Raw genomic sequence first — 57671 nt, forward strand, 5'->3', positions numbered from 1 at the left:
GGGTAGCCTCACTTTGGTAGACCAATCCATTTTGCCGTGTTTTCGAAGCCAAGTCAGCACCGTTGATCGGCCTTGGATTCCATAGATCTTTTGAGCTTGCTTATAAGTCATGTCGCCTTTTTCAACGGCCATCACTATCTGTAATTTAAAGCCCATTGTGTAGTCGCGTTGAGTACGCTTGCGTTTGGTATTACTTGGTGTCCCCATAATAGGTCTCCTAGGTGTAAACCTATTTCAGGACGGGACACTTCTCATTAAAAAAGCCTGCTTCGTGCAGGCTTTTTTGTGTGCTTTCTTGCGCTGCAATTATTTATCGGCGACTTTGCCGAAATGCATACCCATTTTTGTTGGTGTTTCAGCTTGCAGAGATTCTTCCCAATTAACGGCATTTTTTCCAAATAAAACGATAGCGGTTGACCCTAGTTTGAATCGACCCATCTCTTCGCCTTTTTTGATCTCAATGTTATTTAGTTCTTTGTAGTCCCAAGTAACGACATTCTTATTGAATGGAGTAACTTGTCCTGCCCATACTGTTTCTATGCTGGCAACGATCATCGCTCCCACCAATATGACGGCCATTGGGCCTGCTTCGGTGTCAAATAGGCATACGGTGCGTTCATTACGGGCGAAGACGTTAGGTATTTGCTCTGCTGTTACTTTGTTGACTGAGAATAATTTGCCTGGGATGTGGATCATTTTTGTCAGCTTGCCAGTTAATGGCATGTGGACTCGATGATAATCTTTAGGAGATAAATAAACGGTAGCAAAAGAGCCGCCAAGAAATTTATTTGATAGAGAGGCGTCGCCACCCAAAAGGCTTGTTAGGCTATAGTGATGGCCTTTTGCTTGTAGAATTGTGCCGTGTTCTATTTTGCCTAGTTGGCTGATTGCTCCGTCAGCTGGGCAGGCGATACCGTTATCTTCATCGCAGATTGGGCGTAGTTCTGGGCGAATGGCGCGGGTAAAGAAATCATTAAAATTACGATAAGATAGTGGGTCGCTATTGATTGCCTCAGACATATCAACTTTGTATTTTTTTACAAATTGGCCAATAAAGGTATTTTTTACCCAGGTGTTTTCGCATTCGGCTATTTTTCCAATAGCGCGAGACAGTGTTTTTTGCGGGGTTAAGTGTTGTGCAAATGCAAAAAGTTGATCTTTGGTCACGTTATTTATCCTGATATTTGTGAATTTATAGTATGTTGTGGCTGATTAAAGACACGATCTGTTTTAGGTTTTTATAATCTATTTCGTCGAATTTTGTGCGGGTTTCTAACCAAAATATTGCAGTTTCATTTTTTGAGGTTTGTGTTGATGCCAGAATAAGGTGACTATTTGCATCAATTATTTGGTCTGATGTATGTGGAAAATCTTTTAGTATACTATCAAGCTTTTGCCCAAATATGTGAATGGCTGAGCGCTTGCTGGACAGTTTTTTAAACACGCTTGATGGTGCGCTCCATTGGATGGATTTGATGACATCTATATTGTAGCCAAATTGGTACATAGGAGTGGTTCTGTTATTTGTGTGTTTAAAAATAATGCTGTGTTGTGCATTTGGTATGGTTTGCTTGATGGTTTTTAGAGCGAGCCCTATTTTTTGTTTTGTGTCGTATTTTTTGTTTTGATTGAGTGCTTTTTTGAGCGCTGCAATAGGAGATAGGGCGGTTTTAGGTTTTGATCTTGTCTTGCCTAAATATAAATCAGGATCAAGTAATTGTTGTGCAAGCGGGATTTTTCCGCCGCTGTTATATAGGTTTGCGGCTTCGGTGCTTGCGAAGTGTGCTGTTTTAATGATGTCACTTAGTCGCTTGTGCATTACTGTGGCAACAACACGATAGAAAAATGGTAGGTTTTTGGAGTCCCATCGCATTAGGCTCGCTTCATGGGCAACCTTGTTTGCGCAGTACGAAAAAATAAGAGGATTATTTACTAAAATGGTCAGTCTTTTATCTTCGGTGAAACCTGGTAGCTCGTCTGGATGATTTGCTAAATGTGCCAGTGCTTGTAGCTCTTTAGCGTTCGGTATGTGTTTGGTTAAAAACGATTCGATGACTTTGTTTGGTGTGTGCCAATGATTGCATAGGTGAACTGTGAGCTCATCGATACGACACCCCAAGATGTTTAGCTCAGCTTGGCTGGCTTTTTCGCCTTGTTGTATTCTTTGCTTTAAAGCTGCCATGGTTGGGTAGGCATAGAACCATAGTAGCCACCTTGCTGCATCTCGAAATAGTGTTATCCAAAAAATATCATCTTCGTGACTGGTTAGTTTTTCAATTGACCAGTGTCTGGCGATGGTTGCCGCTTCATAGCTAGTTTGAATCTCACTTAAAAAAGCGACTAAGTGTGGGGGCTTTTTTTGGGTGTTTAGCTCGTAGGGGGCAAAGTGTGAAAGTAGTTTTGCAATACCATTCATTCCAACCATGGCCGCGGCATGAAAAGGTGTTTTAATTTCATTATTTTTATTCGGTATGATGCGATTTGCTTCATTTAAAATAGCAAAAGCTAGCAGTGGATCTGAGGCTATATTTGCTTGCATTCCGTCGAGAGTGTCTTCTGTTCTTTTAATTTGAGTTTTTAGGCGAGCTAAATTAACTGCTCTAACAGGGAATTTTTTATTTTTAAGAAAATGTAGCCATTCATTTAGGCCAGAAGGTGACTTGTCTATCATAGCTGGTTACATTAGTGACTCGGTTGTAGGTGAGTTTTTAAATGCTCTTATATTTTTGATCTCATTAATCATACTGTATATTGAGGTAAGAGCATACTTTGTCGGTATTAAGGAAGGGAATATGTTTGCATTAGCTGGCTTGCTAGTGGTTATTGTTAGTGTTGTGTCTGGTTATTTAGCATCCCACGGAAATTTGTTGGCGTTATGGCAGCCTTTTGAAATAGTTATTATTTGTGGTGCTGCATTGGGGGCTTTTATGGTGGCTAACCCATTTATTGTACAGAAAAAAGTGTTAACCATGTTGCCTCAGGTGATTTCTGGTAGCCGCCATAATAAAAAATTCTATTTGCAGTTGCTGGGGCTTATGTATTGTTTATTTCAAAAAAGTCGGCAAGAAGGCTTTTTATCTATTGAAGATGATATAGAGTCGCCTTTTACTAGTGAGTTGTTTAATCGCTTTCCTGATGTGGTTCGTGATCATGAGGTGGTAAATTTTTTAACGGATAATTATCGTATTTTTACCTTAACGGGTCTTCCTGCTTATGAAATTGAAGCCATTATGGATAATGAGATTGAGCAGATTCAAGAGGAGTTGGTTGCGCCAAGTCATGCGTTATCTCGTGTTGCTGAGGGGTTGCCTGGGTTTGGTATTGTAGCGGCGGTACTGGGTATCGTGATAACGATGGGGTCTATTGGTGGGCCCTTGGAGGAAATTGGTGCACATGTGGCTGCCGCTTTGGTGGGGACCTTTTTGGGTATCTTTTTTGGTTATGGTTTTGTTGGGCCCGCGGCTTCTCATCTGGAAAGCTTAGGGGCGCATGAATTGAAAGCATATTTGTGTATTAAAGCATGCTTAAATTCAATTGTGTCTGGCTATGCGCCACCAGTGGCTGTCGAGACGGGTCGAAAGCTACTTCCTCCGGAAATGCGTCCAAGTTTTATAGAATTGTCGGACGGTCTTAAACAGTATCGTTAATATGGGTGCGTCGTGCCGGATTAAGGAGAGTATTGGATGGCCCTAGGTTCTAATGGGTTGGTTATTCGTCGAGTTAAAAAAATCAAAAAAGGCGGTCATCATGGTGGTGCTTGGAAAATAGCATTGGCTGATTTTGCCTTGGCGATGATGGCATTTTTTCTGGTTTTATGGATTATGAGTGTGGCTTCTCCAGAGGAGTTGAGGAGTATCGAGGGCTATTTTCAAGATCCGACGGGAGCATCTACGGCTGGTTATAGTGCGAATCCTATAGATTTAGGTGGGAGTCCGGCGAAGAGTGCAGAGAAGAAATTGGATTTGCAGTTGCCGCAAGCAGGTAGTATTGATGTGCAATCTAGAGACAAATTTTTGGGGAATGGCCCCGATTCTGCGGAATCTAAGAGCATTAATAATATGCTGCGAGAGGAAATGAGTAAAATGAATACTCTGCTTTCTCAGCAAAAGAATATGCGCATTGAAATTACCCCTCTTGGTGTTCGCATTACTTTGTTGGATGATCCTGATAAGCCAATGTTTGAGCGCGGAAGTGCTAGAATGATGCCTGATATTGAGAATACTTTGCTTAGTATGGCGCCAATATTTAATAAGGTGACAAATCCAATTGTTATTACTGGTCATACTGATTCATCTAAATTTGGTGGCGGTCGAGTTGATAATTGGGATTTATCTGCCTTAAGGGCTAATGCCGCACGGCATATATTAGAAGAGGGTGGAGTTGAAGATAAGCGAATTGCTCAGGTTATTGGGTTATCTGACACTATTCCTTATAATCGATTAGATACGGATAGTGCTGAAAATAGACGTATTAGTATTACATTGTTAACTGATGATGCTTATAAAAAATTGCTGGACCAGAATCGTAGTAATTTTGGTAATCCTGGTCAGCAATCCGATTTGAAGATAACGCCTGAAACGGTTTTTTAGAACGCTTGGTTTTCTCGTATTGAGCGTTTGATTCTTAAGAAGCTTTGGAAGCGGTGTTCTGTGATTTTGCCTTTTTCTAAAGCTTCTAGAATTGCGCATCCAGGTTCTTTCTCATGAGCGCAATCGCGGAATCGGCAATAGCCAATATGTGGTCGAAATTCGATAAAACCATTCAACAGCTCATCTTCTGAAATATGCCACAAGCCAAACTCTCGAATCCCCGGTGAGTCAATGAGATCGCCGCCTTTTGGCATGTGAAATAGTCGTGCTGTTGTGGTGGTGTGTACGCCTTTCTTTCTTTTTTGGGATAATTCACCAACGCTGATATCTATATCTGGGAGTAAGGTTCCGATAAGAGAGGATTTGCCGACACCTGATTGGCCAACAAATACGCTCGTTTTGTCTTGTAAGAAATCATATAGCGCTTCCATCCCTGCTTGGTTTTTGATGGATGTTCGAATGATTTTATAGTTTAGGTCTTCATAGGTTTTTAGCAAATTATCTAAATCTGCTTTGTTTTTTTCATCGATTAGGTCGCATTTATTTAGCAATATAACAGGTGGTATGCCAACGGTTTCGGCGGCAACTAAATAGCGATCAATTAAGTTTGCATGAGCGACAGGTTCGGCAGCTATAACCACGATAATATGGTCTATGTTGGCAGCAACAGGTTTGATTCTGCCGTGCATATCGGGCCTAGATAAAGAGGTGTGTCGCGGTGTTGTGGCAACAACAACACCGCCTTCATTTTGTTTTGGGCGCCAGACAACCTTGTCGCCTGTTACGAGTTGGCCTAGGTTGGCGCGTAGATTACAACGTGTAGAGGTGCCTATATAAGGTTCTTGAGTGCCTTCTACTTCAACTTGTGTGCCGAAGTGAGAAATAATAATCCCTTCAGTTTCAGGTCCGAGATCTGATGACTGCAGGAGTTCTTCGGCGACATCGCCTCTTTTTTGAGTGCGTTCAACGCGCTCTTTGTGGATTCTTTCGATTCGCCACGTTTGTTGTTTAGTAAGTTTTCGCTTCGACATTAGATTCGTCTGGTCATAAAGTAAGGCGCATAGAGTATAATGCTTGGCATTGATAATAAAGGACTTGGAAGATTATGAGCTTAAATGAAGAGAATTTAGTGTGGATCGATCTTGAAATGACAGGTTTGGATCCAGAAACCGATACTATTATTGAGATTGCCACGGTCGTAACTGATAAACATTTGAATGTGTTGGCTAAAGGGCCGAGCCTTGCAATTCATCAAGAAAAAGCAGTGATGGATGCGATGGATGAATGGTGTACGCAACATCATGGTGATTCTGGATTAACAGCTAGGGTGTTGTCTTCAACTATTAGTATGGAGCAAGCAGAAGAAGAGACTATAAAGTTTTTGGCTCAATATGTTCCGGCTGGTAAGTCGCCTATTTGTGGTAACAGTGTTGGGCAAGATCGCCGTTTTTTATATCGCTATATGCCCAAGTTGGAAGTGTTCTTTCATTACCGATATTTGGATGTTAGTACTGTGAAGGAGTTGGCGAAGCGTTGGAAGCCCGAAGCGTTAGAAGGTTTTTCTAAATCAGGTTCGCATCTGGCAATGGATGATATTTTGGAGTCTATTGGTGAGTTGAAGCATTATCGTAAAACCATGTTTGGTTTAGATGATAAGGCTTAAGTGACTTTCCGTTGATCTCTTCTTACGAATTGGCGAGCTTATAAATTGTTTGAAGCTCGCCAGTTGTTTTGTTTTTTTTCATTTTACTTCTTAGCTAACTTAGCCCTGTTGCTCCATCCCATATTAGCTTTATTCCAGTTAGAAAAAGAAAACTGTACATGACTTTGAAGAATAATGTGGTTGATATCTTGTAGTGCAGCCATGCGCCGAGTTGGACGCCTAAAAAAGCTACAGGTGTGAAGCAAAGTGACAAGAGTATATTTGAGCTGTTAAGTTGCCCGAGCATCCCGTATGGGATGAGTTTTACATAGTTTATGGCGGTGAAAATAACGGCTGCAGTCGCTACATACTGTGTCTTATCTAGATTTGCTCTAAGTAAATAAACGCTCATTGGTGGCCCGCCGGCGTGAGCAATAAAGCTTGTGAAGCCGCCAAGTGCGCACCAGAGTTTTCCAGCAAAAGTGCTAAGCGGTTTTTGTGGCGCTGTCCGGCTTTTTTTTGGCCATGAGTTTAGGGTGAAGCCTACCGCAATAACTCCTACCATTATTTTTAACCATTCTGCCGAAAACCATGATGCAGTTAGTCCGCCAATAATAACGCCAGTTATGGCGGCTGGGATGCATTTTATGAGTTGCTCTGTGTTCCATTTTTTCCAGAACTTTTGCACGGTAAATATGTCCATAATGCACAGAATGGGGAGCATAATAGCGGCGGCAAGCATGGGTGAGGTTTGAAGTGATATAAGCGGGACAGCGAGAATGCCAAATGCACCAGAAAAACCACCTTTAGATATTCCAGTGATGAAAACGGCAATGGCAATAAGTGAGATGAAGAGCCAGTCCATAGGAGTCCTTTGCTTTGTTATTGTGGATTGGGAAGTTGGTTTATTATGAGTTATTGGTGCTTGTTTCAAAAGGCTTCTGTATTAGAATTGTCAGAACTAATATGATCATGTGGTTGGCGTTTGTTCTATTTTGAGTCAGAAAAGGGTTGATAGGTAATGCGAATAGAAAAAGATGTTTATGGTGAAGAGGCGATGGAAAATCTGGGTGAGGTTTTTTCATCGGCGTTGAAGTCTGGCGCAGTTGTGTACCTAGAAGGCGACCTTGGAATGGGTAAAACGACTCTGGTTCGAGGTGTTTTGCGCGGTTTGGGATATAAAGGGCCGGTGAAAAGTCCAACCTATACGATTGTTGAGCCTTATGAATTGGCTGATGTCGAGGCTTTTCATTTTGATTTGTATCGGGTTGTGGATGCGGAAGAACTTGAGTTTATGGGGATTCGCGACTACTTCACTGATGGGAGTTTGTGTTTGATTGAGTGGGCAGAGATGGGGCGTGGGGTTTTACCTGAGGCAGATTTGCTTGTTTCGCTAAGCCTAATACGGCAGGGGCGTCACGTGTCTTTTGAGGCGCAAACAGAAAAAGGTCATGCCGCTTTAAATGTTTTAAAGGCGCTATAACTTCTTGATGTATAGAAGACTTTACTATAAGTAAGATTGAGATCCATTTAATCAGCAGTTATAGTGTGTCAGATATACTAGCTAGCTGTCTGATATGCATACTAAATTTCATACTTATCTTTTTGTTTTTTTAAATTTAATTCTGTCTTTGGCGACCTGTAGCGTTTTAGCTGCGGAGGTTCGAGATATTCGTGTTGCTCAGCAAGAGGGGGTAACGCGTTTGGTGTTTGAGCTCTCTGAAGCTGCAGAGCACCGAATATTCCCTCTTTCTAATCCTGATCGCATTGTTTTAGATATTAGTGGCGTAGATCTGAATGCTTCTGTTGTAAATGGATTGTCAGCGTTAACATCTGATGTATTGATGCGTGTGCGTTATGCTCGTCGAGATTCTGGTGTTCGTTTTGTACTTGATTTGGGGCAGGCTGCAAAGGCTAAAAGCACTGTGTTGGCGGCAAATGGTACTTATGGCCCTAGAATACTGGTTGAGCTTGAGTATGGTGTAAGAAAGCCTGCCACGATTGTTAAAAGTTTGGCGAATCTATCTAAAGAGAAGCGCGATATTGTGATTGCAATTGACCCAGGCCATGGTGGTAAAGATCCTGGTGCCTTGGGGCAATATAATGTGCGAGAAAAAGATATTGTGCTATCCATCGGTAAAGAATTAGCAAGTCGGATCAATGCTGTAGATGGCTTTAAGGCTGTCTTAACTCGTTCAACAGATACATATCTTCAGCTTAGAGATCGCTCGCGAGTTGCTCGGGATGCTAATGCGGATTTGATGATATCCATACACGCAGACGCATTTACTAAATCAAGCGCTAGAGGCGCTTCTGTTTGGGCGTTGTCGTTGAGTGGTAAAAGCTCCGAAATGGGGCGCTGGTTAGCGCAACAAGAAAACTCTGCTGATTTAGTGGGGGGGATTTCACTGGACGATAAAGATCAGTTGCTTGCTGAGGTTTTGCTGGATATGTCGATGAACTCGACTATTCAAATGAGTTTAAATATCGGCAAGAGTGTCTTGGGTGAAATGAAGGGGGTGGCTGTCTTGCATAAAGACACTGTCCAGCAGGCTGGTTTTGTTGTGCTGAAATCACCAGATATTCCTTCTATATTGATTGAAACTGGGTTTGTTTCAAATAAAACTGAAGCTAAAAATCTGTCGAGTAGAACCTATCGTGTGAAGTTGGCAGACTCTATCTCAAAGGGTGTGATTGGGTATTTTACCAAAAATGCTCCTGATGGTACCTTGGTTGCTTGGAAACAGAAAAAACATTCTGATTACGTTTACACAGTGAGTAAGGGCGATACCTTGTCTGAAATTGCTCGCCGTAATCAGGTGTCCTTGCCTGTTTTGCGACAAGCAAATAGTTTGAGTAATGATGTTATTTGGATTGGTCAAAAGCTTGTTATTCCTGCTGGGTAAAATCATTTTCAAGTCTCTGCTGTTTTTTAAGAGACTGTTTTCACATTAAAGGTCGTTCATGCAAAGAATAAATCTTTTATCTCCACGTTTAGCCAACCAAATTGCAGCGGGAGAAGTGGTTGAACGACCAGCTTCTGTTGTTAAGGAATTGCTTGAAAATAGCCTTGATGCTGGCGCTTCTCAGCTTGATATAGATGTTGAGCAGGGCGGCGTAAGACGTATCAAAATTCGTGATAACGGCACTGGTATCATGAAGGATGATTTGTCTTTGGCTTTAAGTCGTCACGCAACCAGTAAAATCATTACATTGGATGATTTAGAAGCTGTGCGCACGCTGGGGTTTCGTGGTGAGGCTCTAGCCAGTATTAGTTCTGTTTCAAGGATGCATCTTACTTCCCAGGCTGAAAACGAGGTGGAAGCTTGGCGAGTTGAAGCGGAAGGGAAAGACATGGCGACTGCTATTCGGCCTGCATCTCATCCGCAAGGCACAACTATTGAAGTGCGCGATTTGTTTTTTAATACTCCAGCTCGTCGAAAATTTCTTCGCACTGAAAAAACAGAATTTGCTCACTTGGAAGAAGTGGTCAAGCGTCTGGCATTAAGCCGCTATGAGACTGGCTTTCGCCTCAGCCATAACGGTAAACAGGTTTATGATCTTCGCCCTGTTACTGATCAGCTTCATGCGGAGCATAGATTGGCTACTTTGTTGGGTAAGAAGTTTATTGAAAACTCTCTGACCCTAGATGTTGAAGCGGCCGGTTTGCGTCTATGGGGATGGATTGGTCTACCAACGTTTTCTCGCTCTCAGGCGGATCTACAGTATTTCTTTGTGAATGGTCGAGTAGTTAAAGACAAATTAGTCGCTCACGCTGTGCGCCAAGCTTATCGTGATGTTTTGTACAATGGACGTCACCCTACTTTTGTATTGTATCTTGAATTGGATCCATCAACGGTTGATGTGAATGTTCATCCCACTAAGCATGAAGTCCGCTTCCGAGATGGGCGCTTGGTGCATGATTTCTTGTTTAGTCGAATTCATAAAGCGATTGCAGATGTGCGTCCAGAGTCAGAATCTGCACCTACGGGTATGAATGATTCTTCAAGCAATGAGCCGGTCAGTTATGGCTCAAACATCACTGAGCAATCTGCTTTGCCTCTTTCTAATCGATCAGGATCTACTTCGATGGATTGGATGCGATCTACGTCAAATTCGTTAGGTTCTTCCGAGGTGCGTGGGCAGCTTGATGGAATGGGGCGAATGGCTGGTTATGCGCAAGAGTACGTATCTAAAACAGAAGAGATTGACCCTGAAACAGGCGAAATAAGAGAAATTGCTCCTGCTAGCACTTTAGGGCAAAGTGAAAGTCCGCTTGTTAGGCAAGAAGATGATTATCAGGCTGTACCTCCATTGGGGTTTGCAGTTGCGCAGTTGCATGGAGTTTATATTCTTTCTGAAAGTGAGCAGGGGCTTATTCTGGTTGATATGCATGCTGCTCATGAGCGAATTGTTTATGAGCGCATGAAAGCCGCCTTTTATCAGAAAAATATATCGTCTCAGCCTTTGTTGGTGCCGATTAATATTGCAGTTTCTCAAAGTGAGGCGGATCTTGTTGAAGAGAGTGGTGAGGTTTTTGAGGCCTTTGGGTTTCGTGTAGAAAGGACGGGATTAGAAAGTGCTATGGTTCGCGAAGTTCCCGTTATACTTATTCGGGGGGATGTAGAGGGTCTTGTTCGCGATGTAATTAGTGATCTGTCGACGAATGGTGTGTCAGATCTTATGGAGTCGCGGGCGAATGAGTTAATGGCATCAATGGCGTGTCATGGTGCTGTTCGTGCAAATCGTAAACTGACTATAGCTGAAATGAATAGCCTTCTTCGTGACATGGAAATGACTGAACGTAGTGGACAATGTAATCACGGTCGACCAACTTGGGCGCATTTGAGTATGTCCGATTTAGATAAGCTCTTTTTGAGGGGGCGTTGATATGACAAAGCCATATGTTGTTTGTTTGATGGGGCCGACGGCCTCAGGAAAAACTGGATTGGCCGTTGAGCTGGCAGAGCATCATAATTTTGAAATTATCAGTGTTGATTCCGCTCTTGTATATAAAGGAATGGATATTGGTACGGCAAAACCTAGCGCTGAGTTGCTGGCTAGGGCTCCTCACCGATTGATCGATATTATTGATCCACTTGAATCTTATTCGGCGGCTGATTTTGTATTAGATGCTGTTGAGCAGTCTCAAGAAATTCTTGCTAAAGGTAAAACTCCACTGTTGGTGGGGGGGACCATGATGTACTTCAATGCTTTGCAAAAAGGTTTGGCAGAAATGCCGCAAGCTGATGCGGAGCTGCGAGTGATAATTGAGGCTGAAGCGGCAGAAAAAGGTTGGGCAGCCTTGCATGAGGAGCTGCAAAGGTTTGATCCTGAGGCAGCCTCACGTATACATCCCAATGATCCGCAGCGTTTGCAGCGTGCGATTGAGGTGTATCGGTTGACGGGTAAAACCATGACTCATTTCTGGAAGCAGCAAGAAGCTGTTTCTTTGCCGTTTGAAATGATCAATATGGCTGTGATGCCTAAAGAGCGGAGTGTGCTGCATGAGCGAATCGAGCAGCGTTTTTATGACATGATGGACCAAGGTTTTTTAGCTGAAGTGGAAGGGTTTTATCGTCGTGGCGATTTGACGATTGATATGCCTTCAATGCGTTGTGTTGGTTATCGTCAATTATGGCAATATTTAGACGGTGTTGATTTGCTAGAAGATGCTATCTTTAAAGGGGTGGTTGCTTCTCGTCAATTGGCAAAAAGGCAGCTTACTTGGTTGAGAGGGTGGGAGGATTTGATGATTTTTGATAGTTTGTCAAAAGATCTTGTGCCTGAAGCCTTGAATTACATAGAAAGCAGGATTATATAGGGGAAATGGATAAAGATTTGGTGTAGTATCTACAGTATTGTTTTACCAATAATTAATTTAATATTTTTTGCTTGTTTAAGGAGATTACAATGTCAAAAGGGCAATCATTACAAGACCCTTATCTAAATATTCTACGTAAAGAAAGAGTGCCAGTATCTATCTTTCTTGTAAATGGAATTAAGCTTCAAGGTCAAATCGAATCATTCGATCAGTTTGTGATTCTATTAAAAAATACTGTTAGTCAAATGGTTTACAAACACGCCATTTCTACAGTTGTGCCTTCCCGTACAATTCGCATCCCGTCTCCTGATCAGCCGGAAGATGACGCTGAATAGTTTGTCTGTAATAAGGCAAGCAGAGGAATACTAGATTGTTTTTTGAACGTCCAGATAGTGGTGAAATAGCTGTATTGGTCCATATAGATTTTCACGATCAAAGTGAATCTTATGGGCCTGAAGAGTTTGTTGAGCTTGCTATTTCGGCTGGTGCTGACCCTGTTGCTGTTGTTTCAGGGACTCGCCAGCGTCCAGATGCTAGATACTTTATTGGTACTGGCAAGCTTGCAGAAATTAAAGATATTGTTGATCGAGAAGAGGCGCAAGTTGTTCTTTTTGATCATGCACTATCTCCCTCCCAAGAGCGTAACTTAGAAAGTGTTTTACAATGTCGTGTGCTTGATCGTACAGGGCTTATACTCGATATTTTTGCTCAGCGTGCGCGTACCCATGAAGGTAAGTTGCAGGTCGAGTTAGCTCAATTACAACATATGTCGACACGTCTTATTCGTGGCTGGACGCACTTAGAGCGCCAAAAAGGCGGTATAGGTATGCGTGGGCCTGGTGAGACGCAGCTAGAGACTGACCGTCGGTTGCTTAGAGAGCGCATCAAGGCTATTCAGAAAAGATTGGCGAAAGTGGGTTCTCAGCGTGATCAGAATCGCCGATCTCGTGATCGATCTTCTGTACCAACAGTTTCATTGGTTGGTTATACCAACGCTGGTAAATCTACTTTATTTAATCGTGCTACTGGTGCTGATGTTTATGCGGCTGATCAGTTGTTTGCAACACTTGATCCAACTTTGAGGCGTCTAGATATAGAGCAGATTGGTTCCATAGTATTGGCAGACACGGTTGGTTTTATTCGTCAGTTGCCTCACCGATTGATTAAGGCGTTTCAGGCGACATTAAAAGAGTCGTCTGAGGCAGACTTATTGCTGCATATAGTGGATGCTGCGGATATTTCTCGTGATGAGAATATGAAGCATGTTGACTCTGTATTGGAAGAAATTGGCGCTAATGAAGTGCCAACTTTGACGATATTTAACAAAATTGATCTGTTGCCGACGGCTGAGCCTAGAATTGATAGGGATGTTAATGGGAACCCTTTTCGAGTTTGGTTGTCTGCTCGTGATGGTCAAGGTATTGATTTGCTTAAGCAGGCTATCGCAGAGTTGTTGGCAGAAGATGTTTTTAATGAAACACTTTATTTGTCGAGCAAGTACGGGCGTTTAAGAGCTATGTTGTTTGAGCATGGAGCTGTAAAGTCGGAACGCTTTGATGAGGCGGGTCGTTTTGTTCTTGATGTAAAGTTGCCTAAAAAAGATTATTTGCAGATTTTGGCTCGCGTTGGCATGTCTGAGGATCAGATAGAGGCCGCGTAAGTTATACAGGATTATCATTAAAATAAAGTGGAGATGTAGTATGGCCTGGAATGAACCGGGTAATAACGACAATGACCCATGGAATCCAGATAAAAACCGTAATAATGGTGCTGGGCGCCCAGATGGAGATCGTGAAAAAGAGGCTAATAATGACCCTTGGGGTCGTAAGCCTGGTGGTAAGGAGCAAGGGCCTCCTGACTTGGATGAAGCATTTCAGAAGCTGATGGGGATGTTGGGTGTTAAAAAAACTCGCAAATCCGGCGGCTCTAATGGTGGTGATTCTGGTATGTCTGGAAAATTTGGTGGTGGCTTAATTGCCATTATCTTGATTGCCTTGCTTGCTTTGTGGGCGGCTACTGGTGTTTATCAGGTCGATCAGCAAGAACGAGGTGTTGTGCTTCGTTTGGGTAAGTATCATTCTACAGTTATGCCTGGTCTTCATTGGAATCCGCCAATGATAGATTCTGTAAGTAAAGTGAATGTGACTAAGGTTCGTTCACATGACCATAAAGCTCTGATGTTGACAGTTGATGATGCCATTGTTGAAGTGGGTGTTTCTGTTCAATATTCTGTTCAGGATCCAAAGGATTTCTTACTTAATGTTCGTAATCCAGAAGAGTCTCTTGCTCAGGTGACAGAGAGTGCGCTTCGCCATGTTGTTGGTAGTTCCGAAATGGATCAAATCTTAACGGAAGGTCGTGAGTTGTTGGCGACGGAAGTTAAGGCGCGAATTCAGGATTACAGTGATGCATATGGTACTGGTTTGTTAATTTCGAAAGTAAACGTTGAAAATACTCAGGCTCCGACTCAGGTGCAAGAGGCGTTCGATGATGTTATTAAGGCGAAAGAAGACGAGTTGCGAGTGCGTAATGAAGCTGAGTCTTATGCAAATGGTATCATTCCTGAGGCCCGTGGTCGTGCCCAGCGTATTAGAGAGGAGGCTGAGGCTTACCGATCTGAAATAGTGGCTCGTGCTAGTGGTCAGGCTGATCGTTTTGATCGATTGTATCGTGAGTATACTAAGGCGCCAGACGTAACTCGTCGTCGTTTGTATATCGAGACAATGGAGTCTGTTTATAAAGACGTGAACAAGGTTGTTGTTGATACTAAAGGAGGGAATAACATGATGTATTTGCCTTTAGATCAATTAATGAAGCAGCGTGCGGAATCGTCTAAAGGAACTGGATCAGTGAATTCAGGTAATATTGGGGCGTTAACAGATCAAGTTCTTGATGAAATACGTAAGCGCCAAAGTGCAACAGTTCGTAGAGAGGGCAGAAACTAATGAAAGGCTTTTCTTTTTCAGTTTTATTTGTTGTTCTTCTTGGTGTGCTGATTGCTTCCCAAACACTGTTTGTTGTCAAAGAGACAGAGCGTGCGGTGGTGCTTAAGTTTGGTGAAATTGTTCAGGATGATGTTAAGCCTGGGATTCACTTTAAGCTTCCAATTATGAATGAAGTTAAGAAGTTTGATGCTCGAATTTTGACAATGGATTCTCGTCCTCAGCGTTACTTGACGTTGGAGAAAAAGGCTGTTGTTGTTGATTCTTACGTTAAATGGAAAATAGATTCTGTTGCTAAGTTCTATCAGGCGACGTCTGGTGATGAGTTTGTAGCAAATCGTGTATTATCTTCACGTGTAGATACTGGACTTCGAAATAAGTTTGGTGAACGAACTATGCATGAGGTGGTTTCTGGGGAGCGTGATTTGTTGATGACAGAATTGCGTGATGACTTGAATAAGGTTGCTCAGAGCGAATTGGGTATCTCTATTGTGGATATTCGAGTTAAGCGAATTGATTTGCCGCCCGATGTTAGTGAGTCTGTTTACCAACGTATGAGAACTGAGCGTGAACGTGAGGCTCGTGAGCATAGGTCGAAAGGTCTAGAGCTTGCTGAAGGTATTCGTGCTGACGCTGATCGTCAGCAAGTGGTGCTAGAAGCTGAAGCGCAGCGTGATGCTGAGATGATTCGTGGTGATGGTGATGCTAAGGCAGCCGCTATTTACTCTAAGGTTTATAAACAAGATCCTGAGTTTTACGAGTTTTATCGTAGCCTTCAGGCATACCGTGAAAGCTTTAATGGTAGTAATGATTTGTTTGTACTTGAGCCTGATAGCGAATTCTTTAAGTATCTGAATAGCTCAACTAGCCGTAGTGCTAAATAGAGTAGATATTCATCAATAATCGTGCATGAAGCCTATTTGTTAAAATGGGAAACATGGTACTATTACACAAACCGGGCCAAGCCCGGTTTTTTAATGGTCAAAATAAAGAGAATCTATGCAGGAATTGTTGCAGTCGCTGCTGGTTGGCGTCAGCCTTTTATTGATCGCCGAAGGGGTTTTGCCTTTTCTCGCTCCAAATATATGGAGAGAAATAATGGTGAAAGCTATCGCGAGCTCGGATTGGAATTTGCGTATTCTGGGCGCGGTTAGTATGTTTCTTGGATTAATGCTTCTTTTGCTGACTCGAAGCTAAGAGGATAATTTAATGACATTAGCAGATCGCTGGTTACTTCCTGAGGGCGTTGACGAGGCGTTGCCTGAGCAGGCCGCTAAGATCGAGCACCTTAGAAGAACTCTGCTTAATCTCCATGAGAGTTGGGGATATCACTTAGTAATACCTCCTCTTTTAGAGTATCTGGATTCCCTCCTTACGGGTGCTGGCTCAGACCTAGAAATCGAAACATTTAAAGTGATTGACCAGTTATCAGGTCGACTTTTAGGTATTCGTGCCGATTTTACATCTCAGGTTGCTCGTATTGATGCTCATTGTCTTAAAGATGATGGTGTGCAGCGTTTGAGTTATTGCGGCAGTGTATTGAGAACAATGCCTGCGGGCTTAGATGGTACTCGTAGCCCTATTCAATTGGGCGCAGAAATTTATGGTCATGGCGGCGTAGAAAGTGATGTTGAAGTTTTGTCTTTGATGTTGCAGACCTTGTCTACAGCTGGTTTGTCTAATCTTGTTCTTGATCTTGGGCATGTTGATATTGTAAGTGGTGTGCTTGCTGCTTGTAATCTTAATGCAGATCAAGAGAGTAAATTAATTGAGCTTTACAAGGCAAAAGATTTGCCCGAGCTCGATCGATATGCCGAAGAACTTGGGTGTCTGACTGATATTCAAAAGCAATGGTTGGTCGGTTTGCCGCGTTTATGTGGTGGCAAAGAGGTATTAAAGCACGCGACAGATTTGCTTGGAGATGTGAATGAATCAATTCGTGATGCGATTGTTTTATTGCAGAAAGTGAGTGATTCCATCTGCCAGCGTTTTCCTAAAGTTGGCCTACATTTCGATCTGAGTGATTTGGTTTCTTACAGTTATCATACAGGTGTGATTTTTGCGGCTTACGTTCCTGGTCATGGTAATGCCATTGCTCGTGGTGGGCGTTATAACAATATTGGGCAAGTGTTCGGTCGGTCTCGTCCGGCTACGGGTTTTAGTACGGATGTGAAAGCCTTGGTTGCTTTGACTGATATTGTGGTCAATAAGCCAAAAACTGTTCTGTCGCCAATTTGCTCAAGTGATGAGCTTTGGCAGAAAGCGAATTCCTTGCGTGCTGAGGGATATCGAGTGGTAGAGGTCTTGGATGATATTTACGCTGGAGATGCTGATTTTAAGCTGGAATTTGTTGATGAAGCTTGGCAGTTGATGCCGGTTCATAACTAGACTTTTCTTTAAGAACTATCTAAATGAGACCTGAAATTATGGGTAAAAATGTTGTTATTCTAGGCACTCAATGGGGCGATGAAGGTAAAGGTAAGGTTGTAGACCTACTTACTGAAGATGTTGCTGCAGTTGTACGTTTTCAGGGTGGTCATAATGCGGGCCACACCTTGGTTATCGATGGTAAGAAGACAGTCTTGCATTTGATACCTTCTGGTATTTTGCGTGAAGGCGTTCAATGCATTATCGGTAATGGTGTTGTATTGTCTCCTGCAGCGTTGAAAGCTGAAGTGCTTGAGCTGCTTGAGCAAGGTGTTCCGGCTGTTGATCGCTTGAAAATTAGCGCGGCTTGTCCTCTGATTCTTCCTTACCATATTGCTATCGATCAGGCTCGTGAGCTTGCTAGAGGCGAGAAGAAAATTGGTACAACTGGGCGTGGTATTGGGCCAGCTTATGAAGATAAAGTAGCACGACGTGCAATTCGCGTTGGTGATTTGTTGGATTCTGAGCGTTTCGCATCTAAGCTTAAAGAAGTGCTTGAGTATTATAATTTTGTTCTTACTCAATATCACAAAGTTGAGCCTATCTCTTTTGATGAGGTTTATACTGCGGGCTTAGAAATGGCGGAATTTTTACGCCCTATGGTTGCAGATACTATTACTTTGTTGCATGACTTGCGTAAAGCGGGTGCAAACATTATGTTTGAGGGTGCTCAAGGTTCATTGTTGGATGTCGATCACGGTACTTATCCTTATGTAACGTCTTCAAATACAACAGCTGGTGGTGCTCCGGCGGGTACTGGTTTTGGTCCTTTGTACTTGGATTATGTACTTGGTATTACAAAAGCTTATACTACCCGTGTTGGCTCTGGTCCTTTCCCAACAGAGCTTTTTGACGAAGACGGTGAGCGTTTAGGTCGTCGTGGTCATGAGTTTGGTGCTACTACTGGTCGTTCACGTCGTTGTGGTTGGTTTGATTCGGTTGCTTTGCGCCATGCAGTGCAGATTAACTCTGTTTCTGGTATCTGTCTAACAAAATTGGACGTGCTTGATGGTTCCTCTGTCATTAAGGTTTGTGTTTCTTACGCAGATGAAAATGGCAATCCTGTCGCTGGTTCTTTGGTTGATAGTGAAGGGTACGAAAAAGCTAGACCTGTCTATGTTGAGTTACCAGGTTGGACTGAATCTACTGTAGGTGCTGAAAATTTTGAAGCTTTGCCAAAAAATGCTCAAGATTATATTCGCTTCCTAGAGGAACAGGTTGGTGTGCCAGTTGATATTATTTCTACTGGGCCAGATCGTAATGAGACAATTGTGATTCGCGATCCTTTTAAACAATAAGTCTAAACTGTTGGATATATTGTTAAAAAAGCCGCTTAGTTGCGGTTTTTTTGTTTTTATGGGTAGCTAAGTTCATCATATTAGTATTCTTTGTAAATAGAGTGAAAAGAGGGGGAGGAGTTTGTCTGGTGCTAAGGTAATATTTACAATTGAATTTAAGGCGATATAAGTGCCTGCTAAATAATGAAAAAATGAGAGGGAATATTTATGGTTAAGTTATTGCTTGCTGATGATGATGCTCGTTTATCGGATTTAATTAAAGAGTACTTTGATGGCGAGGGTTATGAAGTAGCGCATGCTTGGAATGGTCGTGAAGCATTAGAGCTTATGGCTGCAGATATGCCTGATATTGTTATTCTCGATGTAATGATGCCTGAATTAGATGGGTTTGAAACGTTAAAACAGATCCGTAATAAAAGCTCGGTGCCGGTTATTATGTTGACGGCAAAGGGTGATGATATAGATCGTATTCTTGGTTTAGAAATGGGAGCGGATGATTATTTATCTAAGCCTTTTAATCCACGTGAATTGTTGGCTCGTATTAAGGCGATTTTGCGTCGAGCTAGTCAAGAGCGTGAAGATGATCCAACGGCAGATATAGATCTTTCTGGTGTGTTGTTGCGCCGCAAAGATCGCACTGTGTATCTTGAAGGTGAGTTGGTTGAGTTGACGACATCTGAGTATACTTTGTTGGAATGTATGCTGATGGCGCCAGGTCAGGTATTAACAAAGCAGGAGCTTTCTGAAAAAGCCCTTGGTCGTAAATTAACTATGTATGACCGGAGTTTGGATATGCATATTAGTAATTTGCGTAAAAAAATTGGCAATTTAGAAAATGGCGATCCACGCATTAAAACTGTTCGTGGTGTAGGCTATATTTTTGTGTCAAATGAGCAGGGTGCTTAGTTTTCTATGAAAAATACTTTTCTACGCGTGTTTCTGGTTGTTTTGCTGTCCAATATTGTGGTTGTTAGTGTTGGTTTGGGGATGGTTCAGTTTATCCAGAAGCGCAATCAGGTATCGGCTGATTTACTGGGGGATGTTGGTGTTCAGTTGGTGGCTGGGTATGAAAAGTTTGGTATTACTTCCTTGCAGGAAGAAACGAAAAAGGCTGAAAAGAGATTGTCTGGGACCATTTATCTTTATCAAGAAAATGGTCGTCCTCTCCTAAAGCCATTGCCTCGTAATTTTAGGGAGCAGAATACGCCAAGCGTAACCAGTCGGCCTGCAGCGGATTTTTTGCATAGCCAGTTTATTCAGGTTATTGGTGGTAATAACGTTCAGTATTTATTAATTTTTAAGCCGAACCCTGAAATTAGTTCACTTGCTCCTGAAGCGGTTGTTGGTTTTTCTTTGCTGGGGTTACTCGTTTCGAGTGGAGTGTTGGCTTATTGGTTGTTGGGGCCTTTGCTTAAATTACAGCGAGTTGCTCGCTCCTTTGGTCAGGGGGATATGACGGCTAGGGTGGAAAATAAACTAACTCGGAGAAGTGATGCAGTCGGCAAGTTAGCGCGTGAGTTTAATGAGATGGCCGTTAGGATTGATACGCTACTCTCGTCGAAAGAGCGGCTAATGCGAGATGTTTCTCATGAGTTAAGAACGCCGCTGGCAAGGATTGAGGTTGCGCTGACAATAGCGGAAGATAAATATGCAACTGAGGCTCAGAAGGGATATTTAAATCGTATTCGTACTGAGCTTCATGAACTTGATGAGTTGATTGGTCAGGTTCTTACTTTGAGTCGGCTGGAAGCTGCTTCTTTAATAAAAGAAGAGATGGATCTTCAGGAATGGTTAAGTGAAATTGTTGCAGATGTAAGTTTTGAGAGCCAGTTAAAAGGGATTTCCGTTTCTAAGCTTGGGCGTGCACCAAAAACAATCTTGGGGGATCCTCTGCAGTTGCGTCATGCAATCGAAAATGTGCTTCGTAATGCCTGCTTTTATGCAGGTTGTAATGGAGTTATTGAGGTTGAAACTCAAGAAAAAGCTGGAACGGCTTATATCTATGTGCGTGATAATGGTCCGGGTGTATCCGATGACAAGTTGGAAAAGATCTTTCACGCTTTTTACCGATCTTCTGAAGCGAGAGAAGCGAATAGTGGAGGGTTTGGTGTTGGTCTGACTATTTCGCAACGTATTATTCGTGCTCATAAGGGGCAGATAATGGCGAAAAATCGGGAGGGAGGTGGTCTTGAGGTGTGTTTTCAGTTGCCTATTGCCTGATTTTTGATCTTTTGGTTTTTTTAATACGCAGGAAAATTTTCTGCTTTCGAGAAAGCGCTTGTTATTGTCTCTATAGATAAGTAATATGCGCCTCGCAAGTTGGCTAGGCAGTCGCCGCTCAATTTATTGGGGGGAGGAAAGTCCGGGCTTCGCAGGGTAAAGTGCCAGGTAACGCCTGGGGGGCGTGAGCCTACGGAAAGTGCAGCAGAAAATACACCGCCTAAGCAGTTTACTGCCGGTAAGGTTGAAATGGTGCGGTAAGAGCGCACCGCGCGACTGGCAACAGTTCGTGGCTAGGTAAACCCCACTTGAAGCAAGACCAAATAGGAACTCTTTGGCGTGACCCGCGCTGAGTTCGGGTAGGTTGCTAAAGACGTGCAGTGATGTACGTATTAGATGAATGACTGTCCACGACAGAACCCGGCTTATCGGCCAACTTGCAATTTTTTCTCATGTTTCGTCTCCTCTTATTCTATGGGTGCCATAATTATTGGCGCCTTCGGTTTTGTTGAATTTCCATATCTGTTTACCTCTTCTATCTATCCTTTGTACTCGCTCGTATGAATGGCGTTCGTTTGCCTAAAGAGTGTCGTTTTGTGTCTTGTCTTTTGCTTTTGCCTCTCTATTTTCCTATTTTTCGCTTCTTTACAAAATCCTTGCATCTATTTTTGCCTATTTGGTTGGTTTTTTTTTACTCTTTTTCATAAATAGTGTTAAATTGTGGGATAAAGTGTCGATAAGTGGGATATGGGAATGTTTCGTGGGATTCATCAGGTAAGTGTTGATGCAAAGGGGCGTATGTCCCTGCCAGCACGCTTACGTGATGATCTTGCCCAATATGACGATGATGGTGTGGTTGTAACCATTGATCCTGTTTCTCGATGCTTGTTGCTCTATCCCTTATCTGAATGGGAATTAATTCAGCAGAAATTAGATAAATTGCCCACGTTTCAGCCACAGGCTAGGCGTTTGCAGCGTCTTTTGGTGGGGCATGCAACTGATTTGGAGGTGGATAAAGCAGGACGGATTTTGTTGCCTGCTCCACTGCGTGAATTTGCTCGGTTGGATAAAAAGTTAACGATTCTTGGTCAAGGTAAGAAGTTAGAAATTTGGAGCCAAGAGGAGTGGGAAGCGCAACGTGAAGATTATTTGTCCCAAGATGCTCTTGAGGACTTACAAACTGAAACCATGATGGATATTTCTTTATGACAAAGACGATGGCAGAACACATAAGCGTCATGCTCAATGAGTCCGTCGATATGCTAGTAACCGATATTAATGGTTTATATGTTGATGGGACGTTTGGCCGCGGTGGGCATACTCGTTTGGTTTTGGATCGATTGGATAAAGGCCGATTACTTGGTTTTGATAAAGACCCTGTGGCGATAGGTCATGGCAAGTTGTTAGAGCAAGAAGATGCACGCTTTTCTATCGTGCAAGACAGCTTTGCTAACATGGCTGAACATATTACGAATGTGTTTGGTGTTGATAGGGTCGATGGCGTGATGATGGATTTGGGGGTGTCTTCACCTCAGATTGATGACGCTGAACGTGGTTTTAGTTTCATGAATGACGGTCCGCTTGATATGCGCATGAATCCAGATAAAGGTCAAAGTGCAGCGGAATGGATCGCTACTGTCAGCGAAAAAGACATGGCGGATGTTATGTATCAGTATGGCGAAGAAAGATTTTCTCGCCGTATAGCAAAGGCTATCTGCGAATATCGTTCACATACGCCAATCTTAACAACACTTCAACTTTCAAAAATTATTGCTGAAGCTAATCCAGCTTGGGAGAAAGGCAAAAATCCAGCAACTCGGGCGTTCCAAGGTATTCGTATTTATATTAATAATGAATTAGGTGACTTGGAAATTGGTCTTGAAGCTGCTGCGCAAGCTCTAAAGGTTGGTGGTCGACTAGCGGTTATCAGCTTTCATTCTCTTGAAGATCGTATCGTTAAGCGCTTTATGAAATTGCAAGCGAAAGGACCTGAGTTACCAAGACATTTACCCATTCGAAACGCTCACCTTGATATTAAATTTAAGACGGTAGGTAAGGCGATTAAGCCATCTCAATCAGAAGTGAGTGAGAATGTGCGTTCTCGTAGTGCGGTCTTGCGCGTCTTGGAGCGGGTTGGTGATTAAGGCTCGTTTTTCACCGTTAGTCTTTGCTATCGGTGTTGTTGTTTTGGCGATTGTTTCAATTGCTGTTGTTATTCAAGTCTACGATTTTAGAAAGGATTTCTCTTATCTTCAAACATTGAAGCAGGATGAAGTGGATTATGAAGTGAAATGGGGTCAGTTGCTTCTTGAGCAAAGTGCACTAACCCAGCCAAGTCGCTTAGAGCAGGCGGCAATTAAAGATTTAAAAATGCACGCACCCTCTCAGGATGAATTGATAATAGTGAAACCATGAATATTGAAAACAGTGTTCACACCCCAGGAAAATGGCGCTTTAGATTTGTGTATGGCGTTGCTTTGTTATTATTCCTTATTGCAGGCGGTCGATTATTTTATTTGACTGTTGTTGATAAGGATTTTTTGCAAAACCAAGGCGAGATTAGAGCTGTACGCACAGAAGCCATTCCCGCGACCCGAGGAATGATTTTAGATCGTCGCGGTGAGCCTTTGGCTGTTAGTACGCCAACTTGGACAATAATTGCTAATCCAAGAGCCTTATGGAAGCTTCCTCGAGATCCTTCTTTGAATATTGGTCCAGAACAGGAAATTAAGCGTCTAGCAGAAGTGATGGGGGTTGGACGTGCTTGGCTGCAAGAAAGATTTGAAGCGAATAAGACTCGCTCCTTTATGTATTTGCGTCGTCAAATTCCGCCTCATGAGGCGGATGCGATTATGGCGGCTAATGTTGTTGGAGTGAGTAAGACTAAAGAATATAAACGTTTTTATCCTGCTGGTGAAGTTGCGTCTCATGTCGTTGGCTTTACGAATATTGATGACAAGGGGCAGGAGGGTATAGAGCTTGCCTACGATAAAGCTTTAGAGGGGCAGCCTGGTCGTAGGAGTTATGTGAAGGATCTAACTGGTAATATCATTCGTGGTATTGGTGTTGAAGAGGCGGAGCATCCAGGTGAAAATATTGAACTAAGTATTGATCTTCGATTGCAATATTTGGCTTATAGAGAACTAAAAGCGGCAGTAACAGAGCATCGCGCTACTTCCGCTTCTGCGGTGATATTGGATGTTAAAACGGGTGAGGTTCTGGCAATGGTAAATCAGCCATCCTATAACCCGAATGACCGTTCCAAGTTAGAGTACGAAGAGTTGCGTAACCGCGCAGTTATTGATTTGTTTGAGCCTGGCTCAACTATGAAGCCTTTTACAATCTCGGCGGCGCTGATGTCTGGGCAATACTCCACAGAAAGTACAATCAATACGGCACCTGGTTATTTGCGCTTTGGTCGTTTTACAATACGAGATGCAGCTAATTACGGTGTAATAGACTTTGAAAAGCTATTGATTAAATCGAGTAACGTAGGAGCTTCGAAAATTGCTTTGTCTTTACCTCAGGATGCGGTATGGAATATTGATTATGAATTGGGGATTGGTTCTCCTGTTGGGATAGGCTTTCCTGGAGAGGCAACGGGTGTTTTGCCATCACACCCTAAATGGCATCCATCTGAAATCGCTACTTTATCCTATGGTTACGGCTTGTCTGTGTCTACATTGCAGTTGGCACAGGCTTATATGGTCTTAGCGAATGATGGTTATCGAGTTCCAGTTACTATGTTTAAGCAGGATGCACCACCTGCTGGTAAGCAAGTAATACCAAAAGATGTGGCTCGTTCAGTGGTAAAAATGATGGAAGCGGTTGTGCAGCGAGGCTCAGGTAAAGCGGCGCAAATTCCAGGTTATCGCGTCGCTGGCAAGACTGGTACTGTTCACAAAGTTGGTTCTAAGGGATACGAGTACGATCAGTATATTGCTATGTTTGCTGGGGTTGCGCCTGCAACCAATCCACGATTGGCAATGGTGGTAATGATTAATGACCCAAAAGGTCGTGAATATTATGGTGGTGAAGTTGCTGCGCCAGTATTTTCACGCGTTATGGAGGGGGCGTTAACAACTCTGAATATTTATCCTGATTTGCCAGAAGGGCTCAGAGAAGTTCGCTTGGAGCCTAAAAAAGTACCTTATCAAGTTGTGCAGGGTGGTTAAATGGGGCAAATGACGCATGCTCAACTGCTTAATTTGGCGGGTTATTCTTTGGAGGATAGCTCGCATTCTGCTTTATATAATTGTCTAGAAACTGACAGTCGCAAAGTAGATCAGGAGAGCGTTTTTTTTGCTTTGCCTGGTGTGACTTCAAATGGTTGGGATTATTTAAATGATGTAATCAAGCTAGGTTGTAAGGTCGCGGTGGTTCCTGCAGAATTAAAATTGCAGCGTGATGATATTGAGCTTGTTTCTGTTGCTGATCCCGTAAAGCTTCTGGTGGCTTGCCTGCATGCCTTTTTTGGAAAAATGCCTTCCCAAATGGTTGCAGTAACCGGAACAAATGGAAAGTCTTCAATTTGTTTTTATATTGCTCAACTTGCTAAATATATTGGTTTTTCTAGTGGGCTGGTTGGGACCTTTGGTGTTGGTCCATTGGATAGACTGTCAGAGGCGAAGCAGACTACGCCAGATCTTCTTTCAATGCATCGTGCCTTGATGAAAATGGCTGAGGAGGGCGTGGATTTTGTTGCCTTCGAAGCTTCTTCTCATGCATTGGATCAAGGTCGTATTGAAGGTGTGCCATTTCAAACAGCTGTTTTTTCAAATCTTTCCCGTGATCATCTTGATTATCATGGTGATATGAACTCCTACGCTTTGGCTAAGCGTCGTTTGTTTTCCTTTGAGCGTGTATCTCATTCTATATTTTGTCTTGATGATGGTTATGCTGGGTTTATGGCGGAGGGCGCGGCTAGGTCGAGCTGTCATTACTATAGTGAGCAAGATTCTAGGGCTGATTTTTATGTAAAGCAGTTAATGCTTGAGCCTTCTGGGTGTCGATTTGTTCTATGTCATCCTGGTGGTGATACTCCAGTCTTTTTGCCTTTATTGGGGCGTTTTAATGTGCAGAATGCTTTGGCTGCGTTTGCCAGTCTTTGGTATGGCGTGGATGACAAAGCAACTTTAATTCGTGGTTTGTCTACCTTAACTGGGGCGCCTGGGCGAATGGATAAAGTTCAATTACCAAATGCTCCGCTGGTTGTTGTGGATTTCGCGCATACTGCGGATGCGTTAGAAGTCGCTTTGCAGGCGGTAAAAGAGCACACCAATGGACGTTTAATCTGTGTATTTGGTTGTGGTGGAGATAGGGACAGAGGTAAGCGTCCCTTGATGATGGCGGCCGCAATGAAAAATGCAGATTATGTATGGCTTACGTCAGATAATCCTCGTACTGAGTCTATCGAGCAAATTTTTTCTGATGTATTGGCGCAGACAAGTAAAGATGCCGCGTTTAGTTTTGAGCCGGATCGTCGAATGGCTATACATCAAGCGATTTTATCTTCAGGACCTGAGGATGTGATTTTAATCGCTGGAAAAGGACATGAAACCTATCAAGATATTCAAGGTGTTAAGTATCATTTTAATGACAAAGAAGAGGCGCTAAAAGCGTTAGAAACTTATGTTAATTAACCTTACTCTCTCAGATATTGCCAAAGCTTGTGATGGTGAGCTTATTGGCGAGGATTGCTCTTTAAATGCTGTGGTAACGGATACTAGAAAAATAGTGTCAGGTTGTCTATTTGTTGCATTAAAGGGTGAACGTTTTGATGGCCATGATTATATAGGGCAAGCGGTTCAAGGGGGTGCAGTTGGCGTTGTCTCTGACCGAGTTGTCGATGTGCCTAATTATGTCAAAGTTGTTGATACTACATTGGCTTATGGTGTGATTGCTCGTTTGATTCGGGATGCTTTTAAGGGACCAGTTGTATGTATTACCGGCAGTAATGGTAAAACAACCGTAAAAGATTGGTTGGCTCAGTCCCTTACGGATAAAAATGTGTTAAAAACACGCGCCAATTTGAACAATCAAATAGGTGTGCCACAAACGCTTCTTGAGTTAGATGCTGATAATGATGTTGCAGTTATAGAGGCGGGAACTAGTTTTACTGGCGAAATTCCTCTGCTGGCTAAGGTTGCGTTTCCAGACATCGTTATATTGACGAATGCCACTGGAAGTCATTTTGAAGGGTTGGGTGGTATTGAGGATATTGCAAAAGAAAAAGGAGCGTTGATTTCAGGCTCCTCGCCCAATGCTAGTGTAGTCCTAAATTCTGATGATGAGTACTTCGATTATTGGTGTGGTTTAGCTGGAGATCGTCAGGTTTATTCTTTTGGATTTACTGAATCTGCAGATCTTTATGCATCTGATATTGAGTTGGGTGCTGAGTCAAGTTTAGCTATGTTTCATTATGATGGGATGGCTCAATTAGTCACTATTGCTGGAGCTGGAAAACATCAAATTGCAAATGGTATGGCCGTTGTTCTAGCGATGTTGATAATTGGGATTGATTTTAAGCAAGCGGCTGATAAATTAGCCTCCCCTGTGTTAGTTTCTGGACGATTAGAGCGGCTTAAGACAAAAAATGGCGCTCTATTAATTAATGATTGTTACAATGCCAGCCCAAAGTCTGTTGAGGCTGCTATTGATGTGCTTTCAATCCAGTCAGTAGAGGAAACTTGGTTGATTTTAGGCGGGTTAGCTGAGCTCGGTGCTCAACGAGATGACATTCATCACAGCTTAGGGATATATGCTAAAAACAAAGGGATTTCGTGTTTGATTTGTGTCGGTCCCGTAGCAAGTATTGCAGGTGCTGCTTTTAGAAGTAAAGGTGGTAACGCTATTTATTGCAATACTCATAATGAAGCGGCGACAGTGGTTCGCCCGCTAGATAAAAAACACGCTATTTTAGTCAAAGGTTCTCGTTCGGCTAAGATGGAAAATGTCATTGAAGCACTAATTAATTAGGATATTCCCTACCGATGTTACTTCTGTTAACGGCTTATTTAAGTAAATATCATACATTTTTTACGGTATTTAATTACTTGTCTTTACGCGCCATTTTGGGTGTTCTCACTGCCTTGGCTATTTCGCTATTAGTTGGCAATAAGGTTATTGTTTTGTTACAGCGCTTGCAAATTGGTCAGGCGGTTCGTAGTGATGGACCTCAGACTCATTTGTCAAAAGCTGGTACGCCAACCATGGGTGGCGCGCTTATTATTTTTTCGATTTCTGTTAGTACTCTTTTGTGGGGGGATTTGCGTAATCAATACGTTTGGGTTGTTTTATTGGTTATGTTGGCATTTGGTGTTGTTGGCTGGGTTGATGATTATCGAAAAGTGGTGGAGAAAAATCCACGCGGTCTTCCTGGTCGATGGAAATATTTTTGGCAAAGCGTATTTGGTTTAGCTGCTGCATTTTATTTGTATTACACAGCAAGTACGCCTGCCGAAACAGCCTTAATTGTGCCTCTTTTCAAAGATGTGGCTATTCCTCTAGGTATGTTTTTTATTGTGCTGACGTATTTCGTTATTGTCGGTACCAGTAATGCGGTGAATTTAACCGATGGCCTAGATGGTCTAGCGATTTTGCCAACCGTTTTAGTTGGTGGTGCTCTCGGTGTATTTGCGTATTTAACAGGTAATATCCGCTTTGCGGATTATCTGCTTATTCCTTATGTGCATGGTTCGGGTGAGTTACTGGTGTTCTGCGCCGCTCTTGCAGGTGCGGGATTAGGCTTTTTATGGTTTAACACTTATCCAGCACAAATTTTTATGGGGGATGTGGGCTCTTTAGCTTTAGGTGCCGCATTAGGAACGATTGCAGTAATCGTCCGCCAAGAGTTGGTGTTGTTCATTATGGGTGGTGTTTTTGTTATGGAGACGGTATCTGTCATATTGCAGGTCGCGTCCTATAAATTAACCAAACGACGAATATTTAGAATGGCACCTATTCATCACCATTTTGAATTGAAAGGTTGGGCCGAACCAAAAGTCATTGTGCGTTTTTGGATTATCACGGTCTGCCTTGTTTTAGTTGGTTTTGCTACTTTAAAAGTGCGTTAGGAGATTTGCATGTCGTTGATCGGGTCAGATCGGGTAAGAGCCGTTGTCGGCTTGGGTGCGACAGGCTTGTCTTGCGTACGCTTTTTAGCAAGCAAGGGGATTGAGTTTTATGTGGTGGATTCTCGTGAGAATCCACCAGGGCTTGAGCAAGCCAAAGAGTTTTGTTCTGAAGATCGAATATTTACTGGCAGCTTAGATGTACTTGAAACTCTAGGGGTGACTGAATTATTTGTAAGCCCTGGGATTGCCTTGCGTACACCTGTTCTAGCGCGTTTGGCTGAGCGCGGTGTGGCTATGCGTGGTGACATCGATCTGTTTTGCGATTATGTTGATGCGCCTTTTGTGGCAATAACTGGTTCTAATGCGAAAAGTACGGTTACGACCTTAGTGGCTATGTTGCTACAGGCAAGCGGTAAAAATGCTATAGCTGGTGGAAACCTAGGTTTGCCTGCTTTGGATCTGTTGGCTCCAAATATTGATTTCTATGTGTTGGAATTATCAAGTTTTCAGCTTGAGACGACCCATGCACTTCAGGCTGATTTGGCCTGTCTTCTTAATGTTTCTGAAGATCATATGGATCGTTATAAAGATCTTTATGAATATCAACGTGCAAAACAGAAAGTCTATCGCGGTTGTAAAGCGGCAGTTTGTAATAAGCAGGATATTTTAACTGCGCCATTGTTGGCGGAAGGGGTTCCTGTACGCGCTTTTACAACAAAAAGCCCTGATTTAAAAGAATACGGTATGCTCAAAGATGAGGATGGCTCTTGGTTATGCCGTGGCGTTGAGCGCCTTTATCATACATCTCAAATAGCCTTAAAAGGTTCTCACAATCACGCCAATGTGCTTGCGGCTCTAGCTATGCTGGAATTGCTGGGTGTAGATATTGTTTCTGACGGTGTGGCTAAGGTGTTGAAAGAGTTTGGCGGTTTGCCTCATCGTTGCGAAACAGTTCGTGTTTTTAATGGCGTGACCTATATTAATGATTCAAAAGGCACCAATGTTGGCGCGACGTTAGCTGCGCTTCAAGGGCTTGGATCAAGTGCTAATAAAAATATTTTACTTATCGCTGGCGGTGAAGGGAAAGGTGCTGATTTTAGTGCTCTTGCTAAACCAGTAAATAATTTAGTGCGCACTGTATATTTGTTTGGGAAAGATGCTGACCGTATTGCTGAGGTTTTGCCTTCAAACACAGACGTGAAGCACTTTGATACGTTAGACCAGATTGTGGCTAGTATTGGGCAGGATAGTAAAGAGGGAGAAATCGTTTTATTTTCGCCAGCTTGTGCCAGTTTAGATATGTATAAAAACTATGAAATGCGCGGCGCACATTTTGCCCGCTTGGTTGCTGAGTTATGACATGGCTAAAAGTATTTGATCGAGTGTCCATTCGTGAATTTGCTCAGGTAGATGCTGTTTTTGTCGCTGCTGTTATTTCTATCTTGGCGCTAGGGATGGTTATGGTCTCTAGTGCTTCTATCTCTATTTCTGAAACGATTCACGGGCATCCTTACTTCTTTATGGGAAGGCAGGCTTTGTACCTTATAGTCGGTCTGGTGTTTGGTTGGGTTTTATTGTCCCTGCCAACACATCAGTTGCAGAAATGGGGTATTTTGATGATGGGTTTGTCTCTTATCTTGCTTATTCTTGTGCTTATGCCTGGGATTGGGAAAAGCGTTAATGGTAGTCGCCGTTGGATTAATTTGGTGGTGTTTAACCTGCAAGCTTCAGAAGTCGCAAAAGTTTGTATGGTGGTTTATGTTTCTGGTTATTTAGTGCGAAGGGCAGACCGCGTTAGAGAGGGGTGGGTTGGTTTCGTTCTTCCGCTTTGTCTTTGTAGTATTTTTCTTTTGTTTTTGCTTTTTGAGCCAGATTTCGGTGCGTCTGTAGTGTTGCTGGGTACAGTGATGGTGTTGCTGTTTTTGGGCGGTGCTCCCTTGTATCAGTTTTTGCTATTAATGGTTGGTGCCGTTTCGATGTTGGGCGTTGTTGCTATTTCTGAAAGTTATCGGCTAAAGCGCTTGATGAATTTTATAGATCCTTGGGCGGATCCTTTTAATGAAGGGTATCAACTTAGTCAGGCTTTAATCGCTTATGGTCGTGGTGAATGGTTTGGCTTGGGGTTGGGTAACAGCGTTCAAAAGCTATCTTATCTGCCTGAAGCTCATACAGACTTTGTGTTTTCTATTTGGGTTGAAGAAACGGGCATGTTCGGCGGTTTGTTGTTGATATGTTTGTTTGCGCTAATGGTTGCTCGTGCCTTTAAAATTGGTCGTCAAGCCATGGCGTTATCTCGACCGTTTGCAGCTTATATGTGTTTTGGTTTTTCAATTCTTATTTTAGCTCAAGTTATTATCAATATAGGTGTAAATACCGGATTTTTGCCTACTAAAGGGCTTACTTTGCCATTGATTAGTTATGGTGGGAGTAGCCTCATAATTACTCTTGGGAGTTTGTTTGTTGTAGCGCGTGTCGATATTGAGAATAGACGGGCAGAGAAAGGTGGTGGCTCTGATGAGTCGACGAAAATGAAAGAGAGTTTGAAATGAGCAGTGTCAAAAGAGTCGTTATAATGGCTGGCGGAACAGGTGGTCATATCTATCCAGCATTGGCTTGTGCTCAAATTTTTAAGGATAAAGGTGCTGACGTTCAATGGCTTGGCTCTAAAGGTGGGATGGAGGAAACTCTTGTACCTAAACATGATATAGCATTGCATTCTTTATCTATTAAAGGAGTGAGAGGTAAAGGGGTATTAGGTCTCTTGATCGCTCCTTTTAGGATTTTGCATGCTATTGGCCAGGCGGTGGCTGTTTTGCAAAAAATTAAGCCTGATGTCGTTCTAGGTATGGGTGGGTTTGTTGCAGGTCCTGGTGGCGTGGCTGCTAAGTTATTGGGTATCCCCTTAGTAGTTCATGAGCAGAATGCCGTAGCTGGTACTACCAATAGGTTACTCTCTAAAGTAGCAAGTTTAAGGTTGCAGGCTTTTGATGGTGCACTACCTAACGCTATTAGCGTTGGTAATCCAATTCGAAGCGATATTTTGGAGCAGCGTGTACGAGTATCAAGAAGTGGTACTGCAAGGCCTTTGCGATTGCTTGTTGTTGGTGGGAGTTTAGGGGCCAAAGCGATTAATGATGTCATGCCTCAGGTTTTAGCTGAATGGCCTTTTCCACAGCGTTTGGATGTTTGGCATCAAACTGGTATTCGTAACTTTGAAGCGGTATCGGCGTTATATAAAGAGACAGGAGTGGAAGCTCGGGTTGAGGCCTACCTAGATAATATGGATCAAGCATATTACTGGGCTGATGTAGTTTTGTGTCGGGCTGGAGCTATGACAGTAAGTGAGTTGGCTGTGGCAGGTTTGCCTTCTATTCTAGTCCCTTACCCACATGCTATAGATGATCATCAAACGGCAAATGCGCGTTATTTAGAAAATGTTGGGGCGGCGTATTTGTTGCCGCAATCACAGTTAAGTTGTGAAAGAATTATATCTTTGCTTTCAGGTTTTGTAGAAAGTGAAGAGACATTATTGAAAATGGGTGAGCAGGCCAAGCTGGTTGCTCGTCCAAATGCGACGCAAGATGTTGTTGCACACTGTTTAAGGTTAATAAAATAATGATTGATATTAAAGCTCAGTACGATATTCCAACGATGCGCCGTATTCAAAACATCCACTTTATTGGTATTGGTGGTGTTGGTATGTGTGGTATTGCAGAGGTGTTGCATAACCAAGGTTATCAAGTTTCAGGGTCTGATCTTAAGGCGTCATCTACAACGGAGCGTTTAGAAGAGCTGGGTATTAAGATCTATCTAGGGCATTTAGAAGAAAACGTTTATAACGCCCATGTGATAGTGGTATCTACCGCAATAAATGAGCAAAACCCAGAAATTATCTGGGGTAAAGAGCATAGAATTCCGATTGTTCGAAGAGCAGAAATGCTGGCTGAATTAATGCGTTATCGCCATGGTATTGCTGTTGCTGGGACGCATGGTAAAACAACGACTACGAGCTTGATGGCTTCTATATTAGCGGCTACTGGTGAGGCGCCAACATTTGTTATTGGTGGGCGTTTAACCAGTGCTGGAGCAAATGCACAATTGGGTAGCAGTGCTTATCTTGTTGCTGAGGCAGATGAAAGTGATGCGTCATTCCTGCATTTGCAACCACAGACGGTGATAGTCACTAATATCGATGAAGATCACATGGATACCTATGATGGTGATTTTGAAAAAGTTAAACATACCTTTATTGAGTTCGTACATAACCTGCCTTTTTATGGTTTAGCTGTGTTATGTGTTGATGATGAGAATGTTCGTGAAATTCTGCCTACTTTGAGTCGCCCAGTATTAACATACGGTATCGATCAAGAAGCGGATTTTTATGCGACAGAGATAGTGCAAACAGGCCGTTATTGTGAGTTTTTGGCGCATCGCCCTGAAGGTGAGCCGCTGAAAATTCGCTTACCAATGCCGGGTCGTCACAACGTACTTAATGCGCTTGCCACAATTGCGGTAGCGACTGATTTGGGTGTTGATGCCTCTGCTATTCAAGCCGGCCTAATGGGCTTTGAAGGTGTGGGACGTCGTTTCCAAGAGCAAAAACCTTTGGCGTTGCCAAATGGTTCGAATGTCATGTTTGTTGATGACTATGGTCATCACCCTAGTGAAGTATTGGCAACTATTAAGGCGATCCGTGCAGGTTGGCCTGAGAAGCGCTTGGTCATGGTTTATCAGCCGCATCGTTATACTCGAACACGTGATTTGTATGAAGATTTTGTGCGAGTTTTGTCTCAAGTGGACGTTTTGCTCTTATTGGATGTTTACTCCGCTGGTGAGGCGCCTATCAATGGTGCTGACAGTCGCTCTTTATGTGGCAGTATTCGTCAGCGCGGCAATGTTGACCCAATTCATGTTGGTAGTGAGGCAGATTTACGCTCTATTTTGAGTAATGTTTTGCGTGAAGGCGATTTATTGATTACGCAAGGTGCTGGTGATATCGGTATGGTTTCTAAAAACTTATCTGTAAGCGGAATTTAATATGTCTAAAACACTAAAAGAATCCGTTATTGCCGTAATTTATGGCGGTCGTTCTGCGGAGCGCGAAGTTTCATTGCAAAGTGGTCCTTTGGTTGCTGAAGGGTTGCGAGCAAAAGGTTATCAAGTTGTTGAGCTAGATTTGTATGGGTCTAATGCTGCATTGGATCCTATTGTTCAATTGCAGTCTATTGAGTTTGATCTTGCTTTCATCGCCTTGCATGGTGGGGAGGGAGAGGATGGTCGAGTTCAGGCTTTGCTTGAGATGTTTGGTAAGCCGTATACTGGTAGTTCGCCTTTAGCCTGTGGTTTGGCTATGGATAAAGTCTTAACTAAGCGTTTTTGGAATGGTATTGGCATTCCGACTCCTGCTTATTTATCTTTTGTTGATCACGCTAATGCGGATCTAATCGAGGAGCAGATGTCTTATCCAGTGATAGTCAAGCCTTCTAGGGAGGGTTCAACCATTGGTATTAACAAAGCTATGAATAGAGCTGAGCTTGACGATGCTTTGATAAAGGCGCTTGAGTATGACTCTGATATTTTGGTTGAGGAATTTATCGATGGGCCTGAATTTACTGTTACGGTTATCGATGATGTCGCCTATCCGCCAATAGGTTTGAAGCCTGCACCAGATCATAAGCTTTATGATTATGAGGCTAAATATATAGCGGATGATACCGAGTATCTGCTGCCTTGTGGTTTGGATGAGGATGATGAAAACGAGTTGCAAATGCTGGCTCTGGATGCATATCGTTCACTGGGTTGCTTTGGCTGGGGGCGTGTTGACGTGATGCGAGATCAAGCTGGTGTATTTTGGGTGTTGGAAGTTAACACTGCACCAGGTATGACGTCTCATAGCTTAGTGCCTATGGCAGCTAAGTATGTGGGTATTGATTATGCGTCACTTGTGGAGAAAATTGCGCAAAATGCTTGGGATAAAGTAGGGCGTAATTGATTTATGAGGATAGCGGCACTAATCGGGGCAGTTTTATTGATATTGGTGGCTGCTTTTCAGGGAAATGATTCGCCTGAGACTTGGTTTGCTATTCAGAAGATTGAGATTAAGGGTGATTTGAAGTATGCAACTGAAGAGGAGTTGCAATCCGACTATTCTTCTTTGCTTGGGCAGAGCCTTCTGAGTGTTTCTTTGTCTGATGCTTTGGCTACTGTTTTGTCATCTGAATGGGTGGCAAGCGCAGAGATTCGTAAAGTTTGGCCAAATACGTTGCAGGTGCTTGTTCATGAACATACGCCTCTTGCATACTGGGGGGATGGGCAATTGATATCCACCTCGGCGGTAGTTATTACGCCACCTAAGGTGCCTGATTTGCCGCTTACTAGATTGTATGGCCCTGAAGACTCAAGTGATGTTGTGTTAGAGCAGTTTGGATTGGTTAGTCAGGTGCTTGCTTCGACGTCTCTACGTGTTTCCACACTTACCTTAGAACCAAGGGGGGCGTGGAGTATTATTTTTACCAATGGTATAGCGGTGAAATTGGGTAGAGAAGAGATTTTAGAAAGATTGCAGCGCTTTATAGCTGTGTATAAAAGTGATTTATCGGGTAGAATAGACCAGATAACGTCAGTTGACGCTCGCTATCCTCATGGGGTGGCTGTAGGTTGGAAAAAAAATAAATGAAATTGGCCTGTTTGTTGCTTTTTTATACAGCGAAGAGCGTCTTTTCAAAACAACACGTAATACCGGGAAGGTGAAATGATAGTCGGTTTGGATGTAGGCACATCGAAAGTTATCTGTTTGGTTGGCGAAGTTCTAGCTGATGGTAGTTTGGAAATTGTCGGTATTGGCTCTCATAGTTCAAAAGGTATGAAACGTGGTGTTGTAATAAACATTGAGTCAACAGTTCAGTCAATCCAGCGTGCTGTCGAAGAAGCTGAATTGATGGCTGGATGTAACATACACTCAGTTTATGTCAGTGTTGCTGGTAGTCATATTCGTAGTTTGAATTCTCATGGCATCGTTGCAGTCAAAAATGGTGAAGTTCAAAAAGAAGATATAGATCGAGTTATTGATGCTGCTCAGGCTGTGCCTATTTCTTCTGATCAGCGAGTGTTGCATATTTTGCCTCAGGAGTATCACATTGATTCTCAAGAGGGTATTAAAGATCCTCTTGGTATGTCGGGTGTTCGACTTGAAGCGAATGTGCATTTGATTTCTGGTGCTGTTAACGCTGTGATGAACGTTGAGAAGTGTATTAAGCGGTGTGGCTTAGGGGTAGATGGTGTCATCTTATCTCAGCTTGCTTCTAGTGAATCTTCACTGAGTGAAGATGAAAAAGATTTAGGTGTTTGCTTGATTGATATCGGCGCAGGAACGTCTGATATTGCTGTCTGGATTGATGGTGCCTTGCATCATACTGCAGTTGTTCCAGTTGCTGGTGATCAGGTTACAAATGATATTTCGATGGCTTTGCGCACGCCAACTCAGCATGCGGAAGAAATCAAAGTGAAATATGCTTGTGCCATGTCTTCTATGGCGTCTGCAGATCAAGTTCTTCAGGTGCCAAGTGTTGGTGATCGTCAGCCAAGATCAATCACTCGTCATGCTTTGACAGAGGTTGTTGAGGCGAGATATGAAGAAATTTATAATTTAATTCTGGATGAATTAAGGCGTAGTGGTTATGCGGAGCGTATCCCTGCAGGTATTGTAATTACTGGTGGTACGTCGCTTATGGAGGGAGCATCAGAGTTGGCTGAGAAGGTATTTCAGATGCCAGTTCGATTATCTTTACCAGATTGCACTAAAGGAATGTCTGACATTGTCGATAACCCGATATATTCAACAAGTGTTGGATTATTGGCTTATGGTAGTAAAGAGGCTGAAGTAACCGAGATCTCGAAGCGGATGATGTCTAAGACGCAAACTAAACGAGAATCATCAGTTCTGGTTCCTAAAAAAGAAATCGGGCCATCCTTCAGTGCAACGAAGGCATGGCAAAAATTAAAGCACTGGTTTCAGAGTTATATTTAGTCAGAATTGATTGTGAATTTATTGAGGAGCGATAAGCCCATGAATGTCTTTGATTTAGCCGAAGATAATTTATCAGATAATGCCGTTATTAAAGTTATCGGTGTTGGTGGCGGCGGCGGCAATGCTGTACGTCATATGCTTGAAAATCGATTGGAAGGTGTTGAGTTCATTTGTGCAAACACTGACTCTAAAGCGCTGATAGGTTTTGAGACTGGAGTTTCTTTGCAATTAGGTTCAACCATCACTAAGGGGTTGGGTGCTGGGGCAAATCCAGAAGTAGGTAGGGATTCTGCTTTAGAAGACCAAGAGAAAATTACTCAGTTGTTGACGGGTGCGGATATGGTGTTCATCACTGCTGGTATGGGTGGTGGAACAGGTACAGGTGCGGCACCAGTTATTGCGAAAGTGGCACGTGAGTTAGGTATTTTGACGGTAGCGGTTGTTACTAAACCTTTTCCTTTTGAAGGTCGCCGTCGCGCAAGAGTTGCTGAGGATGGAGTTAGGGAGTTGCGTGAAAATGTCGATTCTTTGATTACCGTTCCTAATGAACGTCTCTTGCCAGTACTAGGTAAAAATATTTCATTGCTGAAGGCATTTGGCGAAGCAAACAATGTTTTGTTTAATGCGGTTCAGGGTATTACCGATTTGATTATGAGGCCTGGTCTAATCAACGTCGACTTTGCAGATGTAAGAACGGTTATGTCTGAGATGGGGATGGCGATGATGGGGACTGGGTCTGCATCTGGCGAGGATAGAGCTAGGGTGGCTGCTGAAGCTGCAATACACAATCCATTGCTTGAGGATATCAACCTTAGAGGCGCGCGTGGCGTGCTGGTAAACATTACAGCTAACGAAGAAGTTGGTTTGTCTGAATTTACTGAGGTTGGTGGCATTATTGAAGAATATGCATCGGAAGATGCTACTGTCGTGATTGGTTGTGCAATTGATCCTAGTGTAGGTGATGAGATGCGAGTCACGGTAGTTGCAACTGGTTTAGAGGGTCGCTCTGCAGGTGAAATGAAGTCTGCTGTTGGTGAATCTGTTGTCTCTCAGCCGGTTATGGCAAAGGTCGAGCAAGTTGTTGAAAGTGAGAACTCTAAAATGGCTGTTGCTCAATCTGTGCCGAAGCCTTCACAGCATGTGAAAGCGGAAGTGGTAGAGAAAAGCTTGGATGAAAAGAAAGAGTCTGTAGATTCTGCCTCTATTTCAAGTGGCGATAAATTATCGTATTTGGACATTCCAGCATTTTTGCGTCGTCAAGCGGACTAGTTTGAGTAAAAACGATGCAATATCAAGGCGTTGGATTGTATAAAAAATGTGTTATTGATACTATTTTTCAAAGAATAGTATCCAGTCATAAAAATGTAGGAATATAATGGTACGCCAACACACACTTAAGAACATTATTCGAGCAACAGGAGTGGGATTGCACTCTGGCGAGAAGGTGTATTTGACACTAAAGCCTGCGCCTGTGAATACAGGTATTGTATTTGTTCGTACAGACTTGGATCCAGTTGTAGAGATTCATGGTGATGCGCGAGCAGTCGGATCAACAAATTTTGCTACGGCTTTATGTCAAGGTGATGTGAAGGTTAGTACTGTAGAGCATTTGTTGTCTGCAATGGCTGGTTTGGGTGTAGATAATGCTTATGTAGAAGTGAGTGCTAGTGAAATTCCTCTTATGGATGGAAGTGCTAGCCCCTTTGTTTTTCTTCTGCAATCAGCAGGTCTAGAAGCTCAAAATGCACCAAAAAGATTTATCCGAGTTAAGAAGCCTATACGGGTGGATGAGGGTGATAAATTCGCCTCTCTTGAACCTCATTCAGGGTTTCGTTTGTCTTTCACGATTGACTTTCAGCATCCAGCCATTGGTGAAGATGTTCAAAGTACGTCATTTGATTTTTCAACGACCACTTTTGTAAAAGAGATTAGTCGTGCGAGAACGTTTGGTTTTATGAAAGACCTCGAATACTTTAAAAATAATAACCTTGCTCGTGGGGCAAACATGGAAAATGCCATCGTGCTTGATGACTACCGTGTGCTAAATGATGAAGGTTTACGCTACCGAGATGAATTGGTGCGTCATAAAGTATTGGATGCAATCGGTGATCTTTATCTTCTCGGGCATAGTTTAATTGGTGAGTATAAAGCTTACAAATCAGGCCATGCCTTGAATAATAAGCTATTGCTTGCTTTGCTTGAGCATCAAGATGCTTGGGAGTATGTTGTTTTCGAAGATGAAGCGCAAACGACACCAATCTCTTATGTAGAGCCTGCTTTTGTTGGTGCTTAGTAAGTGATTAATAATTGATCGAATTATTAAAAACCAGACTATATGTCTGGTTTTTTTGTATTTAGCTCCTTGATATTTCATGTTTTGTCACACATTACCATGATAGACTGTCTTTATTACTAATTGGCTACGATGAGTTCAAGATGTTAGGAACTGTAATTAAAAAAATTGTCGGTACAAAGAATGACCGAGAAGTTAAACGATATAGAAAAATCGTTGCACAGATAAACCAGCTTGAAGAATCTTTTCACAAATTGTCGGATGATGATTTGTCTGGGAAAACGAGCGAGTTTCGTGATCGTCTTGCAAAAGGTGAATCTCTAGAATCTATTTTGCCTGAGGCTTTTGCGGTGGTACGTGAAGGCAGTAGCCGTGTTATGGGGATGCGCCATTTCGATGTACAGCTCATTGGTGGCATGGTTCTTAATGAAGGTAAAATCGCTGAAATGCGTACAGGTGAAGGTAAAACGCTTGTAGCGACACTGGCTGTTTACTTAAATGCTTTATCTTCTAAGGGTGTTCACGTCGTTACGGTGAATGATTATCTGGCTAAGCGTGACGCTAACTGGATGCGACCTTTGTATGAATTTTTAGACATGAGTGTTGGTGTGGTTTTCTCTGGTCAGGATCGTGACGAGAAGAAGGCTGCATACTTGTGTGATATTACCTATGGTACCAATAACGAGTTTGGTTTTGACTATCTCCGCGACAACATGGTTTTTCGTTTAGAAGATCGTGTTCAGCGTGACTTGCATTTCTCTGTGGTAGATGAAGTGGACTCTATCTTGATAGATGAAGCTAGAACGCCTCTTATTATTTCTGGTGCGGTTGAAGACAGCTCTGAACAGTATCGTAAAATTAATCAGCTCGCCCCACTATTGGTAAAACAAGAGGACACTGATGAAGAGGAGTCTGTAGGGCATTACGTCTTTGATGAATCTCAACGTAGTATTGAATTAACAGAAGATGGTCATTCTTTTGTTGAGGAGTGGTTGGTTGAGCAAGGAATGTTAGCGGAAGGTGAAAGCTTATATGCAGCTGGAAACCTGTCTTTGTTGCATCATGTCCATGCTTGTCTTAAAGCACACGTCATTTTTAAAAAGAACATAGATTATGTCGTTCAGGGTGACCAGATTGTTATCGTTGATGAACATACGGGTCGAACCATGGCTGGTCGTCGTTGGTCTGAAGGTATTCATCAGGCGGTAGAGGCGAAGGAAGGCGTTACCATTCAGGCAGAAAGTCAAACTCTGGCGTCTACGACTTTCCAGAACTACTTCCGCTTGTATGAGAAGTTGTCTGGTATGACGGGGACTGCGGATACTGAAGCATTTGAGTTTCAACAAATTTACGGATTATCCGTTATTGTTATTCCTACCAATCGTCAGGTTCAGCGTAAAGACTTCAATGACTTAATTTACATGTCAACTGAAGACAAATTTGAAGCCATTGTGTTGGATATTGAAGAGATTGTTAATCAGGGTCGTCCTGTTCTTGTTGGTACGGCTTCTATTGAATATTCTGAGCTTTTGTCAAACTACCTTGTTAAGAAAGGCGTTAAGCATAATGTTTTAAATGCTAAGCAGCATGAGCGCGAAGCTGAAATTGTTGCTGATGCCGGTCGTCCTGGTGCGGTAACAATTGCAACAAACATGGCTGGCCGTGGTACGGATATTGTGTTGGGTGGCAACCTTCAGGTTGAGTTAGCTAAGCTGGGTGAAAATGCTAGTGAAGATGAAATCAATGCTTTAAAAGCTGATTGGAAAGCTCGTAATGAGTCAGTTCTTGCTGCCGGTGGTTTACATATCATTGGTACAGAGCGCCATGAATCACGCCGTATTGATAATCAACTTCGTGGCCGTGCTGGTCGTCAAGGTGATGTTGGTTCGTCGCGCTTTTATTTGTCATTAGAAGATAATTTAATGCGTATTTTCATGTCAGATCGCATCAAGAAAATGATGATGGCGCTCGGTATGGAGAAAGGTGAAGCGATTGAGCATAAGATGGTTTCTAACGCGATTGAAAAAGCACAGCGCAAAGTAGAAGGGCGTAACTTTGACATTCGTAAGCAATTGCTTGAATACGATGATGTTGCTAATGATCAGCGTCAAGTAATTTATCGTCAGCGTTTTGATATGATGGTGTCTGAAGATCTATCTGAAGCTATTTCCGCAATGCGAGAAGAAGTTGTTACCAGTTTGGTTGATGAGTTTATTCCACCTCAAAGTATTTTCGATATGTGGGACCTTGAAGGGTTGGAAGAGAAGGCTCGTAACGAATTTGGTCTAGAGCTTCCTGTTGCGAAATGGGTAGAAGAAGATAAGAAACTTTATGAAGAACCTTTGCGTCAGAAAATATTAGACACGTTTGTTAATGATTATCAGGCGAAAGAAGAAATTGCTGGTGAACAGCCATTTAGAGCTTTCGAGAAACAGGTGCTGTTGCAGGTTCTTGATACACTGTGGAAAGAGCATCTTCAGACAATGGATATGCTTAGACAGGGTATTCATTTGCGTGGTTATGCGCAAAAGAACCCTAAGCAAGAATATAAGCGTGAATCATTTGAATTGTTCCAAGGTTTGTTAGAGCAAATTAAATACGAAGTGATTCAGATCATTACTCGTGTGAAAGTACAGTCTGCTGAAGAGGCAGAAAAAATCGAAGCGGCTCGTAGACTGCAAGAGGAAAAAACGACCATGAATATGATTCATGACTCGTTAGATTCCTTGTCTGACGGTGGTTCTGATTCTGCTGATGGTCAAGAGTATCCTAAAGTGGGTCGCAATGAGCCTTGTCCATGCGGTTCAGGTAAAAAATACAAACAATGTCACGGTAGTCTTGTTTAATTGGAGAAAGTTTAAATGGCTGTAGGGTTGCATGATTTTCCTCTTATTCCTGAAATAAAAGGAATTAGAATTGGTGTTGCTGAAGCTGGTATTAAAAAGCCCAACAAAAAAGATGTTGTGATTTTTGAAATTTGTGAAGGTGCATCAGTTGCTGGTGTTTTTACTCAGAATGCTTTTTGCGCTGCGCCTGTGCGTATATGTCAAAAACATTTAGGCTTGGCTGATAGTCGTTATTTGCTTATCAATACGGGTAACGCAAATGCCGGTACGGGTAAGACTGGCCTAGAGACGGCCCTTAAGACTTGTGAGGTTTTGGCTGAAGAGGTTGGAGTTAGTGTCGAGTCAATTTTGCCTTTTTCAACAGGTGTTATTGGCGAGCCATTGCCTGTGGCAAAAATTGTTGCAGCCATTCCTAAAGCGCTTGAAAATTTATCCTGTGATAACTGGAAGTCCGCTGGTGTTGGTATTATGACTACCGATACTTTGCCAAAGGGTTCTGTGCGAACTTTCGAATTTGAAGGTCAAACTTTTTCCATCGCGGGTATTTCAAAGGGTGCCGGCATGATTCGTCCTAATATGGCGACTATGTTGGGCTATGTTTGCAGTGATATTGCGATGGATGTTGAGGTGCTTCAGGCTATTTTGAAGGATGTGGTGAATAAGAGCTTTAACCGTATTACGGTTGATAGTGATACATCCACCAATGATTCCTGTATTGCTGTTGCAACTGGCATGGCAGGAAACACGAAAGTTACTTCTCTTGATGAGCCGTTAGCGAAAGCTTTTATCGCTGCATTTACTGCGGTTATGCAAGAGTTGGCGCATGCTATCGTTCGTGATGGTGAAGGAGCGACAAAGTTTGTGACTGTTGAGGTTGTTGGTGCGGCTGTAGAGTCTGATGCAACCAAAGTGGCTTTTGAAATCGCTCATTCTCCGTTGGTGAAAACGGCGCTTTTCGCTTCCGATCCTAACTGGGGTCGTATCCTTGCGGTTGTTGGTCGTGCTGGTGTTGAAGGTTTGGATGTTGATCGTGTTCAACTTCATATTAATGGCTTTGAAGTTGCTCGTGATGGTGGTCGTTCACCTGACTATCTTGAAGAGCATGGTAAGCAAGCTATGGCACCTCAAGAAATTCATATTGTGCTAGATTTAGGCATGGGGTCATTGTCTGATACGGTTTGGACGACAGACTTTTCTCATGAATATGTCACCATTAATGCTGAGTACCGTACCTAATGTTGGTTAGAGTTGCTGTTGGTATTATTCTTCGTAATGGCGCTGTTTTTATTGCTCTTCGTAACTCCACTCAGCATCAGGGTGGTCTGTGGGAGTTTCCAGGAGGTAAATGTGAGCCTTCTGAATCTGCTGAGATTGCTTTGGCAAGAGAGTTGAAGGAAGAGTGTGGTATTGCCGTAACTGAGAGTTCTTTTTATAAAGCGATATCTCATGATTACGGTGATAAGCAGGTCGAACTTTGTTTCTATAAGGTAACAGGTTTTGATGGTGAGCCAGAGGGGAGTGAGGGGCAAACAGTAAATTGGGTAGCTATTTCTAACTTGTCGGCTTATCGTTTTCCTGAGGCTAATCAGCAGATTGTTTCTGAGTTGATGGCGGCTGTTTGATTTAATTGTGCCAATGTTTAGTTAGTTTAAAAAAGAGCTTCAGTTGAAGCTCTTTTTTTGTTTTTAATCTTTAAATTGGTTTGTGATTAAAGGTACGGTGTCAATTTAGGATTTTTGCCAATAACTTTCTAACTACACTTGGTTCAAAAGGTTTTCCGCAAATGGCGTCTACACCTTCTTGTGCAATGTTTGATAATTGGCTGTCTTCAGAGTTTGAGCTAACCATTAGTATGGGAATGTGTGCAATTGTCGGGTCTTTCCGAACGGCATCAGTCAATTCTTTACCGTCCATTTCTGGCATATTGTAATCGGTAACAATAAGATCAAATTCCATTTCGTTAAGGAGTGCAATTGCTTCTTTGCCATTTTCTGCGAATTGTATATCCTCAATTCCCATGGTATTTAGTGTTTTGCTTACATGTTTTCGTGCCATCCGACTGTCATCTGTAACTAGTACACGTAGGCTTTTGGGGTCAAACATTTCTAAGTCAATTTCTTCTTCGACAATTAGGTCCAAGGTTGCGTGAATGGCGCGAGTTAGGTCTTTTTGGTTGAATGGCTTGGGGAGGATGGCGAGTACGCCTGATTGTCTTAGGTGCTCTAAATGCTCTCTATTTCTTTCGCTGGAGATTAGCATAAAACACTGGTTTTCAGTGTCTTCATTGTTTCTGATTTGATCAATGAGATCATTTGCTGAGCCGTCAGGGAGGTACATTGAAGATATGACAAGGTCAGGCGGGAAAGAAGAGAGTGACGCGATAGTTTCTTGGATGTTATTTGCGTATGTGATTTGTTTTATTCCGGCTTCTTCAAGTGCTTTAGTGATGACTTTCCTCTGCATGTCCGATGGTTCTACGAGTAGAAAGGAGAGGTCACTTATTGCTGCGTATGTACTCATAATGTAAAGCTGCCTATATATTTTGTGTTGATACTACTTTTGCCAAGAATATGTAAGGTTAGTGATTGCTTATAGTTAATTCTATTATACTAAATAGGTTAACATGTTTTATCTAGTTTAATTGAGCAATAGGTGCAGTAATGTCAACAGCGAGCGCATGTCATATTTTGGTTAAGACGAAAGTAGAGGCGGAGTCACTAAAACTTAAATTGGATAAAGGGGCGGACTTTCATAAATTAGCCAAGCAATTTTCTACTTGTCCTTCTGGTAAAAAGGGTGGAGATCTTGGAGAGTTTCGCAAAGGAGATATGGTACCGGCTTTCGATAAGGCGGTTTTTGGTGGTCCTTTATATAAGATTCAGGGACCGGTTAAAACGCAATTTGGTTTCCATCTTATAAAAGTGTTGTATCGTTCTTAAATGTATTTGAGGAAAGATTTATGAGTAATGTTGTACAGCTTGATGACTCTTATTTTGTTGCGCCTCAATTAGTCGAGGCTGATTTAGTCTCACTTAAATCGCAAGGCTTTGAGCGAATTATTAATAATCGACCAGAAGCAGAATCTGCTGATCAGCCTGCTGGTGAAAGTATTCGCGCTGCTGCTGAGGCGTTGGGTATGGAGTATGTAAGTAATGCAATAGATTTGTCAAAGCTGTCTCAGGAGCAAGTGGATTTTCAAAGGATTGCTTTGCTTGAGAATAAGAAGACGCTGGCTTTTTGTCGAACTGGGACACGATCTTCAGTGTTATGGGTGTTGTTAGAGAATGGTAAGGGGGGGGAGTCTACTGATCTGATAGCTTATGTATCAGGTAAGGGGTTTGATCTCTCTCGTTGTGCTGTAGCGATGGCGCCTTTATTAAAGGTATAGATGCTAAAGGCTTCTTATATGAAAGTAGTGTTGGTGAATTATGGTTAGTCGTCCATCGTTAGAAACCGCCACAGCGTCAGATCCTGATCGGTTTGTTGAGCCGCTAGAGCTTGGTAAGCGTGTTAAGGAAATTCGTTTATCGAAAGGCTGGACGCTGGAGGAAGTAGGAAAAAGAACGGGAATAGCTCGGTCAACGTTATCGAAAATCGAGAATGATCAAGTTTCGCCAAGCTTCACTATCGTGCAGAAGTTGATTAATGGTTTGGAAATGGATTTGCCGCAACTATTTGTTGAGGCGAGTGAGCATTCTATTGCAGGGCGTCGTGATATCACTCGCAAAGGAAAAGGTGAGCCCCATCCAACGGCAACTTATGAGCATGAGTTATTAAATTACTCGATTAGCCGTAAAAAAATGGTGCCGTTTAAAACCACGGTTAGGGCTCGCTCTTTTTCTGAGTTTAAAGAATGGGTTCGTCATGATGGCGAGGAGTTTCTGTTAGTTTTGCAAGGTAAAATTAATTTTTTCTCTGAGCTCTATGAGCCGATTGAATTAAAAGAAGGTGATAGTGTGTATTATGATGCCACTATGGGACACGCAGTTGTCTCCTTGTCGGTAAAAGATGCAGAAATTCTTTGGGTCGTTGCTCGTTAATATATATTAAAAAATAATGAATAGAATAAGGTTGTAGAAAATTATGTCACAGTGGAACCTAACAAGTTGGAGAGAAAAGACGGCGCTACAACAGCCTGTTTATCCTAATGCAGAGCATTTGGCTCAAGTTGAAAATACATTAGGAAAAATGCCTCCTCTTGTTTTTGCGGGTGAGGCGCGTCAGCTTAAAAAAGCTTTAGCACAGGTGGCCAATAGGCAGTCATTTTTGCTGCAAGGTGGTGATTGTGCTGAAAGCTTTGCAGAGTTCCATGCTAACAATATTCGCGATACGTTTAAAGTTATGCTGCAAATGGCGGTTGTGTTGACTTATGCTGGTAAATGCCCAGTAGTAAAGGTTGGGCGCATGGCTGGGCAATTTGCTAAGCCGAGATCGTCAGGTAGTGAAGTAATTGGTGGTATTGAATTGCCTAGTTACCGTGGTGATATCATCAATGGTATCGATTTTACTGAGCAAGCAAGGGTTCCTGATCCTGAGCGTTTGGTGCAAGTTTACAATCAGAGTGCATCAACAATGAACTTGCTTCGAGCTTTTGCTCAGGGTGGATTTGCAGATTTACATCAAGTGCATCAATGGAATTTGGACTTTTTGAATGCGAGTCCAGCGGGTAGTCGTTTTCAGGGCGTGGCTGACAAGATTGATGACGCGCTTCAGTTTATGGAGGCGTGTGGTATTGGTCCTGGTTTAGCTCAGTTAAAAGAGACGGATTTTTATACTTCCCATGAGGCGTTGTTGTTGCCTTATGAGCAGGCTTTGACTCGTAAAGATAGTCTGACTGGTGACTGGTATGATTGTTCTGCGCACATGTTATGGATTGGAGATCGTACTCGTCAATTAGATGGCGCCCATGTAGAGTTTTTGCGTGGTGTACAAAACCCAATTGGCGTAAAGGCTGGCCCTACTATGGATCCAGAAGATTTACTAAGATTGTGTGATGTGCTGAATCCAAATAACGAAGCGGGTCGTTTGAATATTATTGTGCGTATGGGGGCAGATAAAGTTGAAGACGGCATGCCTAAGCTCATTCAAGCAATTCAGCGCGAAGGTAAGCAGGTTGTGTGGAGTAGTGACCCGATGCACGGCAACACTGTCAAAGCGTCTACGGGGTATAAGACTCGACGTGTCGATGATGTGTTAAAAGAGGTGCAGCAGTTCTTCCAAGTCCATAACGCTGAAGGTAGCTATGCAGGCGGCGTTCATTTTGAAATGACGGGACAGAATGTGACTGAGTGTGTGGGTGGTGCTTTTGAGGTGACTGAAGCAGATTTGGCTGATCGTTACCATACTCATTGTGACCCTCGCTTGAATGCTGATCAATCTTTAGAGTTGGCATTTATGATTTCGGAGACACTTAAGAAAGCAAGGTCTTAATTTTCTACTTATTGGTTTTGTGACACTTAAATAGATAAGAATTAGACATTAAAAAAGCTCAGTTATTAATTTAACTGAGCTTTTTTGTTTCTAATTTTTAGATTAACTTTTGCGGCGACGAAATGCGGATGTGGCAGATTTGGATGTCACATCAATTTTTGCCATGATGAGAGCCATTTCTTCTGCTTCTGCCTGCTGCTGTGATTTTAGTTTTTCTTCGCGTTCTTTTTTTGATGCTTTCTCAGCTTCGCTTAGCATCTTCTGGATGCTGGCCTTGCTTTTTGTGCGAGTAGGTGCTTTTTTCTTTTCTGTGGCTGCTGCAGCGAGAGGGGCGTTTAGCCTGTCTTCACCGATGAGTTCGCCAAAGAATGATTTTGTTGTTGGGGCTGGTTCAAGCGTTTTTTTTGGGAGTTCAACGGTTTTTTTTGCGGCCACTTTTCTTGTTTTTTTAGGCTGCTCTGCTGTCGATACTCCGTTCGCATCAAATAGCGCTTTTTTGCCTAGATTTAGATTGGTGGCTTTTTCTGCTGTTTGTGCAATTTTGTAGCCACGTAAGCTTTCGCCGTTATAAATAGAAATGTAGTCTGTTTCTAATTCATACAGTTCTTCTTTGTCGCTTGTTTCAAATAGTTCTTCAACTGTAAAGGCCTCAACGCCATTCTCCCTAATGTCATTGTATAAAGGGAAGTCCAAACCTTCGCTGGTTGCTTCTACATATTGTTCGAAACGTTGAAAGCCACTATTGAAAGACGTTCCAATGTAGTGTTTGCCGGAGATGTTATTTGTGATTTTAAAAACGACCAAAATCGCTGCCTCTTACGTAATATCTTTTTAATAGCACATAAACCCCATTCGCCTGAGGTGACCCAAAGGTGAATGGGGTTTATAAGAAATAGGGTTAGTGTTTTACGACGATGTTAAGACCGTCACGAACGTTCAAGTGAACGTTTTCAACTCGATTGTCTTGCGCGATTAGGCGGTTGACTTGGTTGACAGCAATATCGCTGTTTTCTTTCGGGTCTAGAACTCTGCCTTGCCATAGTGAATTGTCGATAATGATAAGGCCACCAGATCTAACCAGCGGTAGTACTGCTTCGTAGTAATTTAGGTAGTTACGTTTATCGGCATCAATAAAGACAAAGTCGAATTCCCCTTCAAGGGATTCAATCGTGTCGAGGGCGGGCCCAAAAATTGCTTTGATTTTTTTGCCATGCTCGCTGCGATCAAAAAAAGACTGAGCGAATTCAATTGCTCTAGGGTTGGTTTCACAACAAATAAGCTCACCGTTTTCAGGCATGCCTTCTGCGATAGATAATGCTGAATAGCCAGTAAACATGCCAATTTCTAACGCACGTTTAGGTTGTGCTATTTTTGCCAGAAGCTTCAGCGTACGGCCGATGGTTTTTCCTGATAACTTATTTGGGTAGCCCATGTCAGAGTAGGTTTTTTCAACCAGCTCAATTAATAGGTCGGGTTCTGCTTGAGTTGTCTCAATGCAGTAGTCGTCAAGATTATTAAGATCCATAGTGCCTTTTAATTAGAAAAGTCTGTGTGAAACGAATGCTAATTTTACTCTGCATGCAGAGAATGTCTATGGCTTAATGATAGAAAAAGGGCTTGATTTTTGTCGATGGCCGTTACACGCCGAAAAAGAGGCTATTTAAATTAGATTCGCATGAATAATCGAAAAATGATAATTTATGTCCTGAAATTTACATGTGCTCTTTGGTATGGAGCACCACTGACTCCGATAGGGGAATAAAATGCCTGTAATTACTTTGCCTGATGGCAGCCAACGTTCTTTTTCAAACCCAGTAACTGTTATGCAAGTCGCCGAGGATATTGGTCCTGGTTTGGCTAAAGCAACTGTGGCGGGGCGCATAGACGGTCAACTTGTTGATGCGTGCGAACTTATTTCAGACGACGCTAAGTTAAGCATCATTACAGGGAAAGATCCTGAAGGTGTTGAGATTATTCGTCACTCTTTTGCCCATCTTGTTGGTCATGCTGTTAAGCAGTTGTATCCGACGGCACAAATGGCGATCGGGCCTGTTATTGATGAAGGTTTTTATTACGACATCGCTTATGAACGTCCTTTTACACCAGATGACCTTGCGGCCATTGAAAAGCGTATCGCTGAATTGGTTAAGACGGACTACGATGTTGTTAAAAGAATGACGCCAATAGCGGAGGCCCGTCAGCAATTTGTTGACCGTGGTGAAAGCTATAAAGTGGCATTGATTGATGATATGGATGAGTCAACGAAAGAAGTTGGTTTGTATTATCACGAAGAATACATGGATATGTGTCGTGGTCCACATGTGCCAAATACCCGTGTATTGCGTCATTTTAAATTGATGAAGCTTGCTGGTGCGTACTGGCGTGGTGATTCAAATAACGAAATGTTGCAACGTATTTATGGTACGGCTTGGAATGACAAGAAAGAGTTGAAAGGCTATTTGACGCGTATCGAAGAAGCTGAAAAACGTGACCATCGTAAGCTGGGTAAGAAGCTAGATCTTTTTCATGTTCAAGAAGAAGCTCCTGGCATGGTGTTCTGGCATCCTAAAGGGTGGCGGTTATATCAGGCTGTAGAGCAATATATGCGCCAGAAACAGCTTGATAATAATTATCAGGAAGTGAAGACGCCTCAGATTGTAGACCGTGTGCTTTGGGAGAAATCTGGGCACTGGGGTAAGTATCATGAAAACATGTTTACAACGCATTCTGAAAATCGCGACTATGCGGTAAAACCGATGAATTGTCCTTGTCATATACAAGTGTACAATCAAGGTCTTAAAAGTTACCGTGATTTGCCATTTCGTATGGCGGAATTTGGTTCATGCCACCGTAATGAGCCGTCAGGTGCTTTGCATGGCATTATGCGCGTAAGGAACTTTGTTCAAGATGATGGGCATATTTTTGTAACAGAAGGGCAAATTCAGCAAGAAGTATCTGAGTTTATCGATCTGCTGCATGAAGTTTATGCTGATTTTGGTTTTGATAATATTGTTTATCGCCTGTCTACTCGTCCTGAGCAGCGTGTTGGCTCTGATGAGGTTTGGGATAAGGCTGAGAAAGCGTTATCTGAAGCATTGGACTCTGCAGGGTTGGATTGGGAAGAGTTGCCAGGGGAAGGGGCGTTTTATGGTCCTAAAATTGAGTTTTCTCTGAAAGATGCCATTGGTCGAGTGTGGCAGTGTGGTACTATTCAGGTTGATTTCTCGATGCCAACTCGCTTGGGAGCGCAATATGTATCGGAAGATGGCTCCCGTCAAACACCGGTTATGCTGCATCGTGCGATTGTTGGATCGCTTGAGCGTTTTATCGGTATTTTGATCGAAGATACAGAAGGTGCCTTTCCGGTCTGGCTTGCGCCTGAACAAGTTGTTATCATGAACATTACTGATCGCCAAGCAGATTATTGTTCTGTTTTGGAAAAAAGATTGAACTCAAATGGCTTTAGAGCAAAACTTGACTTGAGAAACGAGAAGATCGGGTTTAAAATCCGCGAGCATACTCTTCAACGAGTGCCGTATATGATCGTCGTTGGTGATAAAGAAGTGGAGCAAGAACAGGTTGCTGTTCGCACTCGCACCGGCGAAGACCTTGGAGTGATGAGTATTTCCGATTTTGAAGGTTTGCTTCAACAAGAAATTGCTCGCCGTAGCCGTAAACAAGAAGTGGAGATAGTACTATAAAAGGTAATATGAATCGTGGGCGTGCAGCTAGTAAGCAGCGCCCTCAAATCAACGAGAACATTCGAGCAACTGAAGTGCGTTTAATCGCTGCAGATGGTGAACAAGTTGGCGTTGTCTCTCTAGAAGAGGCACTAAAAGCAGCTCAAGAAGCTACTTTAGATCTAGTGCAAATTGCTGATTCAGATCCGATTGTTTGCAAAATCATGGACTACGGTAAGCATATTTTTGAAGCGAAAAAAGCGAAAGCCGCTCAAAAGAAAAATGCGAAGCAGATCCAGGTTAAAGAAATGAAATTCCGTCCAGGGACGGAGGAAGGGGATTATCAGGTAAAACTCCGCAACCTGATACGTTTCCTTGAAGGCGGGGATAAGGCCAAAGTATCACTACGATACCGCGGTCGTGAAATGGCCCATCAGGAGCTTGGTATGCAGCTTATGAATCGAGTCGCAGCAGACTTAGAGGATTATGGTGTAGTAGAACAAGCCGCGAAAATGGAAGGTCGTCAATTGACGATGGTGCTAGGCCCCAAAAAGAAGAAGTAATTTTAAATAATTTGGCTTTAAGAGCTTTGGCTCTTAAAGACTGATTTATTAAGAAATTACATTAACATTAACGAATGCGAGAGTGGTTTTATCATGTCCAAAATTAAGTCACACAGTGGCGCAGCTAAGCGCTTCAAACGTACCGCGAATGGTTTTAAGCATAAGCAGTCTCATACTAGTCACATTTTGACTAAGAAATCGACTAAGCGTAAGCGTCATCTTCGTTCTATGAACCAGATTGCGCAAAGCGACAAAGCGTTAATTGTACGCATGTTGCCATACATCTAAGTCTAGATTTTTTTAGTTCATTAATTTATTAGTATAAGGTTTATATTATGCCTCGCGTAAAACGTGGTGTTCAGGCTCGTCGCCGTCACAAAAAGATTTTAAAGCAAGCTAAAGGTTACTACGGTGCACGTAGCCGTGTATTTCGTGTAGCGAAACAAGCTGTTATCAAAGCTGGTCAGTATCAGTACCGTGACCGTCGTCAGCGTAAGCGTCAATTCCGCGCATTGTGGATTGCTCGTATTAACGCTGCTGCACGTATCAATGGTCTGTCTTACAGCCGTTTCATTGCTGGCTTGAAACAAGCTGCAATTGAAATCGACCGTAAGGTTTTGGCTGACCTAGCTGTGTACGAGAAAGAAGTTTTTGCTGCTATCGTTGAAAAAGCGAAAGTAAGCTTGGCTTAATTTCTGACGTAGCCTTAGGGTGATTCGATCTTGAAAGATTCCGTCTTAATAGAAAGAGTCACTCAATGCAGTCTTTGATAGGGGAAGAGCCAATGGTTCTTCCCCTATTTTATTTTTTGGAGTGTGTAAATGGAGAACCTAAAGCAGATTCTTGCTGATGCGCTAAGCGCAGTAGCTGCGTCTGAGAGTGAGTCCGCACTGGATGATGTACGTGTGCATTATTTGGGTAAAAAGGGCGCTCTGACTGCTTTGTTGAAACAGCTTGGTAATGTTTCTGCAGAGGATCGACCAAAATTTGGTCAAATGGTCAATGAAGCAAAAGATCAAGTTCAGGAAAAAATTACTGAGCGTAAAGCATCGCTTGCGAAAGCTGCGTTAGACGCCAAGCTTGCGACTGAGACGATTGATATCTCCTTATCTGGTAAGGGTCAAGAAGTGGGTGGTTTACATCCAGTGACTCGTACAATGGAGCGTATTGAAACCTTTTTTCGTGGTATTGGTTTTGATGTGGCTTCAGGGCCAGAAATTGAAGACGATTACCATAACTTTGAAGCTCTAAACATTCCAGCGCACCATCCTGCGCGAGCAATGCAAGATACCTTCTACTTTAATCCGTCAACCGTACTAAGAACGCATACATCTCCTGTTCAAGTGCGCACAATGGAAACAACACAGCCGCCAATTCGAATCATTTGTCCGGGGCGTGTTTATCGTTGTGATTCAGATCAAACTCATACACCTATGTTCCATCAGGTTGAAGGTTTGTTAATTGACGAAAATATTTCCTTTGCTGACCTAAAGGGGATTTTGCAACAGTTTTTAAACGTCTTCTTTGAAGATGATTTGAAAGTGCGATTCCGTCCTAGCTACTTTCCATTCACTGAGCCTTCTATTGAAGTGGATATCATGCGCACAAATAGTAAAGGCGAAGAGTCTTGGTTAGAAGTGTTGGGCTGCGGTATGGTGCATCCAAAAGTGCTTGAGATGTCAGGAATTGATTCCGAGAAGTACACAGGTTTTGCTTTTGGTATGGGTGTAGAGCGCTTTGCTATGCTGCGTTACAAAGTAGACGATCTTCGTATGTTCTTTGAAAACGATTTGCGCTTCCTTAAACAGTTCAAGTAACCAGTCGACCTAGGATGTTTTTATGAAAATTAGTGAGAATTGGCTAAGAGAGTGGGTCAATCCAGACATCAGTAGCGATGATTTGGTTGCTCAAATAACGTTAGCTGGCCTTGAAGTAGATGAAGTTTTGCCTGTTGCCTCCGAATTTTCTGGCGTGGTAGTGGGCGAAATTCTGGGTGCTGAACCTCACCCGAATGCTGACAAGTTACAAGTATGTCAGGTGTCTGATGGTGTTGAGACCTTTCAGGTAGTTTGTGGTGCGCCGAATGCGCGTCCAGGTATCAAAATTCCTTTCGCTAAAATTGGTGCCGTATTGGGTGCAGATTTTAAGATTAAAAAAGCCAAGCTTCGTCAAGTTGAGTCTTTTGGTATGTTGTGTTCGGCCTCTGAATTGGGGTTGAGTGATGACCATGATGGAATTATGGAGCTTCCTGCCAATGTTAAAACTGGCGAAGACTTCCGTGCCTTTTTGGGTTTAGATGATCAGATTATAGATGTTGATCTAACACCTAACCGCAGCGACTGTTTAAGTATTGCTGGTTTGGCTCGTGAAGTTGGTGTTTTGAACAAAGTTGATGTAACGCCAGTTGAAGTCACTGCAGCAAATGTCGCTATTGATGATGTTTTTCCAGTGCGTGTAGATGCGGCTGATGCTTGTCCTCGTTATCTTGGGCGTGTTGTGCGTGGTGTTGATGTTACTGCACAAACGCCTTTATGGATGGTGGAAAAGCTACGTCGTAGTGGTGTTCGCTCAATTGATCCTATCGTCGATATTACAAATTATGTAATGCTTGAGTTAGGGCAACCCATGCATGCCTTTGATTTGGCGAATTTATCAGGATCGATCGTTGTACGTATGGCCAGCCAAGGTGAGAAAATTGTCTTGCTTGATGGTCAGGAAATTACTCTTCGTGACGATACCTTGGTGATTGCGGATGAGAAGGCACCTTTGGCTATTGCTGGTGTAATGGGTGGTGAAGGTTCTGGTGTTAATGACAAAACACAAGATATCTTCCTAGAAAGCGCATTCTTTACGCCATTGTCGTTGGCTGGTAAAGCGCGTTCTTATGGTCTGCATACGGATTCTTCTCATCGATTTGAGCGTGGTGTGGATGCAACTCTGCAAGAGCGAGCAATTGAGCGAGCTACTGCGCTAGTTGTAGAAATAGCTGGCGGTCAAGTTGGTCCAATTACGCATGCGGTTAATGAGGCTTCTTTGCCTGAAGCTGCATTAGTAACCTTGCGTCGTAAAAAACTTGATCAGTATTTGGCAATGTCTATCGACAAAGATCTTGTGACAGACATTTTGACTCGTCTCGGCTTGGAGATGGTTGAAGTCACTGACGAAGCTTGGATGACAAAAGCGCCATCTCATCGCTTTGATATCGCTATAGAGGCTGATTTGATCGAAGAGGTGGCTCGTATCTACGGTTACGATAACCTACCATCTTCTATGCCTCAGGCTGCCGTCAATTTTACGCCGCTGTCTGAGTCTAAAACGCAAATTCAAGTGTTGCGTTGGATCTTGGTGTCACAGGGTTATCAAGAAGCCGTTACTTATAGCTTTATTGATCCTGTGTTGAGCAAGCAATTTCTACCTAATATCGAGCCTGTGCCATTAGCGAATCCTATTTCAGCGGATATGGGGGTGATGCGTCCTAGTCTGGTTCCTGGTTTGGTTAAAGCCTATCTATATAATCAAAACCGTCAGCAGTCGCGTGTTCGTTTATTTGAGACTGGTCGTCGTTTTATTGGTTCTGTTGAGGCTTTGGCTGATTTGGATCAGCAGCAGCAAGTGGCTGGCCTAATTGCAGGTGCTCGTCATGCTGAAGCTTGGTATCACGGCAGTGAGAAGGTTGATTTCTATGACCTGAAGGCACACGTAGAAGCTTTGTTTGCTTTAAATGACGGCGGCAAGCCAACTTACGAGCGCTCTAGTTGTGAGTTTTTACATCCCGGTCGCTCCGCTGATATCTTTTTGGATGGCAGGTTTGTTGGTTTGATAGGGGAGTTGCATCCTCAATTGTCTAAGACATTAGGTGCGAATCAACCTATTTATGTATTTGATATCGCTTTAAATGCGGTATTGAATGCAACTTTGCCTGAATATAAGGCTGTTTCTCGTTTCCCTGAAGTTCGTCGTGACCTGGCATTATTAGTTGATCGTTCTGTTCCTGTTAGTGAGTTGGAGAGAGTGATTTCTGCAACGGCTGGTGATGCACTTAAAAATGTATTGGTTTTTGATGTTTATCAGGGCCAAGGTATTGATGATACGAAAAAAAGTGTCGCTTTGGGCTTGACGTGGCAGCATCCTTCACACACTCTTAGTGATGAAGAAGTGAACAACTCAGTTGAACAAACTGTTGCAGCCTTGTCTGAGCAGTTGGGAGCCGTTGTAAGGGGGTAGATTTATGGGATCGTTGACAAAAGCGGACCTTGCTGAAAATTTAGTGGATTCAATTGGTCTAAGTAAAAAAGACGCCAAAGATCTTGTAGAAGGTTTTTTTGACGTAGTGCGTAGTTCACTAATAGAAAGACAGCAAGTTAAGTTGTCGGGCTTTGGTAATTTTGAAGTGCGCGAAAAGAGTCAGCGCCCTGGTCGAAATCCTAAGACGGGAGAGGAGATTCCAATTACTGCGCGTACCGTTGTTACTTTTCGACCTGGGCAGAAGCTTAAGTCAAAAGTAGAAGACTATATGCAAGAGTAGTTCGAAATGTTTCTAAAAAAGCCATCCACTGGGATGGCTTTTTTGTATCTAGCTGTTCAATGCGCCTATTTATCTAGTGTTGAGCCCTATAGTGTGTATCTGTGGTTAATAAGGCTAGTATGAAAAGTAGAATCATATTTAGATCAATGTTTAAGCGATAAACTCCTAAATTTCTAGCGTCATGATTAAATTGAAAAAAAGTTTATAAAAGTCTTCCCTTTTCAATTCGTTATAGTAATATACGCACCCGCTGACAGGGACAGAGTTTAACTCTTTAGCTGTTGGTTTCGGGGCGTAGCGCAGCCTGGTAGCGCACTAGCATGGGGTGCTAGTGGTCGCAGGTTCAAATCCTGCCGTCCCGACCAAAATTTGAGAAATGCCGCTATAGCTCAGTTGGTAGAGCATCTGACTTGTAATCAGAGGGTCCCGAGTTCGACTCTTGGTGGCGGCACCATAATTTGGTCGAAGTTTCTTTCTTTAGAAATGAAGAGTAGGAATAAAAAAAGATTTTGCTTTTATTAAAGCCGCTATAGCTCAGTTGGTAGAGCATCTGACTTGTAATCAGAGGGTCCCGAGTTCGACTCTTGGTGGCGGCACCACTTCTTAGGAAGTTTATAAAAGTGAACTGCGTCATGTAATGCCGCTATAGCTCAGTTGGTAGAGCATCTGACTTGTAATCAGAGGGTCCCGAGTTCGACTCTTGGTGGCGGCACCATTTACTTACTTTATGTTAGTAAATTAAAATTTGTTTTAGCGTTAAGCCGCTATAGCTCAGTTGGTAGAGCATCTGACTTGTAATCAGAGGGTCCCGAGTTCGACTCTTGGTGGCGGCACCACTTACTTAGTAAAGTAAGCTGGAATAAAAACGTTAAACAATGATTGGGTGTGTAGCTCAGTTGGGAGAGCGTCGCCCTTACAAGGCGAATGTCGGGAGTTCGAACCTCTCCACACCCACCACTTACTAAGCAGTGGTACTTATGAATAATAAGTAAAGAGCTAGATTGCGTTGGAGTGGTAGTTCAGTTGGTTAGAATACCTGCCTGTCACGCAGGGGGTCGCGGGTTCGAGTCCCGTCCATTCCGCCATTACTTACAAGTTAAGTTTGGCAAAGAGTTAGAGTTGTTGATAGCTTAAATAGTTATCTCAGAATGGGTGTGTAGCTCAGTTGGGAGAGCGTCGCCCTTACAAGGCGAATGTCGGGAGTTCGAACCTCTCCACACCCACCATCTTGCCGATGTAAAAGGTACGTCTGATGAGACGGTAAAAACAATTGTGTTGGAGTGGTAGTTCA

54 protein-coding genes, 9 tRNA genes and 1 other RNA gene (1 of these 64 running past the window's edge) are annotated in these 57671 nt (G+C 42.8%); 56 read left to right on the top strand and 8 right to left on the bottom strand.

The window, feature by feature from the left end:
- The 3 genes from B6N13_RS12035 to B6N13_RS12045 all read right to left on the bottom strand — a co-directional run.
- The coding region (locus tag B6N13_RS12035) for a helix-turn-helix domain-containing protein (protein WP_169459476.1) at positions 1-207 on the bottom strand (207 nt) is incomplete at its 3' end.
- A 99-nt stretch (positions 208-306) separates the two neighbouring features.
- A complete protein-coding gene (asd, locus tag B6N13_RS12040) occupies positions 307-1167 on the bottom strand; it encodes an archaetidylserine decarboxylase (protein ID WP_012070332.1) in 861 nt (286 codons plus the stop codon).
- 25 nt (positions 1168-1192) lie between these two features.
- A complete protein-coding gene (locus B6N13_RS12045; protein WP_012070331.1) occupies positions 1193-2671 on the bottom strand; it encodes an HDOD domain-containing protein in 1479 nt (492 codons plus the stop codon).
- A gap of 121 nt (positions 2672-2792) precedes the next feature.
- Here B6N13_RS12045 and motA point away from each other — a divergent pair, with 121 nt between their 5' ends.
- The gene (gene motA, locus B6N13_RS12050; RefSeq protein ID WP_012070330.1) at positions 2793-3647 is read left to right on the top strand and encodes a flagellar motor stator protein MotA; all 855 of its coding nucleotides are present in this window, start codon (positions 2793-2795) and stop codon (positions 3645-3647) included.
- A 36-nt stretch (positions 3648-3683) separates the two neighbouring features.
- The gene (locus B6N13_RS12055; RefSeq protein ID WP_012070329.1) at positions 3684-4589 is read left to right on the top strand and encodes a flagellar motor protein MotB; all 906 of its coding nucleotides are present in this window, start codon (positions 3684-3686) and stop codon (positions 4587-4589) included.
- On the opposite strand, the gene rsgA is transcribed toward B6N13_RS12055, so the two are convergent.
- Positions 4586-5620: a small ribosomal subunit biogenesis GTPase RsgA gene (rsgA, locus tag B6N13_RS12060; RefSeq protein WP_169459477.1), complete on the bottom strand. Its 1035-nt coding sequence runs from the start codon at positions 5618-5620 to the stop codon at positions 4586-4588. The genes B6N13_RS12055 and rsgA overlap by 4 nt on opposite strands.
- Before the next feature lie 74 nt (positions 5621-5694).
- Between rsgA and orn the strand changes: the two genes are divergently transcribed.
- Positions 5695-6252, top strand: coding sequence for an oligoribonuclease (orn, locus tag B6N13_RS12065; protein ID WP_012070327.1), 558 nt, complete (start codon positions 5695-5697; stop codon positions 6250-6252).
- Between the two features lie 94 nt (positions 6253-6346).
- Here orn and B6N13_RS12070 read toward each other — a convergent pair whose 3' ends face one another.
- Entirely contained in the window at positions 6347-7165 is an 819-nt protein-coding gene (locus B6N13_RS12070; RefSeq protein ID WP_248280320.1) for a sulfite exporter TauE/SafE family protein, read from the bottom strand.
- A gap of 87 nt (positions 7166-7252) precedes the next feature.
- On the opposite strand from B6N13_RS12070, the gene tsaE reads away from it, so the two are divergent.
- The 33 genes from tsaE (at position 7253) to mutT (ending at position 43804) form a co-directional block, all read left to right on the top strand.
- The gene (gene tsaE / locus B6N13_RS12075; protein ID WP_169459478.1) at positions 7253-7714 is read left to right on the top strand and encodes a tRNA (adenosine(37)-N6)-threonylcarbamoyltransferase complex ATPase subunit type 1 TsaE; all 462 of its coding nucleotides are present in this window, start codon (positions 7253-7255) and stop codon (positions 7712-7714) included.
- A 94-nt stretch (positions 7715-7808) separates the two neighbouring features.
- Positions 7809-9137 carry an N-acetylmuramoyl-L-alanine amidase gene (locus B6N13_RS12080; protein ID WP_012070324.1) on the top strand — a complete coding sequence of 443 codons (1329 nt, stop codon included), beginning with the start codon at positions 7809-7811 and terminating at the stop codon, positions 9135-9137.
- Between the two features lie 58 nt (positions 9138-9195).
- Complete coding sequence (gene mutL / locus B6N13_RS12085) at positions 9196-11121, top strand: DNA mismatch repair endonuclease MutL (protein WP_169459479.1); 1926 nt, start codon at positions 9196-9198, stop codon at positions 11119-11121.
- 1 nt (position 11122) lies between these two features.
- On the top strand, positions 11123-12055 hold the full coding sequence (miaA, locus tag B6N13_RS12090; RefSeq protein WP_169459480.1) for a tRNA (adenosine(37)-N6)-dimethylallyltransferase MiaA: 933 nt from the start codon (positions 11123-11125) through the stop codon (positions 12053-12055).
- 89 nt (positions 12056-12144) lie between these two features.
- Complete coding sequence (gene hfq, locus B6N13_RS12095) at positions 12145-12390, top strand: RNA chaperone Hfq (protein WP_012070321.1); 246 nt, start codon at positions 12145-12147, stop codon at positions 12388-12390.
- Positions 12391-12425: 35 nt separating this feature from the next.
- Positions 12426-13715: a ribosome rescue GTPase HflX gene (hflX, locus tag B6N13_RS12100; protein WP_012070320.1), complete on the top strand. Its 1290-nt coding sequence runs from the start codon at positions 12426-12428 to the stop codon at positions 13713-13715.
- Positions 13716-13755: 40 nt separating this feature from the next.
- On the top strand, positions 13756-15000 hold the full coding sequence (gene hflK, locus B6N13_RS12105) for an FtsH protease activity modulator HflK (protein ID WP_169459481.1): 1245 nt from the start codon (positions 13756-13758) through the stop codon (positions 14998-15000).
- Positions 15000-15881, top strand: coding sequence for a protease modulator HflC (hflC, locus tag B6N13_RS12110; protein ID WP_169459482.1), 882 nt, complete (start codon positions 15000-15002; stop codon positions 15879-15881). Before hflK ends, hflC begins: the two co-directional genes overlap by 1 nt.
- A gap of 115 nt (positions 15882-15996) precedes the next feature.
- On the top strand, positions 15997-16194 hold the full coding sequence (locus B6N13_RS12115) for a DUF2065 domain-containing protein (protein ID WP_012070317.1): 198 nt from the start codon (positions 15997-15999) through the stop codon (positions 16192-16194).
- A 12-nt stretch (positions 16195-16206) separates the two neighbouring features.
- Positions 16207-17385, top strand: a complete 1179-nt coding sequence (locus tag B6N13_RS12120) for an ATP phosphoribosyltransferase regulatory subunit (protein WP_169459483.1) — start codon at positions 16207-16209, stop codon at positions 17383-17385.
- A 38-nt stretch (positions 17386-17423) separates the two neighbouring features.
- The gene (locus tag B6N13_RS12125) at positions 17424-18722 is read left to right on the top strand and encodes an adenylosuccinate synthase (RefSeq protein ID WP_048814341.1); all 1299 of its coding nucleotides are present in this window, start codon (positions 17424-17426) and stop codon (positions 18720-18722) included.
- Between the two features lie 207 nt (positions 18723-18929).
- A complete protein-coding gene (locus B6N13_RS12130) occupies positions 18930-19628 on the top strand; it encodes a response regulator transcription factor (protein ID WP_012070314.1) in 699 nt (232 codons plus the stop codon).
- 6 nt (positions 19629-19634) lie between these two features.
- Positions 19635-20942, top strand: a complete 1308-nt coding sequence (locus tag B6N13_RS12135) for an ATP-binding protein (RefSeq protein WP_012070313.1) — start codon at positions 19635-19637, stop codon at positions 20940-20942.
- A gap of 95 nt (positions 20943-21037) precedes the next feature.
- An RNA gene (gene rnpB / locus B6N13_RS12140) (RNase P RNA component class A) lies at positions 21038-21386 on the top strand.
- A 309-nt stretch (positions 21387-21695) separates the two neighbouring features.
- A complete protein-coding gene (gene mraZ, locus B6N13_RS12145; RefSeq protein ID WP_012070312.1) occupies positions 21696-22151 on the top strand; it encodes a division/cell wall cluster transcriptional repressor MraZ in 456 nt (151 codons plus the stop codon).
- Positions 22148-23086, top strand: a complete 939-nt coding sequence (gene rsmH, locus B6N13_RS12150; RefSeq protein ID WP_169459484.1) for a 16S rRNA (cytosine(1402)-N(4))-methyltransferase RsmH — start codon at positions 22148-22150, stop codon at positions 23084-23086. Before mraZ ends, rsmH begins: the two co-directional genes overlap by 4 nt.
- Positions 23079-23357, top strand: coding sequence for a cell division protein FtsL (gene ftsL / locus B6N13_RS12155; RefSeq protein ID WP_012070310.1), 279 nt, complete (start codon positions 23079-23081; stop codon positions 23355-23357). Before rsmH ends, ftsL begins: the two co-directional genes overlap by 8 nt.
- Complete coding sequence (locus B6N13_RS12160; RefSeq protein WP_012070309.1) at positions 23354-25117, top strand: penicillin-binding protein 2; 1764 nt, start codon at positions 23354-23356, stop codon at positions 25115-25117. Before ftsL ends, B6N13_RS12160 begins: the two co-directional genes overlap by 4 nt.
- Complete coding sequence (locus B6N13_RS12165; protein WP_169459485.1) at positions 25118-26584, top strand: UDP-N-acetylmuramoyl-L-alanyl-D-glutamate--2,6-diaminopimelate ligase; 1467 nt, start codon at positions 25118-25120, stop codon at positions 26582-26584. It abuts the gene before it with no gap.
- The gene (gene murF, locus B6N13_RS12170; protein WP_169459486.1) at positions 26574-27920 is read left to right on the top strand and encodes a UDP-N-acetylmuramoyl-tripeptide--D-alanyl-D-alanine ligase; all 1347 of its coding nucleotides are present in this window, start codon (positions 26574-26576) and stop codon (positions 27918-27920) included. Before B6N13_RS12165 ends, murF begins: the two co-directional genes overlap by 11 nt.
- A gap of 14 nt (positions 27921-27934) precedes the next feature.
- The gene (mraY, locus tag B6N13_RS12175) at positions 27935-29017 is read left to right on the top strand and encodes a phospho-N-acetylmuramoyl-pentapeptide-transferase (protein ID WP_012070306.1); all 1083 of its coding nucleotides are present in this window, start codon (positions 27935-27937) and stop codon (positions 29015-29017) included.
- Between the two features lie 9 nt (positions 29018-29026).
- Positions 29027-30376, top strand: a complete 1350-nt coding sequence (murD, locus tag B6N13_RS12180) for a UDP-N-acetylmuramoyl-L-alanine--D-glutamate ligase (protein ID WP_169459487.1) — start codon at positions 29027-29029, stop codon at positions 30374-30376.
- Entirely contained in the window at positions 30373-31566 is a 1194-nt protein-coding gene (gene ftsW, locus B6N13_RS12185; RefSeq protein ID WP_012070304.1) for a putative lipid II flippase FtsW, read from the top strand. The genes murD and ftsW overlap by 4 nt, the downstream gene beginning before the upstream one ends.
- The gene (gene murG, locus B6N13_RS12190) at positions 31563-32633 is read left to right on the top strand and encodes an undecaprenyldiphospho-muramoylpentapeptide beta-N-acetylglucosaminyltransferase (protein ID WP_169459488.1); all 1071 of its coding nucleotides are present in this window, start codon (positions 31563-31565) and stop codon (positions 32631-32633) included. The genes ftsW and murG overlap by 4 nt, the downstream gene beginning before the upstream one ends.
- Positions 32633-34054 carry a UDP-N-acetylmuramate--L-alanine ligase gene (murC, locus tag B6N13_RS12195; RefSeq protein ID WP_169459489.1) on the top strand — a complete coding sequence of 474 codons (1422 nt, stop codon included), beginning with the start codon at positions 32633-32635 and terminating at the stop codon, positions 34052-34054. The genes murG and murC overlap by 1 nt, the downstream gene beginning before the upstream one ends.
- A 1-nt stretch (position 34055) precedes the next feature.
- Positions 34056-35009: a D-alanine--D-alanine ligase gene (locus B6N13_RS12200; protein ID WP_012070301.1), complete on the top strand. Its 954-nt coding sequence runs from the start codon at positions 34056-34058 to the stop codon at positions 35007-35009.
- Positions 35010-35012: 3 nt separating this feature from the next.
- Entirely contained in the window at positions 35013-35693 is a 681-nt protein-coding gene (locus tag B6N13_RS12205; protein WP_012070300.1) for a cell division protein FtsQ/DivIB, read from the top strand.
- A 75-nt stretch (positions 35694-35768) separates the two neighbouring features.
- Positions 35769-37043: a cell division protein FtsA gene (gene ftsA / locus B6N13_RS12210; protein WP_012070299.1), complete on the top strand. Its 1275-nt coding sequence runs from the start codon at positions 35769-35771 to the stop codon at positions 37041-37043.
- 39 nt (positions 37044-37082) lie between these two features.
- Positions 37083-38312: a cell division protein FtsZ gene (gene ftsZ, locus B6N13_RS12215; protein ID WP_012070298.1), complete on the top strand. Its 1230-nt coding sequence runs from the start codon at positions 37083-37085 to the stop codon at positions 38310-38312.
- A 106-nt stretch (positions 38313-38418) separates the two neighbouring features.
- Positions 38419-39336 (top strand): UDP-3-O-acyl-N-acetylglucosamine deacetylase, encoded by a 918-nt coding sequence (lpxC, locus tag B6N13_RS12220; RefSeq protein WP_012070297.1) that lies wholly within the window; start codon positions 38419-38421, stop codon positions 39334-39336.
- 143 nt (positions 39337-39479) lie between these two features.
- Entirely contained in the window at positions 39480-42182 is a 2703-nt protein-coding gene (gene secA / locus B6N13_RS12225; RefSeq protein WP_169459490.1) for a preprotein translocase subunit SecA, read from the top strand.
- A gap of 15 nt (positions 42183-42197) precedes the next feature.
- Entirely contained in the window at positions 42198-43418 is a 1221-nt protein-coding gene (argJ, locus tag B6N13_RS12230) for a bifunctional glutamate N-acetyltransferase/amino-acid acetyltransferase ArgJ (RefSeq protein ID WP_169459491.1), read from the top strand.
- Complete coding sequence (gene mutT / locus B6N13_RS12235; RefSeq protein WP_169459492.1) at positions 43418-43804, top strand: 8-oxo-dGTP diphosphatase MutT; 387 nt, start codon at positions 43418-43420, stop codon at positions 43802-43804. Before argJ ends, mutT begins: the two co-directional genes overlap by 1 nt.
- A gap of 100 nt (positions 43805-43904) precedes the next feature.
- Here mutT and B6N13_RS12240 read toward each other — a convergent pair whose 3' ends face one another.
- A complete protein-coding gene (locus B6N13_RS12240) occupies positions 43905-44702 on the bottom strand; it encodes a response regulator (protein ID WP_012070293.1) in 798 nt (265 codons plus the stop codon).
- A gap of 140 nt (positions 44703-44842) precedes the next feature.
- On the opposite strand from B6N13_RS12240, the gene B6N13_RS12245 reads away from it, so the two are divergent.
- The 4 genes from B6N13_RS12245 to B6N13_RS12260 are packed head-to-tail and all read left to right on the top strand — an operon-like array spanning position 44843 to position 47612.
- Positions 44843-45121, top strand: a complete 279-nt coding sequence (locus B6N13_RS12245) for a peptidylprolyl isomerase (protein ID WP_012070292.1) — start codon at positions 44843-44845, stop codon at positions 45119-45121.
- Positions 45122-45141: 20 nt separating this feature from the next.
- The gene (locus tag B6N13_RS12250; RefSeq protein WP_169459493.1) at positions 45142-45570 is read left to right on the top strand and encodes a TIGR01244 family sulfur transferase; all 429 of its coding nucleotides are present in this window, start codon (positions 45142-45144) and stop codon (positions 45568-45570) included.
- Positions 45571-45610: 40 nt separating this feature from the next.
- Entirely contained in the window at positions 45611-46222 is a 612-nt protein-coding gene (locus tag B6N13_RS12255; RefSeq protein WP_012070290.1) for an XRE family transcriptional regulator, read from the top strand.
- 43 nt (positions 46223-46265) lie between these two features.
- Positions 46266-47612 (top strand): 3-deoxy-7-phosphoheptulonate synthase class II, encoded by a 1347-nt coding sequence (locus tag B6N13_RS12260; RefSeq protein WP_012070289.1) that lies wholly within the window; start codon positions 46266-46268, stop codon positions 47610-47612.
- Positions 47613-47714: 102 nt separating this feature from the next.
- Here B6N13_RS12260 and B6N13_RS12265 read toward each other — a convergent pair whose 3' ends face one another.
- Together B6N13_RS12265 and B6N13_RS12270 are read right to left on the bottom strand one after the other, a co-directional pair.
- The gene (locus tag B6N13_RS12265) at positions 47715-48416 is read right to left on the bottom strand and encodes a GIY-YIG nuclease family protein (protein ID WP_012070288.1); all 702 of its coding nucleotides are present in this window, start codon (positions 48414-48416) and stop codon (positions 47715-47717) included.
- Positions 48417-48510: 94 nt separating this feature from the next.
- Positions 48511-49137 carry a class I SAM-dependent methyltransferase gene (locus B6N13_RS12270; RefSeq protein ID WP_012070287.1) on the bottom strand — a complete coding sequence of 209 codons (627 nt, stop codon included), beginning with the start codon at positions 49135-49137 and terminating at the stop codon, positions 48511-48513.
- Between the two features lie 238 nt (positions 49138-49375).
- Here B6N13_RS12270 and thrS point away from each other — a divergent pair, with 238 nt between their 5' ends.
- The 16 genes from thrS to B6N13_RS12350 all read left to right on the top strand — a co-directional run.
- A complete protein-coding gene (gene thrS, locus B6N13_RS12275; protein WP_012070286.1) occupies positions 49376-51313 on the top strand; it encodes a threonine--tRNA ligase in 1938 nt (645 codons plus the stop codon).
- Between the two features lie 8 nt (positions 51314-51321).
- Positions 51322-51855, top strand: coding sequence for a translation initiation factor IF-3 (gene infC / locus B6N13_RS12280; RefSeq protein ID WP_012070285.1), 534 nt, complete (start codon positions 51322-51324; stop codon positions 51853-51855).
- A 93-nt stretch (positions 51856-51948) separates the two neighbouring features.
- Positions 51949-52143, top strand: a complete 195-nt coding sequence (gene rpmI / locus B6N13_RS12285; protein WP_012070284.1) for a 50S ribosomal protein L35 — start codon at positions 51949-51951, stop codon at positions 52141-52143.
- 47 nt (positions 52144-52190) lie between these two features.
- Positions 52191-52547 (top strand): 50S ribosomal protein L20, encoded by a 357-nt coding sequence (rplT, locus tag B6N13_RS12290; RefSeq protein WP_012070283.1) that lies wholly within the window; start codon positions 52191-52193, stop codon positions 52545-52547.
- A gap of 129 nt (positions 52548-52676) precedes the next feature.
- Complete coding sequence (gene pheS / locus B6N13_RS12295; protein ID WP_012070282.1) at positions 52677-53672, top strand: phenylalanine--tRNA ligase subunit alpha; 996 nt, start codon at positions 52677-52679, stop codon at positions 53670-53672.
- A gap of 22 nt (positions 53673-53694) precedes the next feature.
- Complete coding sequence (gene pheT, locus B6N13_RS12300; protein WP_169459494.1) at positions 53695-56079, top strand: phenylalanine--tRNA ligase subunit beta; 2385 nt, start codon at positions 53695-53697, stop codon at positions 56077-56079.
- A gap of 4 nt (positions 56080-56083) precedes the next feature.
- On the top strand, positions 56084-56380 hold the full coding sequence (locus tag B6N13_RS12305) for an integration host factor subunit alpha (protein WP_012070280.1): 297 nt from the start codon (positions 56084-56086) through the stop codon (positions 56378-56380).
- A gap of 288 nt (positions 56381-56668) precedes the next feature.
- Positions 56669-56745: transfer RNA gene (locus B6N13_RS12310), tRNA-Pro, on the top strand.
- Positions 56746-56758: 13 nt separating this feature from the next.
- Positions 56759-56834: transfer RNA gene (locus B6N13_RS12315), tRNA-Thr, on the top strand.
- Between the two features lie 69 nt (positions 56835-56903).
- Positions 56904-56979: transfer RNA gene (locus B6N13_RS12320), tRNA-Thr, on the top strand.
- A 40-nt stretch (positions 56980-57019) separates the two neighbouring features.
- Positions 57020-57095, top strand: a tRNA-Thr gene (locus B6N13_RS12325).
- Positions 57096-57140: 45 nt separating this feature from the next.
- Positions 57141-57216 (top strand) — tRNA-Thr (locus B6N13_RS12330).
- A 45-nt stretch (positions 57217-57261) separates the two neighbouring features.
- A tRNA-Val gene (locus B6N13_RS12335) sits at positions 57262-57337 on the top strand.
- A 51-nt stretch (positions 57338-57388) separates the two neighbouring features.
- A tRNA-Asp gene (locus B6N13_RS12340) sits at positions 57389-57465 on the top strand.
- A 65-nt stretch (positions 57466-57530) separates the two neighbouring features.
- Positions 57531-57606 (top strand) — tRNA-Val (locus B6N13_RS12345).
- 51 nt (positions 57607-57657) lie between these two features.
- Positions 57658-57671, top strand: a tRNA-Asp gene (locus B6N13_RS12350) (it continues 63 nt past the right edge of the window).

It is taken from the genome of Marinomonas sp. UCMA 3892, assembly GCF_012726345.1.
Lineage (GTDB): Bacteria > Pseudomonadota > Gammaproteobacteria > Pseudomonadales > Marinomonadaceae > Marinomonas.

Bases quoted from the DNA above. Each gene is read 5' to 3' on its own strand.
- hfq (WP_012070321.1), top strand. From the start codon at position 12,145: ATGTCAAAAGGGCAATCATTACAAGACCCTTATCTAAATATTCTACGT.
- rsgA (WP_169459477.1), bottom strand. From the start codon at position 5,620: ATGTCGAAGCGAAAACTTACTAAACAACAAACGTGGCGAATCGAAAGA.
- murG (WP_169459488.1), top strand. From the start codon at position 31,563: ATGAGCAGTGTCAAAAGAGTCGTTATAATGGCTGGCGGAACAGGTGGT.
- B6N13_RS12045 (WP_012070331.1), bottom strand. From the start codon at position 2,671: ATGATAGACAAGTCACCTTCTGGCCTAAATGAATGGCTACATTTTCTT.
- pheS (WP_012070282.1), top strand. From the start codon at position 52,677: ATGGAGAACCTAAAGCAGATTCTTGCTGATGCGCTAAGCGCAGTAGCT.
- hflK (WP_169459481.1), top strand. From the start codon at position 13,756: ATGGCCTGGAATGAACCGGGTAATAACGACAATGACCCATGGAATCCA.
- B6N13_RS12250 (WP_169459493.1), top strand. From the start codon at position 45,142: ATGAGTAATGTTGTACAGCTTGATGACTCTTATTTTGTTGCGCCTCAA.
- pheT (WP_169459494.1), top strand. From the start codon at position 53,695: ATGAAAATTAGTGAGAATTGGCTAAGAGAGTGGGTCAATCCAGACATC.
- B6N13_RS12165 (WP_169459485.1), top strand. From the start codon at position 25,118: ATGGGGCAAATGACGCATGCTCAACTGCTTAATTTGGCGGGTTATTCT.
- mutL (WP_169459479.1), top strand. From the start codon at position 9,196: ATGCAAAGAATAAATCTTTTATCTCCACGTTTAGCCAACCAAATTGCA.
- B6N13_RS12200 (WP_012070301.1), top strand. From the start codon at position 34,056: ATGTCTAAAACACTAAAAGAATCCGTTATTGCCGTAATTTATGGCGGT.
- tsaE (WP_169459478.1), top strand. From the start codon at position 7,253: ATGCGAATAGAAAAAGATGTTTATGGTGAAGAGGCGATGGAAAATCTG.
- murF (WP_169459486.1), top strand. From the start codon at position 26,574: ATGTTAATTAACCTTACTCTCTCAGATATTGCCAAAGCTTGTGATGGT.
- lpxC (WP_012070297.1), top strand. From the start codon at position 38,419: ATGGTACGCCAACACACACTTAAGAACATTATTCGAGCAACAGGAGTG.
- infC (WP_012070285.1), top strand. From the start codon at position 51,322: ATGAATCGTGGGCGTGCAGCTAGTAAGCAGCGCCCTCAAATCAACGAG.
- B6N13_RS12120 (WP_169459483.1), top strand. From the start codon at position 16,207: ATGACATTAGCAGATCGCTGGTTACTTCCTGAGGGCGTTGACGAGGCG.
- B6N13_RS12305 (WP_012070280.1), top strand. From the start codon at position 56,084: ATGGGATCGTTGACAAAAGCGGACCTTGCTGAAAATTTAGTGGATTCA.
- B6N13_RS12080 (WP_012070324.1), top strand. From the start codon at position 7,809: ATGCATACTAAATTTCATACTTATCTTTTTGTTTTTTTAAATTTAATT.
- B6N13_RS12240 (WP_012070293.1), bottom strand. From the start codon at position 44,702: ATGAGTACATACGCAGCAATAAGTGACCTCTCCTTTCTACTCGTAGAA.
- B6N13_RS12125 (WP_048814341.1), top strand. From the start codon at position 17,424: ATGGGTAAAAATGTTGTTATTCTAGGCACTCAATGGGGCGATGAAGGT.
- B6N13_RS12205 (WP_012070300.1), top strand. From the start codon at position 35,013: ATGAGGATAGCGGCACTAATCGGGGCAGTTTTATTGATATTGGTGGCT.
- B6N13_RS12135 (WP_012070313.1), top strand. From the start codon at position 19,635: ATGAAAAATACTTTTCTACGCGTGTTTCTGGTTGTTTTGCTGTCCAAT.
- argJ (WP_169459491.1), top strand. From the start codon at position 42,198: ATGGCTGTAGGGTTGCATGATTTTCCTCTTATTCCTGAAATAAAAGGA.
- rpmI (WP_012070284.1), top strand. From the start codon at position 51,949: ATGTCCAAAATTAAGTCACACAGTGGCGCAGCTAAGCGCTTCAAACGT.
- rplT (WP_012070283.1), top strand. From the start codon at position 52,191: ATGCCTCGCGTAAAACGTGGTGTTCAGGCTCGTCGCCGTCACAAAAAG.
- mraY (WP_012070306.1), top strand. From the start codon at position 27,935: ATGTTACTTCTGTTAACGGCTTATTTAAGTAAATATCATACATTTTTT.
- ftsZ (WP_012070298.1), top strand. From the start codon at position 37,083: ATGAATGTCTTTGATTTAGCCGAAGATAATTTATCAGATAATGCCGTT.
- motA (WP_012070330.1), top strand. From the start codon at position 2,793: ATGTTTGCATTAGCTGGCTTGCTAGTGGTTATTGTTAGTGTTGTGTCT.
- B6N13_RS12270 (WP_012070287.1), bottom strand. From the start codon at position 49,137: ATGGATCTTAATAATCTTGACGACTACTGCATTGAGACAACTCAAGCA.
- thrS (WP_012070286.1), top strand. From the start codon at position 49,376: ATGCCTGTAATTACTTTGCCTGATGGCAGCCAACGTTCTTTTTCAAAC.
- rsmH (WP_169459484.1), top strand. From the start codon at position 22,148: ATGACAAAGACGATGGCAGAACACATAAGCGTCATGCTCAATGAGTCC.
- B6N13_RS12245 (WP_012070292.1), top strand. From the start codon at position 44,843: ATGTCAACAGCGAGCGCATGTCATATTTTGGTTAAGACGAAAGTAGAG.
- B6N13_RS12130 (WP_012070314.1), top strand. From the start codon at position 18,930: ATGGTTAAGTTATTGCTTGCTGATGATGATGCTCGTTTATCGGATTTA.
- mraZ (WP_012070312.1), top strand. From the start codon at position 21,696: ATGTTTCGTGGGATTCATCAGGTAAGTGTTGATGCAAAGGGGCGTATG.
- hflC (WP_169459482.1), top strand. From the start codon at position 15,000: ATGAAAGGCTTTTCTTTTTCAGTTTTATTTGTTGTTCTTCTTGGTGTG.
- murD (WP_169459487.1), top strand. From the start codon at position 29,027: ATGTCGTTGATCGGGTCAGATCGGGTAAGAGCCGTTGTCGGCTTGGGT.
- B6N13_RS12055 (WP_012070329.1), top strand. From the start codon at position 3,684: ATGGCCCTAGGTTCTAATGGGTTGGTTATTCGTCGAGTTAAAAAAATC.
- B6N13_RS12260 (WP_012070289.1), top strand. From the start codon at position 46,266: ATGTCACAGTGGAACCTAACAAGTTGGAGAGAAAAGACGGCGCTACAA.
- orn (WP_012070327.1), top strand. From the start codon at position 5,695: ATGAGCTTAAATGAAGAGAATTTAGTGTGGATCGATCTTGAAATGACA.
- B6N13_RS12160 (WP_012070309.1), top strand. From the start codon at position 23,354: ATGAATATTGAAAACAGTGTTCACACCCCAGGAAAATGGCGCTTTAGA.
- ftsA (WP_012070299.1), top strand. From the start codon at position 35,769: ATGATAGTCGGTTTGGATGTAGGCACATCGAAAGTTATCTGTTTGGTT.
- mutT (WP_169459492.1), top strand. From the start codon at position 43,418: ATGTTGGTTAGAGTTGCTGTTGGTATTATTCTTCGTAATGGCGCTGTT.
- B6N13_RS12115 (WP_012070317.1), top strand. From the start codon at position 15,997: ATGCAGGAATTGTTGCAGTCGCTGCTGGTTGGCGTCAGCCTTTTATTG.
- secA (WP_169459490.1), top strand. From the start codon at position 39,480: ATGTTAGGAACTGTAATTAAAAAAATTGTCGGTACAAAGAATGACCGA.
- miaA (WP_169459480.1), top strand. From the start codon at position 11,123: ATGACAAAGCCATATGTTGTTTGTTTGATGGGGCCGACGGCCTCAGGA.
- B6N13_RS12255 (WP_012070290.1), top strand. From the start codon at position 45,611: ATGGTTAGTCGTCCATCGTTAGAAACCGCCACAGCGTCAGATCCTGAT.
- ftsW (WP_012070304.1), top strand. From the start codon at position 30,373: ATGACATGGCTAAAAGTATTTGATCGAGTGTCCATTCGTGAATTTGCT.
- murC (WP_169459489.1), top strand. From the start codon at position 32,633: ATGATTGATATTAAAGCTCAGTACGATATTCCAACGATGCGCCGTATT.